The sequence below is a fragment of the Providencia sp. PROV119 genome, assembly GCF_028482435.1.
Taxonomy (GTDB): Bacteria; Pseudomonadota; Gammaproteobacteria; order Enterobacterales; family Enterobacteriaceae; genus Providencia; species Providencia stuartii.
On record NZ_JAMPQL010000024.1, the window covers coordinates 57,672 to 109,528 of the forward strand.

The 51,857-nt window shown below is 39.5% G+C and carries 60 protein-coding genes, 1 other RNA gene and 1 pseudogene (1 of these 62 only partly in view); 23 read left to right on the forward strand and 39 right to left on the reverse strand.

Features of this window, described 5'->3' with window-relative positions; genetic code table 11:
• Positions 1-602, reverse strand: partial view of a methylisocitrate lyase gene (gene prpB / locus PSF11_RS17290; RefSeq protein WP_040133335.1) — the 5' portion only. 283 nt of this gene lie to the left of the window's left edge; only the first 602 of its 885 coding nucleotides appear in the window; its start codon is at positions 600-602; its stop codon lies off the left edge, out of view.
• Positions 603-857: 255 nt separating this feature from the next.
• Here prpB and prpR point away from each other — a divergent pair, with 255 nt between their 5' ends.
• Positions 858-2,447, forward strand: a complete 1,590-nt coding sequence (prpR, locus tag PSF11_RS17295; RefSeq protein ID WP_004921616.1) for a propionate catabolism operon regulatory protein PrpR — start codon at positions 858-860, stop codon at positions 2,445-2,447.
• Positions 2,448-3,106: 659 nt separating this feature from the next.
• Positions 3,107-4,249 carry an MFS transporter gene (locus PSF11_RS17300; protein WP_004921609.1) on the forward strand — a complete coding sequence of 381 codons (1,143 nt, stop codon included), beginning with the start codon at positions 3,107-3,109 and terminating at the stop codon, positions 4,247-4,249.
• 67 nt (positions 4,250-4,316) lie between these two features.
• Here PSF11_RS17300 and PSF11_RS17305 read toward each other — a convergent pair whose 3' ends face one another.
• On the reverse strand, positions 4,317-5,258 hold the full coding sequence (locus PSF11_RS17305; protein ID WP_014656368.1) for an ATP-grasp fold amidoligase family protein: 942 nt from the start codon (positions 5,256-5,258) through the stop codon (positions 4,317-4,319).
• Positions 5,259-5,667: 409 nt separating this feature from the next.
• On the opposite strand from PSF11_RS17305, the gene PSF11_RS17310 reads away from it, so the two are divergent.
• Positions 5,668-6,561: a hypothetical protein gene (locus PSF11_RS17310; RefSeq protein WP_014656367.1), complete on the forward strand. Its 894-nt coding sequence runs from the start codon at positions 5,668-5,670 to the stop codon at positions 6,559-6,561.
• Between the two features lie 143 nt (positions 6,562-6,704).
• Here PSF11_RS17310 and PSF11_RS17315 read toward each other — a convergent pair whose 3' ends face one another.
• Positions 6,705-7,181 carry a GNAT family N-acetyltransferase gene (locus PSF11_RS17315; protein WP_004921602.1) on the reverse strand — a complete coding sequence of 159 codons (477 nt, stop codon included), beginning with the start codon at positions 7,179-7,181 and terminating at the stop codon, positions 6,705-6,707.
• A 431-nt stretch (positions 7,182-7,612) separates the two neighbouring features.
• Between PSF11_RS17315 and PSF11_RS17320 the strand changes: the two genes are divergently transcribed.
• Positions 7,613-7,864 carry a hypothetical protein gene (locus PSF11_RS17320; RefSeq protein WP_225829654.1) on the forward strand — a complete coding sequence of 84 codons (252 nt, stop codon included), beginning with the start codon at positions 7,613-7,615 and terminating at the stop codon, positions 7,862-7,864.
• Between the two features lie 119 nt (positions 7,865-7,983).
• Here PSF11_RS17320 and PSF11_RS17325 read toward each other — a convergent pair whose 3' ends face one another.
• The 6 genes from PSF11_RS17325 to PSF11_RS17345 all read right to left on the reverse strand — a co-directional run bounded on the left by PSF11_RS17325 (position 7,984) and on the right by PSF11_RS17345 (position 14,733).
• On the reverse strand, positions 7,984-8,691 hold the full coding sequence (locus PSF11_RS17325; protein ID WP_072502427.1) for an Imm52 family immunity protein: 708 nt from the start codon (positions 8,689-8,691) through the stop codon (positions 7,984-7,986).
• A 2-nt stretch (positions 8,692-8,693) separates the two neighbouring features.
• Complete coding sequence (locus tag PSF11_RS21395) at positions 8,694-9,056, reverse strand: Tox-REase-5 domain-containing protein (protein ID WP_081368629.1); 363 nt, start codon at positions 9,054-9,056, stop codon at positions 8,694-8,696.
• Positions 9,057-9,094: 38 nt separating this feature from the next.
• Positions 9,095-10,003: an IS481 family transposase gene (locus PSF11_RS17330; RefSeq protein ID WP_061064139.1), complete on the reverse strand. Its 909-nt coding sequence runs from the start codon at positions 10,001-10,003 to the stop codon at positions 9,095-9,097.
• A gap of 201 nt (positions 10,004-10,204) precedes the next feature.
• The gene (locus PSF11_RS17335; protein WP_072502425.1) at positions 10,205-11,989 is read right to left on the reverse strand and encodes an AIPR family protein; all 1,785 of its coding nucleotides are present in this window, start codon (positions 11,987-11,989) and stop codon (positions 10,205-10,207) included.
• A gap of 363 nt (positions 11,990-12,352) precedes the next feature.
• On the reverse strand, positions 12,353-13,204 hold the full coding sequence (locus tag PSF11_RS17340) for a TIR domain-containing protein (protein WP_072502424.1): 852 nt from the start codon (positions 13,202-13,204) through the stop codon (positions 12,353-12,355).
• A 92-nt stretch (positions 13,205-13,296) separates the two neighbouring features.
• Positions 13,297-14,733, reverse strand: coding sequence for an SEFIR domain-containing protein (locus tag PSF11_RS17345; RefSeq protein WP_072502423.1), 1,437 nt, complete (start codon positions 14,731-14,733; stop codon positions 13,297-13,299).
• 154 nt (positions 14,734-14,887) lie between these two features.
• On the opposite strand from PSF11_RS17345, the gene PSF11_RS17350 reads away from it, so the two are divergent.
• Entirely contained in the window at positions 14,888-15,148 is a 261-nt protein-coding gene (locus tag PSF11_RS17350) for a hypothetical protein (RefSeq protein WP_072502422.1), read from the forward strand.
• A gap of 677 nt (positions 15,149-15,825) precedes the next feature.
• On the opposite strand, the gene PSF11_RS17355 is transcribed toward PSF11_RS17350, so the two are convergent.
• The 3 genes from PSF11_RS17355 to smpB all read right to left on the reverse strand — a co-directional run bounded on the left by PSF11_RS17355 (position 15,826) and on the right by smpB (position 18,143).
• Positions 15,826-17,067: an integrase gene (locus tag PSF11_RS17355; protein WP_072502421.1), complete on the reverse strand. Its 1,242-nt coding sequence runs from the start codon at positions 17,065-17,067 to the stop codon at positions 15,826-15,828.
• Between the two features lie 181 nt (positions 17,068-17,248).
• Positions 17,249-17,612, reverse strand: a transfer-messenger RNA (tmRNA) gene (gene ssrA, locus PSF11_RS17360).
• A 48-nt stretch (positions 17,613-17,660) separates the two neighbouring features.
• Positions 17,661-18,143: an SsrA-binding protein SmpB gene (smpB, locus tag PSF11_RS17365; protein WP_004921558.1), complete on the reverse strand. Its 483-nt coding sequence runs from the start codon at positions 18,141-18,143 to the stop codon at positions 17,661-17,663.
• Between the two features lie 154 nt (positions 18,144-18,297).
• Here smpB and PSF11_RS17370 point away from each other — a divergent pair, with 154 nt between their 5' ends.
• Positions 18,298-18,732: a type II toxin-antitoxin system RatA family toxin gene (locus PSF11_RS17370; protein ID WP_014656346.1), complete on the forward strand. Its 435-nt coding sequence runs from the start codon at positions 18,298-18,300 to the stop codon at positions 18,730-18,732.
• Positions 18,725-19,018, forward strand: coding sequence for an RnfH family protein (locus tag PSF11_RS17375; RefSeq protein ID WP_004921549.1), 294 nt, complete (start codon positions 18,725-18,727; stop codon positions 19,016-19,018). Before PSF11_RS17370 ends, PSF11_RS17375 begins: the two co-directional genes overlap by 8 nt.
• A gap of 638 nt (positions 19,019-19,656) precedes the next feature.
• Here PSF11_RS17375 and bamE read toward each other — a convergent pair.
• The 3 genes from bamE to nadK form a co-directional block, all read right to left on the reverse strand.
• A complete protein-coding gene (bamE, locus tag PSF11_RS17380) occupies positions 19,657-20,136 on the reverse strand; it encodes an outer membrane protein assembly factor BamE (RefSeq protein WP_004921543.1) in 480 nt (159 codons plus the stop codon).
• A 112-nt stretch (positions 20,137-20,248) separates the two neighbouring features.
• A complete protein-coding gene (gene recN, locus PSF11_RS17385; RefSeq protein WP_004921539.1) occupies positions 20,249-21,910 on the reverse strand; it encodes a DNA repair protein RecN in 1,662 nt (553 codons plus the stop codon).
• A gap of 85 nt (positions 21,911-21,995) precedes the next feature.
• On the reverse strand, positions 21,996-22,895 hold the full coding sequence (gene nadK, locus PSF11_RS17390) for an NAD(+) kinase (protein ID WP_040133505.1): 900 nt from the start codon (positions 22,893-22,895) through the stop codon (positions 21,996-21,998).
• Positions 22,896-22,996: 101 nt separating this feature from the next.
• Here nadK and grpE point away from each other — a divergent pair, with 101 nt between their 5' ends.
• The gene (grpE, locus tag PSF11_RS17395; protein WP_004921530.1) at positions 22,997-23,587 is read left to right on the forward strand and encodes a nucleotide exchange factor GrpE; all 591 of its coding nucleotides are present in this window, start codon (positions 22,997-22,999) and stop codon (positions 23,585-23,587) included.
• A gap of 66 nt (positions 23,588-23,653) precedes the next feature.
• Here grpE and ung read toward each other — a convergent pair whose 3' ends face one another.
• Positions 23,654-24,334 carry a uracil-DNA glycosylase gene (gene ung, locus PSF11_RS17400; RefSeq protein WP_004921528.1) on the reverse strand — a complete coding sequence of 227 codons (681 nt, stop codon included), beginning with the start codon at positions 24,332-24,334 and terminating at the stop codon, positions 23,654-23,656.
• Positions 24,335-24,654: 320 nt separating this feature from the next.
• Here ung and grcA point away from each other — a divergent pair, with 320 nt between their 5' ends.
• Together grcA and PSF11_RS17410 are read left to right on the forward strand one after the other, a co-directional pair.
• Positions 24,655-25,038: an autonomous glycyl radical cofactor GrcA gene (gene grcA / locus PSF11_RS17405; RefSeq protein WP_004921525.1), complete on the forward strand. Its 384-nt coding sequence runs from the start codon at positions 24,655-24,657 to the stop codon at positions 25,036-25,038.
• 161 nt (positions 25,039-25,199) lie between these two features.
• Positions 25,200-26,657, forward strand: coding sequence for an ankyrin repeat domain-containing protein (locus tag PSF11_RS17410; protein WP_072502420.1), 1,458 nt, complete (start codon positions 25,200-25,202; stop codon positions 26,655-26,657).
• 27 nt (positions 26,658-26,684) lie between these two features.
• Here the strand turns inward: PSF11_RS17410 and srmB are convergent, their stop codons facing one another.
• From srmB to PSF11_RS17430, 4 genes are all read right to left on the reverse strand, one after another.
• Entirely contained in the window at positions 26,685-28,028 is a 1,344-nt protein-coding gene (gene srmB / locus PSF11_RS17415) for an ATP-dependent RNA helicase SrmB (RefSeq protein ID WP_072502419.1), read from the reverse strand.
• Positions 28,029-28,186: 158 nt separating this feature from the next.
• On the reverse strand, positions 28,187-29,392 hold the full coding sequence (gene gltS / locus PSF11_RS17420) for a sodium/glutamate symporter (protein ID WP_014656340.1): 1,206 nt from the start codon (positions 29,390-29,392) through the stop codon (positions 28,187-28,189).
• A 271-nt stretch (positions 29,393-29,663) separates the two neighbouring features.
• Positions 29,664-30,581 (reverse strand): formimidoylglutamase, encoded by a 918-nt coding sequence (gene hutG / locus PSF11_RS17425; protein WP_040133320.1) that lies wholly within the window; start codon positions 30,579-30,581, stop codon positions 29,664-29,666.
• Between the two features lie 2 nt (positions 30,582-30,583).
• Complete coding sequence (locus tag PSF11_RS17430) at positions 30,584-31,315, reverse strand: IclR family transcriptional regulator (protein WP_061063853.1); 732 nt, start codon at positions 31,313-31,315, stop codon at positions 30,584-30,586.
• A gap of 164 nt (positions 31,316-31,479) precedes the next feature.
• Here PSF11_RS17430 and trmN point away from each other — a divergent pair, with 164 nt between their 5' ends.
• Positions 31,480-32,208 carry a tRNA(1)(Val) (adenine(37)-N(6))-methyltransferase TrmN gene (trmN, locus tag PSF11_RS17435; RefSeq protein WP_004921501.1) on the forward strand — a complete coding sequence of 243 codons (729 nt, stop codon included), beginning with the start codon at positions 31,480-31,482 and terminating at the stop codon, positions 32,206-32,208.
• Positions 32,209-32,239: 31 nt separating this feature from the next.
• Here trmN and nadB read toward each other — a convergent pair whose 3' ends face one another.
• Positions 32,240-33,841, reverse strand: a complete 1,602-nt coding sequence (gene nadB, locus PSF11_RS17440) for an L-aspartate oxidase (protein ID WP_072503000.1) — start codon at positions 33,839-33,841, stop codon at positions 32,240-32,242.
• Between the two features lie 470 nt (positions 33,842-34,311).
• On the opposite strand from nadB, the gene rpoE reads away from it, so the two are divergent.
• The 5 genes from rpoE to PSF11_RS17465 all read left to right on the forward strand — a co-directional run bounded on the left by rpoE (position 34,312) and on the right by PSF11_RS17465 (position 38,952).
• A complete protein-coding gene (gene rpoE / locus PSF11_RS17445; protein ID WP_004921494.1) occupies positions 34,312-34,890 on the forward strand; it encodes an RNA polymerase sigma factor RpoE in 579 nt (192 codons plus the stop codon).
• 111 nt (positions 34,891-35,001) lie between these two features.
• Entirely contained in the window at positions 35,002-35,628 is a 627-nt protein-coding gene (rseA, locus tag PSF11_RS17450) for an anti-sigma-E factor RseA (RefSeq protein ID WP_014656335.1), read from the forward strand.
• Entirely contained in the window at positions 35,628-36,578 is a 951-nt protein-coding gene (rseB, locus tag PSF11_RS17455) for a sigma-E factor regulatory protein RseB (protein ID WP_004921489.1), read from the forward strand. Before rseA ends, rseB begins: the two co-directional genes overlap by 1 nt.
• Before the next feature lie 3 nt (positions 36,579-36,581).
• Entirely contained in the window at positions 36,582-37,046 is a 465-nt protein-coding gene (gene rseC / locus PSF11_RS17460) for a SoxR-reducing system protein RseC (RefSeq protein WP_072502999.1), read from the forward strand.
• Between the two features lie 706 nt (positions 37,047-37,752).
• Positions 37,753-38,952 (forward strand): tyrosine-type recombinase/integrase, encoded by a 1,200-nt coding sequence (locus tag PSF11_RS17465; protein ID WP_272682841.1) that lies wholly within the window; start codon positions 37,753-37,755, stop codon positions 38,950-38,952.
• Between the two features lie 13 nt (positions 38,953-38,965).
• Here the strand turns inward: PSF11_RS17465 and xis are convergent, their stop codons facing one another.
• From xis to PSF11_RS17550, 18 genes are all read right to left on the reverse strand, one after another.
• Entirely contained in the window at positions 38,966-39,154 is a 189-nt protein-coding gene (gene xis / locus PSF11_RS21400; protein WP_442958774.1) for an excisionase Xis, read from the reverse strand.
• Between the two features lie 17 nt (positions 39,155-39,171).
• Positions 39,172-39,489, reverse strand: a complete 318-nt coding sequence (locus PSF11_RS17470) for a hypothetical protein (protein WP_014656525.1) — start codon at positions 39,487-39,489, stop codon at positions 39,172-39,174.
• Between the two features lie 310 nt (positions 39,490-39,799).
• Positions 39,800-40,576, reverse strand: a complete 777-nt coding sequence (locus tag PSF11_RS17475) for a hypothetical protein (protein ID WP_272513918.1) — start codon at positions 40,574-40,576, stop codon at positions 39,800-39,802.
• On the reverse strand, positions 40,569-40,817 hold the full coding sequence (locus PSF11_RS17480) for a hypothetical protein (protein WP_150376603.1): 249 nt from the start codon (positions 40,815-40,817) through the stop codon (positions 40,569-40,571). Before PSF11_RS17480 ends, PSF11_RS17475 begins: the two co-directional genes overlap by 8 nt.
• Complete coding sequence (locus tag PSF11_RS17485; protein WP_150376605.1) at positions 40,814-41,041, reverse strand: hypothetical protein; 228 nt, start codon at positions 41,039-41,041, stop codon at positions 40,814-40,816. The genes PSF11_RS17480 and PSF11_RS17485 overlap by 4 nt, the downstream gene beginning before the upstream one ends.
• Entirely contained in the window at positions 41,038-41,649 is a 612-nt protein-coding gene (locus tag PSF11_RS17490) for a hypothetical protein (protein WP_053110950.1), read from the reverse strand. The genes PSF11_RS17485 and PSF11_RS17490 overlap by 4 nt, the downstream gene beginning before the upstream one ends.
• On the reverse strand, positions 41,649-42,401 hold the full coding sequence (locus tag PSF11_RS17495; protein WP_060560722.1) for an ORF6N domain-containing protein: 753 nt from the start codon (positions 42,399-42,401) through the stop codon (positions 41,649-41,651). Before PSF11_RS17495 ends, PSF11_RS17490 begins: the two co-directional genes overlap by 1 nt.
• A 9-nt stretch (positions 42,402-42,410) precedes the next feature.
• A complete protein-coding gene (locus tag PSF11_RS17500; RefSeq protein ID WP_053110952.1) occupies positions 42,411-42,896 on the reverse strand; it encodes a hypothetical protein in 486 nt (161 codons plus the stop codon).
• Complete coding sequence (locus PSF11_RS17505) at positions 42,893-43,102, reverse strand: hypothetical protein (RefSeq protein WP_060560736.1); 210 nt, start codon at positions 43,100-43,102, stop codon at positions 42,893-42,895. The genes PSF11_RS17500 and PSF11_RS17505 overlap by 4 nt, the downstream gene beginning before the upstream one ends.
• Positions 43,089-43,439 (reverse strand): hypothetical protein, encoded by a 351-nt coding sequence (locus tag PSF11_RS17510; RefSeq protein ID WP_060560723.1) that lies wholly within the window; start codon positions 43,437-43,439, stop codon positions 43,089-43,091. The genes PSF11_RS17505 and PSF11_RS17510 overlap by 14 nt, the downstream gene beginning before the upstream one ends.
• 74 nt (positions 43,440-43,513) lie before the next feature.
• The gene (locus PSF11_RS17515) at positions 43,514-43,936 is read right to left on the reverse strand and encodes a hypothetical protein (RefSeq protein WP_060560724.1); all 423 of its coding nucleotides are present in this window, start codon (positions 43,934-43,936) and stop codon (positions 43,514-43,516) included.
• A gap of 194 nt (positions 43,937-44,130) precedes the next feature.
• Positions 44,131-44,427, reverse strand: a complete 297-nt coding sequence (locus PSF11_RS17520) for a hypothetical protein (RefSeq protein WP_060560725.1) — start codon at positions 44,425-44,427, stop codon at positions 44,131-44,133.
• Positions 44,428-44,429: 2 nt separating this feature from the next.
• On the reverse strand, positions 44,430-44,615 hold the full coding sequence (locus PSF11_RS17525) for a hypothetical protein (RefSeq protein ID WP_060560726.1): 186 nt from the start codon (positions 44,613-44,615) through the stop codon (positions 44,430-44,432).
• Positions 44,615-44,752: a hypothetical protein gene (locus PSF11_RS17530; protein ID WP_272682842.1), complete on the reverse strand. Its 138-nt coding sequence runs from the start codon at positions 44,750-44,752 to the stop codon at positions 44,615-44,617. Before PSF11_RS17530 ends, PSF11_RS17525 begins: the two co-directional genes overlap by 1 nt.
• Positions 44,753-44,784: 32 nt before the next feature.
• On the reverse strand, positions 44,785-44,979 hold the full coding sequence (locus PSF11_RS17535) for a hypothetical protein (RefSeq protein WP_196712763.1): 195 nt from the start codon (positions 44,977-44,979) through the stop codon (positions 44,785-44,787).
• Positions 44,958-45,197 (reverse strand): host cell division inhibitor Icd-like protein, encoded by a 240-nt coding sequence (locus PSF11_RS17540; RefSeq protein WP_196993052.1) that lies wholly within the window; start codon positions 45,195-45,197, stop codon positions 44,958-44,960. Before PSF11_RS17540 ends, PSF11_RS17535 begins: the two co-directional genes overlap by 22 nt.
• Before the next feature lie 3 nt (positions 45,198-45,200).
• Entirely contained in the window at positions 45,201-45,668 is a 468-nt protein-coding gene (locus tag PSF11_RS17545) for a helix-turn-helix domain-containing protein (RefSeq protein WP_272682843.1), read from the reverse strand.
• A gap of 156 nt (positions 45,669-45,824) precedes the next feature.
• Positions 45,825-46,523, reverse strand: a complete 699-nt coding sequence (locus PSF11_RS17550) for an XRE family transcriptional regulator (protein WP_272682844.1) — start codon at positions 46,521-46,523, stop codon at positions 45,825-45,827.
• Positions 46,524-46,648: 125 nt separating this feature from the next.
• Here PSF11_RS17550 and PSF11_RS17555 point away from each other — a divergent pair, with 125 nt between their 5' ends.
• The 7 genes and pseudogenes from PSF11_RS17555 to PSF11_RS17585 all read left to right on the forward strand — a co-directional run bounded on the left by PSF11_RS17555 (position 46,649) and on the right by PSF11_RS17585 (position 51,746).
• Entirely contained in the window at positions 46,649-46,909 is a 261-nt protein-coding gene (locus PSF11_RS17555; protein ID WP_272682845.1) for a transcriptional regulator, read from the forward strand.
• A 20-nt stretch (positions 46,910-46,929) separates the two neighbouring features.
• Positions 46,930-47,118 (forward strand): hypothetical protein, encoded by a 189-nt coding sequence (locus tag PSF11_RS17560; RefSeq protein ID WP_272682846.1) that lies wholly within the window; start codon positions 46,930-46,932, stop codon positions 47,116-47,118.
• A pseudogene (locus PSF11_RS17565) lies at positions 47,111-47,593 on the forward strand (replication protein); the annotation flags it as partial. The gene PSF11_RS17560 and the pseudogene PSF11_RS17565, both read left to right, overlap by 8 nt.
• Positions 47,594-48,294: 701 nt before the next feature.
• Entirely contained in the window at positions 48,295-49,665 is a 1,371-nt protein-coding gene (locus tag PSF11_RS17570) for a replicative DNA helicase (RefSeq protein WP_272682850.1), read from the forward strand.
• Between the two features lie 23 nt (positions 49,666-49,688).
• Entirely contained in the window at positions 49,689-49,958 is a 270-nt protein-coding gene (locus tag PSF11_RS17575) for a hypothetical protein (RefSeq protein ID WP_272682847.1), read from the forward strand.
• Between the two features lie 43 nt (positions 49,959-50,001).
• The gene (locus PSF11_RS17580; RefSeq protein ID WP_272682848.1) at positions 50,002-50,781 is read left to right on the forward strand and encodes an antitermination protein Q; all 780 of its coding nucleotides are present in this window, start codon (positions 50,002-50,004) and stop codon (positions 50,779-50,781) included.
• Positions 50,782-51,500: 719 nt separating this feature from the next.
• Entirely contained in the window at positions 51,501-51,746 is a 246-nt protein-coding gene (locus tag PSF11_RS17585) for a hypothetical protein (RefSeq protein WP_272682849.1), read from the forward strand.
• Positions 51,747-51,857 lie beyond the last annotated feature (111 nt).

The window sequence follows — 51,857 nt, forward strand, 5'->3', positions numbered from 1 at the left end:
TTGACGAATTGTTGATACATGCTTAATTCGGTTATTGCCTCAGGGAAGAGCATATCAGCCCCCGCTTCGATATAGGCATGCGCTCTTTCTAGAGCGGCCTCTAACCCTTCAACAGCGAGAGCATCAGTCCGAGCCATGATCACAAAATTATCATCAACACGCGCATCGACCGCAGCTTTAATGCGATCAACCATCTCTTGTGTAGAGACTATTTCTTTGTTTGGTCGGTGACCACAACGCTTTGCTCCGACCTGATCTTCTAAATGTAGACCGGCTGCACCTGCTTTATAGATAGATTTCACTGTCCTAGCGACATTAAATGCGGAGGGGCCAAAACCAATATCGGCATCTACCATTAAAGGGAGATCACACACATCGGTGATGCGCCGAATATCAATTAAAACATCGTCTAAAGTGGAAATTCCTAAATCGGGTAAGCCTAAAGAGCCAGCCGCTACGCCACCACCAGAAAGATAAATGGCTTTGTAACCTGCACGCTGGGCAAGTAAGGCATGATTGGCATTGATCGTGCCAACTAGCTGTAGAGGTGTTTCACTATCCAATGCATTACGAAACGCTTGTCCGGCTGAAATAGATGACATAGAAAGCCTCATGTTATCAAAGTGCTAATAAAGTGTAGCTGAGTTTGTTTTAATTATGCGTAGCAAGTGCCGTGCCATAATCGCCGAATAATGGGATAATTATTTTATTTATTGAAAATCAATTAGATGTGAATAGTGTTGTTTTTGTGAGCTAACTTGGAGTTTTGTATAAAGCCATTGTGTTGTTTCAATGAAACAGTGCTAATGTCTATTGAAACATTATATGAAACGTAATTGGGTTTCAGGATCAAACTTATGCAAAAACCAATTATTTGGACAGTTTCTGTCTCTCGATTATTTACACTATTTCGTGATATCAGCCCAGAATTTAGCGCTCAAGCGGAGATAACACCACTCAATATGGGGTTTGAGCAGGCGGCAGAAGAGGTGCGTGAACGGCTCAAAACCGGGCATTGTGATGCAATAATTAGTGCTGGTTCAAATGGCGCTTACTTAAAAAGTCACGTATCGGTTCCGGTGATCATCGTTAAAGTCAGTGGGTTCGATGTGATGCAAGCGCTCGCGAAAGCACGTGAGATCAGTCATAAAGTTGGCATTATTAATTATCAAAAAATTATCCCTTCATTAGATGAGTTTCAAAGAAACTTTGGTTTGCGCATTGAACAACGTAGCTATATCACCGCAGAGGATGCAAGGGCGCAATTAAAGTCATTAAAAGCCATGGGGATCAATGTGGTTGTTGGTGCAGGGCTGATTATGGATCTTGCCCAAGAGTTGGGAATGACGGGGATCTTTATTTATTCAACCGAAACAATACGCCAAGCTTTTTACGATGCTATTGAATTAAGTCGCATTTCTTACGATCAAAAAACCACACCAATCGGTTATCAGCCAGAAAACACAACCAAAGTACGACATACAATCAATGACTTAATTGGTGCTTCCCCTTTAATGGAACGAGTACGCCAAGAGATTATGCTTTACGCGCGCTCTGAGGCAACAGTGTTAATTCAAGGGGAAAGTGGCACAGGAAAGGAAATGGTGGCGCAAGCTATCCATCATGAATATCGATTATTTAATCAGCATAAAAGAAAGGCACCTATGCCATTTGTTGCTGTCAACTGTGGTGCTATCCCTGAAAATTTATTAGAAGCAGAGCTATTTGGCTATGAAGAAGGAGCATTTACTGGCTCTCGGCGCGGAGGGCGAGCAGGTTTATTTGAAATGGCAAATGGCGGCACCTTATTTTTAGATGAAATAGGGGAAATGCCATTAGCGTTGCAAACTCGGTTGTTAAGGGTATTGGAAGAAATGACGGTGGTACGTATTGGCGGATATCGCCCATTACAGGTGAACGTCCGTGTCATTTGTGCGACCCACTGTGACCTTGATAATTGGGTAAAAGAAGGGCGTTTTAGAGCCGATTTATTTTATCGACTGGGTGTTTTACGCATGAAAGTACCTTCATTACATGAACGCGGAGAGGATATCTATATGCTAGCAGAGCGGCTACTAAAACTGGCATTTGCTGGCTTACAACAATCACTGCCCGCATTTAGAGTTCAGCAACTATTTAGTTGCCGTGATTTTTTTAAGCACTATTTATGGCCGGGTAACGTGCGTGAATTACGCAACTTAATGGAACGAGTGGCGTTATATTGCAGCGCATATCCAGATAAAGCGATTACGCAAACGATGTTGGTAAGTTTATCGCCTGAACGTGAAACGGTGACGGCGGATTTTACACAAGCTAAGCAAGTCGGTGCCTCACTTTCTGAGGTGATGGATTATTTTAAAGGGGATAGACAAGCCGTTGCACGTTATTTAGGAATAAGCCGCACAACATTATGGCGGAGATTAAAACAGGAAAACGAACAAAATTAATTCAAACGACGTTAATTGCCGATAAATACGATTTTCAATTATAAAAATGAATAAAAAAGATAATTAATCCTAGTAAGTATCTTTAATGATCAAATGGCGCAGCACAATATTGTAATAAAATATTTTTTAATAGATAACCAATAAAATTTATCAATACGATTGTGGTTAAAATTCAATCAATCAGTGCTATTGCTTTTATTGAAGGGCTTGCTTTTAATTCGTTGTTTTAAAAGGTATTTTTATTTTTATTTTTATTGCCTTTGCGGCCAACAACACTTTCCCAAGAAAAATTGTGATTTTTCTCACATAAATATTTTTACTAGTGAGCATTAGTTTTTCTCATTTTAATTTACCCCATTAAAGTTCTATATTGCCGCCAAATTAGTCTTACCATTTTTATTTAAACACCTGCACTAGTCGCCGGACTGGGTATCTTTTGGGTACTCAATATTGCCGCGTGGCCCCCCGATGAATGCAGCGCAGAGACTCAAAATAATTCAATCTGTAGTTAGTTGGCCAAGTCTGAATGGTTAAGTGCATTAAGTAACAATGTGACTAGTGCGAATAAACCCAGTCAACAATGCTGTTATTTGAATGATGGCGAGTCATTATTTATTTTGTCAGTGGGAGAGTAGGTCGTGAAACAGGCCTCTACATTAATGCGCAAACAAGACAGTACATTTGTACCTGTCGCGGGCTTGACCATTTTTGCAATTGCTTCGGGGTATCTAATGAGCCTTATCCCATTATCAATGGGGGGCTTTAATATCGATACAAGTTATGCGGGCTGGTTAGCTAGTGCCTACTATATTGGTTTATTAATTGGGTCAATGATGATCGAACCTATTATTGCTAAAATAGGTCATCGTCTCTCATTTATTGCTTTTTTATTAATGTTGGCGGCAACCGTGGTTATTTTGCCGTGGACACCGAACATTTCTGCTTGGTTACCAAACCGTTTGATTGCGGGGATTGCCGTCGCTGGGATTTTCGTGGTTGTTGAATCGTGGCTCCTGATTGGTGACAGCCCTAAAGAGCGAGCGAAACGCCTCAGTTTTTATATGACATCTCTTTATGGTGGAACCACATTGGGGCAGTTGGCTATTGGTGTTATTGGCACTCAAGGCGCTTATCCATTTATGGTTGTGCTTGGGCTATTACTGCTTGCCGTTTTACCACCACTGTTATTTCGTCAGGGGCAACCAGCATGTGATTCGCATCAAAAACTATCATTGAAAAAAATTGCTCGTCTCAGTAAGCCTGCAATGATTGGTTGTATGACATCCGGAATTTTGATGGGAACAATTTATGGGTTAATGCCTTTATCATTAAAAAATGGCCCATTTAACACTCAACAAGTGGGTGTGTTGATGGCATCAATTATTCTAGGCGGTATGCTGATCCAGCCAGTCGTCAGTAAACTGTCAATTATGATGAGTAAAACGTTGCTGTTAGCGATGGTGTCGTTACTGGGGGTATTTGCAATGGGGATTATTTATATCTCTAACGATTACCTTGTGATGATAGTCGCATTGGCGCTGCTGGGGATGTCTTCGTTTGCACTATACCCAATTGCGATTACGTTGGCCTGTGACAATTTAGATTCTTCTTATATTGTTGCGGCAACTCAAGTTATGTTGTTTAGCTATAGCGTGGGATCTGCTGTGGGTCCATTAGTCGCTGGAACCTTCTTAGAGCAACACAATGGTTTGGTTAACTTCTTCTTTATTGTATTAACGGTTACAACAATTTATATGCTTATTGCCAGTGTGCGTCGTAAAGCGGGTGTATTGGCAAATTAACTATAAAGTTTAAGCCAAAAGCCGTGTTGTTCATTGAGTTAACACGGCTTTTATCGATTAAATAGGGCTATTTCTTTTTATTAAAAGAGATAGCCGCTAATGTTTCACCAACCTCAATATTACCTGTCGCCCCAACAATGCGTTGTTGCCACATTTCCCCTAGTCGAAAATCCCATGATAAAGGTTGAATGACTGTGCGGCCCGCATTTGGTGCAAATGTCAATTCGCTAAAATATAATGTGTCTTCTGACATCAAAAAGTCAGCACGGCAATAGTCAAAAGGGCTGACAAGCCGCTGAGCCAACCTTAGCATCTCTTGGAATAACGGAGGCTCTGCAACGGGCTCTAACATATTCGGATAGCCAAATGTCACAGGTTGCAGCTGCCATTGCGTATCATAGATATTAATAAACTCATTACCCAACTCATCGCTATAGTCGATCTCTGCGTACATTGGTTTACCTGCAAAACAGTGGATACGACAGGTCTCAGGAATGAGCTTTCTATTTTTGTTTGCAAACAGATCAATATATGATTCACAAATTATTTTGGCTTTAATATTTTTATAATGCCGTTCACGCGTGATGTAATACAAATTTTTCATTAAGTGAAATGAAAGCTTGTCTTTCGCTTTTTGTAGATTAAATTGTGCTTTATTGACACAAATAACACTACTACCACTATCATGATTACATTTCAATACGAAACGTTCTGGTAATTTATCAATATTGATTTCATTAACGTCATTATAGGTGGCTAAAATTGGTACTAAATATTGGTCCCCAATTTTTCGAGAAACATATTCCCTGACTGCCAGTTTATCGGCTAATTGTGTATATAACGGATTTCGGTCATATATCATCCGATAATTGACTTTCTCATTAAAGCTTTTGGGAGTATCAAAATTAGGGGTATAACCGATTTTTTTCCTAAACTTATTAGTGAGATAGAGCTTATCGCTGATAACTACCGAACGTAGTTTTTTGAGTAAATATTCGACTTTTTTCATATGAGTCGCCAACCATTCTTTATGTTATTTTTAATATTTTTTTACAATTTGAAATTGTTTGAAGATTATATTTCTTTAAACATAAATAGATATTAAATATGAGGGCTATTGTTAATAAATCTGCTTTTATAATTAATTTTTTCTTAAGGTTGCTTTTAATATAAACAAAAAATCAATAACCTTAACTCGTCTAAGGTATTACACCTAAGATTTATCCTTTTTTATATCAAAATTCATCGTTTTATTTTTATACTCAATAAGTTGATCCTAGAGATAAGTTATCGTATCACCCGTAACCCCGCTAAACCTTAAGAAATAATTTAATTCGAAACTATTAGTTAGCTAATCAATGATTAACCATCTATATTTAAAACGTAAAATTAATCAAATGTATGATGAGGTAACAGTGATGAAAACTAACGAATTTTCTCAGCCTTATTTATTGCTACTCGATATAATCAACCCTGCAATAACACAGTTTAATAAAACAACGAGGGAGACTCACAACCTCGTTGAAGGGTTGGGTGGTACGCCTGATGGTATAGATGTTGATCCTGTAAGACGTTTGATTTACTGGAGTAATATGGGAGATGACTTTGATGCTGATGATGGCTCTATCAATGTGATGAATTTTGATGGAACAGCCAGAAAGATGCTGATAGGCAATGGTCAAATCAGAACGCCAAAACAGCTTCAACTTGAGCAACAATCACAACGATTATATTGGTGCGACCGAGAAGGAGGGAAAATTAGTTCATGCAAAACCGATGGATCCGATTTACAAACTCACGTTGAACGACCACGCAATAATCAAGGTAAAGTCGATATATTAGACCAATGTGTGGGAATTGCCCTCGATGTTGCAAATAATTGGCTCTATTGGACACAAAAAGGTACTGCAAAAGGTGGGCTAGGTCGTTTATTTCGAGTGCCATTACAGCCAAAAGCCAATTATCATCCATCCGATAGGAAAGATATTGAATTATTACTCGACAAGCTTCCCGAGCCTATTGACCTATTAATTGATGAAGAAAAGCAAATTCTGTATTGGACAGATAGGGGCGGGGAGCCAAATGGTAATAGCCTAAATTGTGCGGAAATGACGGAGCATGGGTTGGCTAATTATCGAGTGATTTGCCGAGGTTTTAACGAAACTATCGGCTTAACGTACGATAAAAGTGCTCAATTGATGTATATTGCCGATTTACTTGGCGGGGTTTATCAGGTCACTTTAGCAACTGGCAAAGTCGATAAACTACATCAAGGTAAAGGTTATACAGGTATAGCACAGTATGCGGGTTAGGTATGACCACTTTTATGCGTTTTTATATGGTATATAAAAATAAATTAAAGTATTTCTATATTGACTGATCCTCTTGTCCACCATTATTCACAATCAAGTTTATTTAATGGTGGGCGGAAAGAGAGATAAGGCCTGTCGAGCGACTATTTTGTTTTATGGTTATCAGTCGTCACCCATTTGGATAGAATAATTAAGCCTTCATGCACTGTAAAACCATTACGGCGATAATAACTTTCCGATGGAAAACCTTTCTCAGTATTTAGAATAATAGCGTTAAGATTGCATGTAACGCATTGCTGTTCGATATATTGCATAAATGCACTACCTAGCCCTTTACCCTGAAAATCAGGATGAATAAATAGCTCATCAATATAGTATTCAACCCCTTGATTCCATGGTTTTTTAAAACCAAGGCAAGCACCAACAATGCGCTTTTCTACCTGTATAACATAACCCATAAAATAATTATTACCTAAATGATGGGTAATAAATTCAATTATGGGGTGATGTGATGGCCATTGTTCAAACCAAGGAGCAGAGCTGTAGGTTTCACAGTAAAGTTTTGCGCACTCTTCAACCATTTCGCTGGTTAAAGTAATAAAATTAGCAGGAGGGAGCATGTATATCATCACCTTATTATTTTTTATTGTAATAGTTTATCAACAGAGTCGCACTATTAATACGTTTTAAATGCTCTGTGAGTGATAATAAGAATGGTGTATTTTATACTGATTAATAGATCTGGCTATGTTAGTAATAATGGCAGAATGCGGGTGTATTCGAGTCGTTACATGAAATTAATTTTAATATGTGTATGGATATATAGCTAAAAAATAATTATTACTTTTGCCCATCATAGCCTATTGAAAATGAGTATTCATTATTTTTAAAGTGAGTCTACAAACACGTTTCGAAGATAAGAATAATCAGTGAAGTTGTTGAAGGTCTATTTGTTATATGTGAGTTATAATAATAATTTCTTTTAAATAGGTTTTTATAGCCTTATAGTTATGATTGAATTAGAGTTTGAATTAAACCAAAGGGGATGGATATGAAAAGATGGTTAGTGATATCAATGCTATTATCATTGAGTAGTACTGTATTAGGCGCTACAGATAGATATGATGATTATTTATCTAGAATAAATAGTATTTGTAAAAAACATCCTGAGCCAGCAAATTGTGAAGATGAGGTCAATATTCTTTTACAAAATGTGCTTATGAATGGGGAGTGGACACTTTCTTTTGTAATGCTTCTTCAAGAGTATCGCCTGTTAAATACCATGAGTCCTCTTTTTCATTAGTAATTGATTCACATGTTAAAATCATATGACTAAAAATATCAACTAATAAGGGAATTGACATTTCTTCATGTAGCTCGATATCTAAACTAATTGATAAATTCATCTTTCCCTTTTTACGCTTAGCTGTAAATTTCGGAGTAAAGTGGAAGTAGTCCTAATGCAGTGAGCTGTATTTCGATTTCATTGGCTTTTTTGATATCGTCTTTATTTGAACCATCAAATATATGTTCAGTGCTGATAATTAGTGTGCCACTATTTTTCTCATTTTCAATATCAACAAGTTCAGCCGCCATAGGTAATTGTTCTTGCGTGATTTTTTTATTGAGATAAAGCATCCAACCAACGGGCAGTCTGTCCGGAAAAACATTTTTTTCATTTAAGTGATATTTATTTGTATGAATTAATATCTTCCCTACTTTAATATAATTTTCCATTAAGTTTAATATTAATTTTTTAATTTCATATTGTAATTTTTGCTTATTTTCCAACTTCATGCTTAAGCTAACATCATAATTATCAAAGCTTCTTGCTAGATAATTACTTATTTGTATCCTATTTTTATCTCCATTCCAGATTGCTGAGCCATAAATAGGTGATGATTTTGTTAGTTTATCAACAAATTTATGTTCGATATCCTTGTTTATATTATCATTTTCAATGAATTTCTTCTCAAGGGCTTCTTTCTTTGAGCTTCCAGTAAGGTACCAGCTAGACTGACCTGCAATTTCATTTGTAAACTTTGAAAAAAACAAATAATCATTTACCACATCAGGAATTGAATAATTTTTCTTATTTAAGTAGATTTCTATATCTAATGAGATCTTCATAATTAGTCCTTAAGGTGTGTGAAACACTTTGAGATTTGAATATTTCGCAAATTTCTGTTTAAAATAACTAGCACTTTTGGGTTGCAGAAAATGCCAGTGGCAATAAGGACATTTTCTAATGATTCTATCACAAATTGATGTCGAGTCCCTTGGTTAAAGGTATCTTCTACGCCATCATACCAAGGATCTCCATCTCCTTTAAAAAATTGGTCGTATTTACCTTTAGCCTCTAGGAACAAACATTCAGTTTCTTTCCAGCCATCAAAAGCGACATCTAAACATTTATATTCATTTATATATATCCGTGTACCTTCTAACCCTAAAGTCGTTGAGCAAATACGTTGTTGGTAATTAATTGAGGTTATGGACCTGTGTCACTCAGAACCTCGGCTGACGCTTAGCCTTAAAAACCAAGCTTATTTTTTAACACTTCATACGGTGTTTTACCAGCATGAGCTGAGTGGGGACGATGACAATTATAAAATACTTCCCATTCAGCTAACTTTTCATGTAAATCGACATCATCTTTATAATCGATTAATTGATAAAATTCCTGTTTATCTGTTAAATGAGAACGCTCTACTTTCCCATTCAATCTTGGGGTAGCTGGCCTGATATAAACATGTTCCATCCCTAAATCATGAATATGCCAATTAAATTTTGATTGGAATTCGTGTCCATTATCCGTTCTAATCGTTTTAATTCTAAAGGGAAATTTATCAACGACATAATTAATGAAATCAATGGCATTAGCCTGATTATGCCTCTCATAAATTTTAAGCGCTCTGATCCGTGTCGCATCATCAATCGCCGTATATTGAAAACGTTTAATTCGTTGCCCGTCAGGTGTATTAAAAAATAGAAACTTCACATCAACCTGAACATGATGCCCTGGTACTTGTTTCTGATAACGTTTAAATAGTGGTTTAGAGCGGCTTCGCTGATTTTGAGGGAGTTGATTTAATTTATTTCTAAGCAAGACATAATAGCAACCAGAACGTGATATTTTGATATTATGAAACCGCAGCAGATACCAAGCGATACGTTGGGGACCAAAATGGTAAGTCGTACGCAGATAAATAACTAGCTCTTCGATGTGTTTTGCAACTCTTCTGGTTGGATTTTCAGGGCAGGGTTTATTGTTGATTAATCCTTTCTCGCCATCTCGTTCATAAGCTCTTTTCCAAGTATAAAAAGTTTCTCTACTGATCCCAAAATGACGACAAGTTTTAGCAATATTTTTGCTCTCACGGGCATGATTTAAGATTTTTGTTTTATGTGCAATATCTCGTTTAGCTTTAATGTTCATCATATCTGACCTCCGGCTACAATTAGAAAAAACTAATTGTCAACCGAAGTCCAGATTTTCATAAATGTGGTTCATTTTATCTACATCAAAAGCAAGCTGAACAATTACTGAAATACTAACGTAAATAATGCCACAAAAATAATAATCGATGGTAGGAGTACGTTAGTAATAATACTTCCTACCATACGATTAAATTGTCTTAATTCACTGAATTTTATTATTTATATCTTGTATGAATTCAGCATATGGATTTTTTGCTAATTGATTTTTCATTACTAAAAATAAAGATCCAAAATTAGCAACAAATGCTTCACATGCAGAGGCAATTGCAGATTGATTAGATAGTCGATTTTTTAATGCTGGTTTAATTACTTGCAATTGGTAAGAAAGCATATGAATCAGTTTTTTCCATGATTCAATACACTGCTGACGAGACATGTTTCTTCTGAAGCATATTCCATAAGGTGATTTGACACTCTCTTCTAAAATGATATCGATAATCTTTTGAACAGCATGAATAATTAAAAATGAGCTTCCCCTTTCATTTAAAAGAAGTAAAGTATCTTTTTCATTTTGGGCTATATTTCCATTCTTATCTTTATACTTTAGTTCTTCTAAGTAGAAGTTACAGGCTTCAAGTAGAGTGTAGACAAATAAAATATGTTCAGCTGAAATAGACTGGTTAAATGAAGTCTTGTAAAGGTCATCATCTTCCCATATCTTCATTTTATTGTGATAGCTATCATATGGGCTACCATGCCAAGCCATTAAAGCTTGCGCAGCGGAATGAGCATCTACCTTAAGTTTTCTATCTGTAGTGATTGAGCCTCGAAGACCTCCGTCATATTCACCAGACGGGAGTCTGCTGAATTCACTTCGCAAGCGCTCTTGAATTGAGTCATTAGCTCTAAAGTCTGATTGAAGCACTTTATTTTGGCTATTGTTATATCTAGTAATAGCTTCAATAGTTTGTTTATTCTCACATTTTATAAAACGTATGCCTATTTCTATATCTGATATATCAACATCGTCCGGAAGTGTACCTAGCGACCCCGTGGACTGAGCCCCATTAACAATGGATATTCCTTTAATTGATTTGATTTTCCCATCAGAAATGTCAAAGTCATGAACAAGAGCTGTTATTCCATTATTGTAAACTAAAAAATTCTTTGGGTTTTCCTTGGCTGATAGTTGAATCCCCGCATTAATAATTTTGTCGTTATCTTTATTATTAGCCCCCATGAATTGACGCACGTTTGCACTAAATAATTGAGTTGACGCATGTTTTTTATAAAGTTCGGCGATCCATTCCCCGCTAATTGTTGTGATAAATGCTTGCCATGAATTTTCAGATTTATAAAAACCTTCGCGAGGAGAAGGAAATATTATTTCATCATTTATAGTTATTGGTTGTGTAGATGATTCATAGATGGAGTCTAAAGTTTCTAAACCTACTTCTTTCAAGCTTAGATTTATTTTATGCCCATCTAATTCATATTTTTTTAATTGCTCTTTAGATGATTCAAAACATGGTGTCATTTGTTGTTGTATTTGTTTTGATTCAGGGCAATTGTGGAGAAACCAAACATGTAATGTGCTAATTTGACCAGACTGAAACGCATCCCTTGCATCAAGAACATGAGGCCGAATACCTTCAGGTATATCATTTTCATCTGCTGTTAATAGCACCCCAAGTGCATATGAAAGATCAGTTCCTTTATTGCCTTTGGCAGTAGGCTTAAATGTTTGAGCTTCATAAGCCTGAATCAAAACAACAGAGCTAAGCTCTCTACTAACAAATAAAACATCTATCTTTGCATCGTCACTACCACCAGTTATTGCAGGGGTAAGTATATTTATGGGGTCGTCTAGTGAAAAAAATAATTCTAAAGCAAAAACAGCACCTTTATTTTCATTAAAAATCTCAAGGTCGGCTCTTTTAGTTAATGCATTTACAAAAGAACTGTCAGTAAAAGAATTGTATGGCATAGGGGATTCTCCATTTGTTACTGAAATTGTCCAATATTATTCTTTGTAAGGTAATAACAAAAAAGCCCACCGAAGTGGGCTTTTTTGTTCTTCTAGTGCACGTGCATTTCGAAGTCCATTCTGGGTAATGTTACTGTCCGCTCAACTTTGCTAACTTACTGTTTTTAAAGTTGTTGTCACATCGCTGACAGTTAAAATTTGGTGGAGCTGGCTTGAAGCTCCTGCCTAATGTAACTGTCTGATTCTTCTATCTATGTCGATGAAGTTAATGACACATTAGTGTGGCACATTTGGTTTATGGCTGCAAGAATAAGATACTGAGGTTTGCAGTGAGTTCACCTCCTATATGGGAACTGAATTTGGTTACAAAATAGCATCTGTATTTACATTGTAATTATTTGCTCTTAGCTCCCTTAATAGGGTTATTTTCCATGCTCCAGCATCATCTAACTCAGTGTACACAACACCACTTATATCGTTAGGTTTTTCTATATCACCTTTTACGAACGCAGAAACTTTTGAGCGTCCAAGAAGACCAATAAAATATCCATGTTCAAAAACTACATTTTGTCTGGCTCTAGGCTGCAAATTAGTATCCGATGGGCTATTTTTAGCCCCTACATCACAAGGTGTATATAGAACAACTGCAAAACCTACTTCACTAAAAGATTCTATTTTTTCAATTATTGTTTTGCTCGAACTGATTTGCTCATGGAGTATTATTGCTTCTAGCCCCGCTTTTTCTAAAAACCTAGCCATTTCTTGCTTCGCTGCATTATCTTGCCCATGAACAACAAATACTTTTTGGTTATCAGTAATTTTTGCTTTGGATGTAGTGGTTTCTATTACTTTATTTTTTAAAGTTTTTTGCTTGCTCTTTACTAATTCTTTTGTTACGTTCTCGAGATTCCGGTCACTACGAACAACATTTGCTTTAGAATAAACAATTAATACATTACGTGAACGCCGAGAATTGAGATCATCTACAATCTGTTGTATGGGTATATTAGACTTTTTGATTGTTAGAGCATCAATATTACTTAGGGGAATATATCTACCATCGATATATAGCTCTCCATCTGTGCAATATGGAGTGAGTATATCCTCATCAAGCTCTTGCAAATTTTGGCAGTCAAACCAATACACGAATTCAGGAGAGCCTTTAGCATTTCGCACTTTTGTTTGTAAAATTACATGATAATATTCATTAGACATATTTTTGTTCTTCTTTTTACTATAAATCTATAGTTAACAGTGAATTACAGTATCTTGCGTGAAGCTATCTTTGTTTGGCAATGATAGCTTGGTTATGGTTGAGTCGATAGTTTTTTATATCCGATTAATGCATCTGGTTCCAAATATTCATATTGCCATGTAGGAACTTTTAACTGATTATTCTCATATGCATTCATTACTGTTTCTAAGTCTGAAAACTGGTTTATTGATAATATACACTTTATTTTTTCAAAATAAATTTTTGAAGATGCCCTAGCATATATTTCAAATGTCCGCGGGTAGTTGGTGGTATAGACTAATGTGACAGGATACCATCTGTAGTACCTATTCATAGATACAATATCTAATCTAAGAAATAGAGTGAAATCAGCTTGCATCAGTTGCTTAAATTCAAAACCTGAATGTTTACATCGCTGTTTTAGTATATCGGCATGTAAAGATAATCGGTTAAGATTTAGTCTTTTATTTCGATGTTCTAATGAGCTTATGTGCGTATATATAGTTTCGTAGCTTGTCATTGGATCTTTACCTGAACTTGTTTTTTCAGGTATATAAAATTTCATTGTAAGGAATTCATTTAATATGGAAAATCTTTCATTTCTAATTAAAGCTGCAACAGCATATAAAAAGAGTTCATGAATAATAAATTTAAAGTTATCAAAATCACATTTTGACCAGCTATAACTATCTGATGGGGGATACGTATATGGGATTAACGTTTCGAAAAAACGGTGAAGTTTAATTATATTTTCTTCTGTTGCTGCATACTGTGCGATGTTTGAAAACAATGAGATAGCCTCATCCCTGAATGGTAAAAACTTATCTATATTTTCAATAAGTTGATCATCAAACTCGCCATTCCTTTCTATAATTCTAAAATTTTTAAGGTTATTGGAAAAGGTTGTTAGGTACTCATCAATAGCACCAGTCATGAATGATTTATTTTCACGGATAGCTGTGATAGCTCTTTTATAGCTGGCAGTTGTTCCAAGCGTGATACTATTTGAATCATCAAGAAATGATGGTCGTTTTCCTATTTCAGGTCTAACAAATAGAGGTTTGTCATAAATCCAGCGTAAAAGTTTCTCAAAACCGTCGCTATAATTGTCTTGCTCACTGAAATCAATATACATCCGAGACTTGTAATAAACAGGCAGATATGCTTTTCCATTACTATCTCTTTCTGTAACAATAGCGACAAATTTGCTTTGTTCTTGTTGCTGGTATACTTCTCTTGATATGATCTGTGTTTCTGTACCAACCCCGCCAGCTCTACCATTTGCTTTTTCAGCATACATTTTGTCACTGATAATTATTACTTTTTGTATTTCAGGATCAGTAACCATTTTTTCCATGAATGCAATGGCATCATGGCCTTCTTTTAGATCCCATTTGTCTAAGATGGCCTCAACTCCAGACTCTCTTAATTCAGTTGCTAAATTTAGCACAAATTGCTCGTGGTCAGGATTAGACCAGCTATACGATATAAATAATTTAGGGTTATCCATGAGTTTATCAATTCCAAAAAACAGATTAATTAGTCATATTGAATTATAACCGCTTGGAGATGAAAGGGAACCCCAAAAATACTACATGTAGTTATTTACATGAAGCTTGCAATACAATATATTGAAAGTTGACTTAAACTTAAAGGAGTAAGAAATGACAGTCAATAAGAAGAAAAGCTCGAAACAGTTAGCATCTCAAGCAGCTAAAACTATTCAAAGCAAAAATGCATCCCAAATCCAAAAAACCTTAGCGGCTTCTGTTCTTTCGCAATCAAGTAGCTCGAAACAAACAGGGGCAGAGATGGAAACTATTGCATCTAATGTGTTAAAAAGCTCAAAGTATAGTGACGAAACTAAAACTTTTGCTGCATCTGTGTTATCACAGGCAAATAAAGAACGTACTAGTAAAAAATAAACTATTTGGTGTATGCAAGCCCATTAGATTTGGGCTTGCTATTATGTGTGGAGTTATTTGGAATCAGCTTTTTGCTTCCAGTAAAGTTGTCTACTATCGTTAACATCATACGTGCCATCAGCATTTTCTTTCGTTATGACTAGCAACATTGATTCGCCGAGGTAGTATTGTGATGGCTTATCCCCTAAGTTTGTTGCTTCTTCTAACAACTTGATAGCTTTTTCGGTATTCTGTTCAACAAGGTATCCTCTCTCTAAAGGCAGCCAAAAATGATACGGTTGTTGTATCTTTTTAGTCTTGATGCCTTGATGTTTGGTAAATATGGGGTGACTAAAGACTTTAGTTGCTTCTTCATTTGTGATAACAAGTCTATCATCCTTATGATTAATTCTGGGTGTTGGAAGCGGTTCTTGTGGAATCGGATTCTGGGTTAAGTAACAAATGTGAAACTTTTTGTAAGTGGGAATTAGCTGTTTGAACCGATATAGCTTGAGTTTGACCTGATTTTTTTATTAATTTATGTAATGGACTCTGTTGCATATCTTTCGTTTTTAACCCGATTGGTAGGGATTTAAGGGGGTCTCTAAAATGTCTGCCTCCCTCCGGAGGCCTATCGTAAACAGTTAGAAAACTCTAAGTTGGTGTGTCTCAATTAATGGGGAGTGGACAATAGTAAGTTATCCAACTAGCGATATTCCTCTTATCCCGCCTTCAATAATACTCCCCCTATCTGCTTCCTCAATAAAATCAGCCCACCATTGCATCATGGGGCGTCTTTGCTCTAGGTAGTCACTGCGATTATAGGCGCGTCTAACTTCGTTTTTATCAACATGGGCTAAGGCGGCTTCGATAACGTCAGGTGGAAATCCTTGCTCATTGAGTGCCGTACTAGCAATTGAGCGTAGACCGTGTGAAACAAGTACACCACCGAATCCAGCGCGTTTTAATGCTGCATTGACGGTTTGGCTATTCATCGGTTGGGTAGGCTTGATTCGACTAGGAAAGATAAACTCACGATTACCACTTAATGGTTTCATTAGCTCTAAAATAGCTAAAGCAGCTTCAGATAACGGAACAGTGTGCTCACGGTTCATTTTCATTCTAGCAGCGGGGATCTTCCATTCCTTGGTTTCAAAGTTGATTTCGTCCCAGCGAGCTTCAGCGGCTTCGGCAGGGCGCGAGATGGTGAGTAGCTGCCACATAAACAAGCATCGAGTAGATAGGCTAATACTAGCTGTACGCATTGTCTGCATGAGCTTTGGTAGCTGATCAGGGGGAATACTTGGCATATTCTTTTTCTTGGGTTTTTCAAAAGCTTTGCCAATATTGATACTTGGAACGGCATCAATTAACCCAGTATTTTGAGCGTAGATCATGACTTCGTTAATACGCTGACAAAGGCGGCGAACGGTTTCTAATGCACCTCTGGCTTGAACTGGTTGTATTGCTTGGACCAATATATGCGCTTTGATGTCGGTAACGCTGATATCGCCTATGGCGGGAAAAACATCTCGTTCAAGTGAACGCCAGATATCATTACCGTAGTCTTCTGTGACGGTGGATTTCTTCACTTCCCACCAACGTTCAGCGACTAGTTGGAAGGTATTAGTTTTAGCCTCTTGAGAGTTCCTTATTTGATCTTTCTGATATTCTTGAGGGCCAATATCTTTCGCCAGTAATGAGCGAGATTCTGCTCTAAGTTTTCTAGCATCGGAAAGTGTGACAGCAGGGTAGGCCCCAAAACTTTGTTTGGTCCTTTGTTTTGTATAAGGGCGGTAGTAACGGAATTGCCATAACTTGCTTCCGCTAGATTTGATTAGCAGTGTGAGTCCATCACCATCATACAGCTGATAGTCCTTGTCCTGCGGTTTAGCTGCTTTGATTTCGGTATCGGTTAATGGCTTAGTTTTTCTTGCCATGAAAAATCTCCATGCGTTTAGGCCCAACAAAGATGTTAGTTCTTTTCGTTGGGCCTATCAATGGGCCTAAAGGAATTAGCTTGGGTGGGATAAAATAGGACAGCGTAGGACATAAAAAAGCCCGCAACTCATTGAGTTAGCGGGCTTTTCAGTCTTCTTTGGACGTCCTTAGAAGATAATTTGGTGGAGCTGGCGGGAGTTGAACCCGCGTCCGAAATTTCTACATCCTCGGTACTACATGCTTAGTCTAGTCTTTAAATTCATTTGCCAGCTGCGGACAGACACGCCACCAACAAACTATCCTGATTAAATTTAACGCTTCAACCCCAGGCAAGGCATCCACGCGATCTCTTTTGGGTTTGACCTCTCTTGATCCCCGTCCTAAGAGCGGAGGCTAGGGAGAGAGGGCTCTATGCAGGTTATTAAGCTGCTAGTGCGTAGTTTTCGTCGTTTGCGACTATTTTTTTGCGGCTTTTATCGAGGCCAACCGCCCCTCGGCATGCACCTTGGGTTTCGCAAATCCCGTCGAATCCAGAATCAGCCCCAAGTTGTTAAGTGCAGTATAACAGAAAAATACTCTAAAAAGCTAGAACTTAGCGATTAGAATGTTTCATTATACGTGCTTTATCTAGTTTCCATTCGCGTTCTTTAATATCAGAACGTTTGTCGTGTGCTTTTTTACCTTTTGCAACGCCAATTTTGACTTTGCACCAAGCATTTTTCCAATATAAAGAAAGAGCAACGACAGTATAACCTTCACGGTTTACGCGACCATAAAGGGTGTCTAATTCTCGTTGGTTCAGTAACAACTTTCTGCTGCGTGTTGGGTCACAAACTACGTGAGAGGATGCAACATTTAAAGGTGTGATATTCGCACCAAATAAATAGGCTTCACCATCCCTAAGCAGGACATAGCTATCACCAATGTTCGCTTTACCAGCACGGAGCGATTTTACTTCCCAACCTTGTAGGGACAAGCCAGCCTCGAATTCATCTTCGATAGAATACTCGTGGCGAGCACGTTTGTTTAGGGCAATAGTTGCCGAACCAGGTTTATAAGCTTTTTTCTTTGTCATAGTTTGTTCATTATACTGTAAGCTGAAGTGAAATAAATCTTTCCGTGTTTAAAAATGTGCCGATTGTGCAATTATTGTGCTTAATCCGTTTTGTTTTTTGTTTAACCAATCAATAGTGGTATTATATGGGCAGTTTTTGGGGATAGGAATTGATATGCCACAGATTAGTCGCTCTGCGTTAGTCCCATTTAGCGCGGAACAAATGTATAAACTTGTTAATGATGTCATTGCATATCCAAGCTTCTTGCCTGGATGTGTAGGTAGTCGGGTGATTAGTCATAGTGATGATGAAATGACCGCTTCTGTTGAGGTTTCAAAAGCAGGTATCAGTAAGACCTTTGTAACCAAAAATGTGTTAGAGGATAACAAGGGTATCCATATGCAATTGGTTGAAGGGCCTTTTAGTAAACTAACGGGAGGATGGCGCTTTATACCTCTAAGCCCAGATGCTTGTAAGATAGAATTCCATCTTGATTTTGAGTTTACTAATAAGCTGATTGAACTTGCATTTGGCAAAATCTTTAAAGAACTTGCGAATAACATGGTACAAGCTTTTACGTTGAGAGCGAAGGATATCTATAGTGTCTGAGCTAAATGTTGAAGTCACTTATGCTTTGCCGGAGAAGCAATATCTATTACCAGTTAAGGTTATGGAAGGTGCTACAGTTGAAGATGCAATAATGGCATCTGGTATCCTTGCATTACGGGCGGATATTGACCTTAAAAAAAATAAGGTGGGTATTTATAGTCGCCCTGCAAAACTGAGTGATAAGTTGAATGAGGGTGACCGAGTGGAAATTTATCGGCCTCTTATTGCTGATCCTAAAGAGTTACGCCGTAAACGGGCTGAAAAATCTAAAGATAGTAAAAAATAACTCTCTTTTTTGTGATTAAACCGAGTACTTGCTCGGTTTTTTATTGCCTGTTTTTGGATGGTTTAATCGTGCAGGTAGTATTACGGCTTAATCAGTATCTTTTCAACCAAATGAAAGAATTTTGCTATTATCATGTCTGGGTGCATATATTATGCCAGTACAAAAGCGCAGTATATTGACAGCATTCTATGAAAAGCGCTGTTGGTAATGAGAAGAACACTGGCGAAATAACGCCAATGAAATAGAGCTTAGCACTAGAGACAATGGCGTTAGTGTAATAGAGGATAGGGGGGAGACTCTTACTATTGCATTAAGTTGAGAATTTTTATTACCTGTTGATGAGTGCCTTGATGGATTAAACGGTATTAATGTAATACGCGATACTCATGATGCCAGTCAAATAGAGTGCAGCAGTAAAAATAGCTTTTATTGAACAAATTGAGAGTTTTTGGTTTTGATAGTGCGTACTTTGAATGGCTAAGTGGCTAATTGTATTCATCGCAGCGCAATTTAGTGCTAGGTTTGAGAATTCTTTAGATAGCCTAAAGCAGCAATAACTACCTGTTTTATATTGATGACAGGTAGCTATTGTAAGGCTAATTAACAAATAAGTGGATAACGAATATCAGTTAACAAGCTTATTTGCTTAGCATCTTTTTAGTCGCGGGAGCTGCGGTTTGTGGCTGCTCTGAAACAGGTTCACTAGCTTCAGTGTTGCTAGAAGCAGGCTCAGCAGATACTGGCTGTGCATTTTCAATTTCTTTTGCTTCCATAGATTCCTGCTCTGAAAGATCCTTCTCATTTTTGATATCAGTCAGGATACCATTACGGTCAAAGCTAAGAGTCAAAGTTTGTTGCTTAACGGGATCATGACCAAGCTCTTGGCGGAAAACATAATACCAAGTTTGAGTACCAAACGGGTCGGTTAACATTGGTGTGCCCAAAGTATACGCGACCTGTTGCTGAGTCATTCCTTTTTGTATCTTAGCAACATCTTTCGCTGTCAGGTAATTACCTTGGTTAATGTCAGGGTGATAGACCAGACGCTCCATCATTGAACAACCTGATGACATTAATGCGAGTGATAGTGCAGCAGCAGTTAACAGTTTATAACGCATGGATATCTCATTCCTTTTGGAGTCAGAACATCAATGATAATCGACATTGATACATTTTAAAACCTTCCGTATTGACTCTAAGACCATAGGAGTGCAAAAAAGTTGTCAAAATTTATGCGGCAAGTAACTCTTTTGCATTTGCCAATGTGTTTTTGGTCACTTCACTGCCTGCTAATAAACGTGCAAGTTCTTGTAAACGTGATTTTTTATCAAGTAATTGCATATGTGTTTCGGTTTCTATGCCGTTCGTTTCTTTACTGACATAAAAATGATGGTGCCCACAGCCTGCAACTTGGGGTAGATGTGTTACACACATGACTTGGGTTGATTCACCTAATTCACGGAGTAATCGCCCAACAATAGCAGCCGTTGGGCCGCTAATACCGACATCGACCTCATCAAAAATCAGTGCTGGTGTATCCATTTTTTTCGCTGTGATCACCTGAATAGCCAATGCGATACGTGATAATTCACCTCCAGAAGCAACTTTAGCAAGTGCTTGATGTGGTTGCCCTGGGTTTGTTGTGACATTGAACTCCACCTTGCTTGCCCCATCTGGCTGTAGATGCTCAGGGGTAAACTTAACATCAATAGTAAACCGACCATGAGGCATAGAAAGTTGATGCATACTATTAGTAATCAGTTGACTCAGTTCTTGAGCATACTCTAAACGAACTTGGTGCAGATCTTGAGCACAAGCCATCGCATGTTGATGATCTTGGTGAACTTGCTCACTTAGCATTTCACAATCTTCATTTTGGTTGGCTATTTTTTCTTGTTCGTCTAATAACTGCTGATAAAGCTCAGGTAATGCCTCTGGCATAATATGATGTTTACGAGCAAGGCTAATTTGTTTTGATATACGCTGTTCAAGTTCATACAAGCGATTAGGATCCAATTCATACTGATCACAATAATGCCTTAACTCATCGCTTGCCTCGCTGACTTGAATAGATGCTTCTTCTAGCATATTGAGTAGACTAGAAAATTTTGTATCAAGGGATGCTAGCTCGGCTAATTCATGCTTGGCGCTGTTGAGTAAACTCAAAATATTAGCATCATCACTCTCGGACATAATTTGCATGGCATTTTGCCCAAGCGTTAAAAACTGCCCGTAATTAGCGAGTTGCTTATATTCCTGCTCAATACTTTCAAATTCACCTTGAACAGGTGAAAACTCAGCTAATTCTTTTAAATGATAATCAAGCAACTGTTGACGCGACTCACGCTCTTGCATCTGTTTTTGAAACATGGCGAGCTGTTGGCATGAATCATGCCACTTTTGCCATGCGTGTTTCATTTGTAAGAAACGCTCTTGTTGATTGGCATAGGCATCCAGCAGTGATTTCTGATGGTTATTATCGAGTAAAAGCTGATGTGCGTGTTGCCCATGGATTTGGATAAGCAGAGCGCCCAGTTCACGAAGCTGTGAAAGTGGCACCGCTGTACCATTAATAAAACCACGTGAACGACCATCTAACGTAATGGTACGCCGTAAAAGACATTCACTTTGATTATCAAGTTCATGTTCAATGAGCCACTTGGCAGCCATATCTGCATCCACTAAGGAGAAGCGTGCACATAAGTCAGCGCGTTGTGCGCCGGGACGTACCATATTGGCATCGCCGCGGCTACCTAAGCAGAGACCAAGTGCATCAATAGCGATAGATTTACCTGCACCAGTTTCACCTGTAATTGTGGTCATACCGCTACGAAAATCGATTTCCAGATCACGAACGATAGCAAAATTATTAATGGTAAGTTGGGTAAGCATCTGCGCTCTCCTGTGAAAATACACACCTGTGTTTGTATACAGTGTATCCTGTTTTTTTATACAGTAAAGAGGCAGATGAAAAAAATTAGAAAGTTTTTTTGGCCCAGCCTAATTTTGAGCTTAACGTATTGAAATAGTTATAATCTTTTGGGTGAATAAGATTTAAACTTTTATTACTACGCTGTATGACGACTTCTTCACCATCTTGTATAGGAAGCATGATTTGGCTATCACAGCTCACTTCATAGTCAATATTACTGCGTAAAAATTTCAGGCGAATACGACTATCACTGCTGATCACTAATGGGCGTGAAGAGAGCGTATGTGGGAACATAGGGACGAGTACAATTGCATCAAGATTTGGTGTGAGAATTGGCCCTCCAGCAGAGAGTGAATAGGCTGTCGAGCCTGTCGGAGTGGCGATAATTAACCCATCAGAGCGTTGTGAAAAGGCAAAACGATCATCAATGTACACTTCGAATTCAATCATATGAGCGACTTTACCGGGGTGTAATACCACCTCATTAATTGCGCTACTTTTTCGTGCTTTCTGATTCGGTTTTATTACTTGTGCTTCCAGCAAAAAACGTTGTTCTTCATGATATTCGCCATCCAACACGCGAGATAATTGCTGTAAAGCATTATCAGGGTCAAGATCAGTGAGAAATCCAAGGTTCCCGCGGTTAACACCAATCACTTTATTATTGTAGCGAGATAGAATTCTAGCAGCCCCTAGCATGTTGCCGTCACCGCCAACAACAATAACTAAATCAGCCTGTTGACCAATCTCTGTAAGGTTACCTGTGTTCGCATTTTGTAGTTTTAAATCTTTGGCCACTTGTTTATCAATAATGGCATGATAATTTTTAGATAATAGCCAATTATAGATTAATTCATGGGTCGCTAAAGCTTCGGGATGACGTGGATGCCCCACAATACCGATAGTTCGAAAATTTGTTTTTTGCGTGTTATTACCCTTACGCATAATTTTTTGGCCTCTCATTGCGTGACGTCCCTTGAATCCCTGTTTTATATCCCCATAATACTCTAATAAATGGGATTAATGCTAAATACGCGGAGAAATTCATGAGTAGTAAAGAACAAAACATGCATGATGAGCAAGCCCCTGAGCTAAATGAAGAGCAAAAGTCGGAGTTAGAGCAAGAGCAAGAAGCGCAGCAGGCGGATCCACAGGCAGAAGTACAAGCGTTAGCAGCGCGTATTGCTGAGCTTGAAGAACAACTCGCAGCGTCACAAAAAGTGGAGCGCGAAGCGATGCTACGTGCACATGCTGAAATTGAAAATATCCGTCGTCGTACGGAACAAGATATTGAAAAAGCTCATAAATTTGCGCTTGAAAAGTTTTCAAATGAGTTGTTACCCGTGATTGATAACTTAGAACGTGCTATTGATGCCGCTGATCATGAAAGCGAAACATCAAAAGCAATGTTAGAAGGCTTAGATTTAACTCTTAAAACCTTTTTAAGTGCTGTCGGGAAATTTGGTATTGAAGTCGTTGGTGAGTCCAATGTGGCCTTTAACCCTGAAGTCCATCAAGCAATGACAATGGTTGAATCGCCTGACCATCAACCAAACCAAGTGATTGATGTGATGCAAAAAGGTTATCTTTTAAACGGTCGCTTATTAAGACCTGCAATGGTTATCGTTTCTAAGTAATTAACGCATAACTAAATTGAAACCGGGTGAGCAATAGCGACCCGGTTTTTTTGTCACTCAAAAAAGTTAAGCTTCGATAACAGGCGTCCAATCGATGGCTTCAAGCCCTTGCTGCTGCAATAGTTGATTCGTTTGTGAGAAGTGCCCACAACCTAAAAAACCCCGGTGAGCTGACAACGGCGATGGGTGAGGGGCTTTTAGTACATGATGGCGCTTAGTATCAATGATACGGCCTTTCTTTTGGGCATGTGAACCCCACAACAAGAAAACAACGCCTTCTCTATGCTCATTAATGGCAGCAATCACTTTATCTGTAAAAGTTTCCCACCCTAAATGGGCATGAGAGTGCGCATTGCCTTGCTCTACGGTTAATACTGTATTTAACAAGAGCACCCCTTGTTGCGCCCAACTCAGCAGATAGCCATGATTGGGGCGTTTAAACCCAGGGATGTCGTTTTCTAACTCTTTGTACATATTGACCAATGAGGGAGGGGGCTTAATTCCCGGAAGAACCGAAAAAGATAAGCCATGGGCTTGACCCGGACCATGATAAGGATCTTGACCCAAAATGACGACTTTAACATCGGCAAGCTCGGTATATCTAAAGGCGTTAAACACATCTTGCTGTGGGGGATAAATAATTTTTCCTTTTTGACGTTCGTTCGCCACATAGGCAAGCGTGTCTTTAAAATAAGCCTGTGTTTTTTCTGAGCCAATGACGTCGTGCCAAGTAGGTGTGTTTGACATGAAAATTCCTATAACAAACAAATTATGTCTATAAGCTTACAGTTTAAGACCCAAGAGATAAAGGCGAGCTTTTGTCTATTTGATTAAAAAATTTTTTAAAAATAACTAAAAAAATTGATTTTTATAAATAATAAAAATTGATTTAAAACATAGTGTTGGGTGAATGACGGTTAATTACCCCTTGAAATTGTTGATAAATATCAAAGAAGCTGAGGGTTCTAGCTGGTATATAGTGTGTAGAAACATTGGTTAGACCAAATATTTTATTGGCAGTCAAATGAGTGGATTGATCCCAATCCTACCCGAACGTGGAGGTCGACATGATTACTGGTATTCAAATTACTAAAACTGACAATGCAGCGCTATTGAACTCTTTTTGGTTACTTGATGAAGAGAAAAATGAAGCGCGTTGTGTTTGTGCAAAAGCAGATTATAACGAAGGACAAATTGTTGCTAAGGATGAGTTAGGTGCTTTTGAGTACCGTGAAGTACCTTTAGAAGTTAAGCCAACAGTCCGTGTTGAAGGTGGTCAACACCTGAATGTCAACGTTTTAAGCCGTGAAACCTTAGAAGATGCGGTGAAAAACCCTGAAAAATATCCACAGTTAACAATTCGTGTTTCTGGTTATGCAGTGCGTTTTAACTCTCTGACACCAGAACAACAACGTGACGTGATCACTCGTACTTTTACTGAAAGCCTGTAATTGTTGTATTGTTCAAGGTAGAAGTATTAGTTTAAAATTAATTCAAAAAGCCATTGAATTCAATGGCTTTTTTATTCTTCTCTAATAAAGTACATTCTTTTTCCCTGCTGAAATTTCGCCTTTAATGATCTCCCTTATCACATCTTCAATGGGGAGAGTCTATGTCTTCTATCAATCAGAGTATCCAAACTAACTCATTAAATGAAATATCGTTAATTAAAGAAAGCATTAATATCTATCAGAGAAAAAGTGGTGTATTGGCACTGTGCTCTGAACAAAATCAATGGACGCAGACGCTATCGCCAAAACAACTTTTAGGCCCACATGCTCAATCGCATGATTATCTTATTGGGTTAATTGCTTATGGGGTCTATCTTAAAGATTGGAAAAATCTGCATGGTGTTGAGCGCCTTAATGCTCTGCAACTCAAAGAAATTGGCATTGATCCAAGCTTACTACGCGATAAATCAACAGGTTTTGAAGCTAATATTTGTCGCTTTAATGATTTGTATATTATTAGTTTTGCTGGTTCTGATGAACTCGTTGATTTCTATGCTGATTTACGACAAGGGCTGGGCTACTTTGAACCGCAATATTTTCAAGCGGTAAATTTAACCAACATTCTACATCGGGTCTCTAAAGGGAATATGATTTGTATAGGTCACTCTTTAGGCGGCGGATTAGCCACATTTGCAGCTCTTGCAAGCCAGACACCTTGCATCGCCTTTAGCTCTGCTGGTGTTTCTGCGAATACTATCAAGCAGATTGGTATGGATTACGAGACCGCAAAACAAGTGGCAAAGGATGGTCTCGTTCGCTTTTATGTGGTTCGTTATGATTGGTTAGATTTGTTGCAGTCAGTGATGCCATTTCCTCCCGCCTTAGGTAACAAAATTGTGTTGGATTACTATAAAGGGGAAAAAACGTGGCGGGATTGGCTCCCTCATCGTCTGTTAACACGTAACTTTATCGCCCATACGATGCCAAAAATTCTCAAAATGATGTGTCATTTTACACCGTGGGTAAATAAACAGGCGATGGTTAATGATGATTTTAATACACAGTTAGAAGAATTTAGCTGCAATTTTGCATTGAGTCATGACAGCACTCTGGCAGATTGGCAAAACAGCTGTGAAAACAGTATTAAGCAAGGCAATGTGACTGAATTTTCTACCTTGCTTTCAATGAGAAATCAACCAGCGAATTTTAATGAGCTACTAGGGTATGCCGTTCGTTCGACTGATCCTCGCTTTATGAAAATTCTTCTGAGTTCTGCTTATACAGATGAAATCAGAAAAACGTCATTGCCACAAAATCGCACTTATTTGCATTTAGCGGCGCAGTCAGGAAGGTTAGAGCAACTGGAAGTTTTATTAGCTGAAGGGGTAGAAATCAACGCAGTAGATGATTTAGGTAACACATCGTTACATGATGCATTAGGGAGCCATGCGTTATCAGTTGCTGAGTTTTTGCTGAGCCAAGGTGCTGATTGGCGTATTAAAAACTATCAGGGGTATGATTGCCGTGATGTTTTAGTAAACCATATGATTAAAGTGGATATGTTATCTGCGCAAGGAAAAAGAATGCGTGAAAAATTGCAGATGATAATGATGCAATAAAAAACGGGCCGTAGCCCGTTAGTTGCATTATTCAGCGTTATCGCGAGTTGGTGTCGTAGAAGAGGAATTTGGTTTACGGCGTTTGCCAATGTTCTTTTTGTCACGATGACGAACTTTGGTTTTCTTTTTGGACTCTTCTTCTTTTTTCTTTTTCTCTTTACGTTTTGCGAGCACTTTCTTAGATGGTTTTGGTTTATTCATCATAGATTCTGAAGGTGCTTTGGTGCTTGGGCGTAGACTATCGATGACTCGCATTTTAATGGAGTCTTCAATATAACGGCTGACTTTACCGAACAGCGGATAGTCATGAGCTTCTATCAGTGAAATAGCGGTGCCTTTGCGGCCTGCACGACCGGTACGACCAATACGGTGGAGATACACATCAGCGGTGCGCGACATGTCAAAGTTAAAGACATGACTGACATTATCGATATCAAGTCCTCGCGATGCAACATCGGTCGCTACGAGTACTTTGACTTGCCCTGTCACTAAACGACGAACGGCTTCATTACGTTTCGCTTGAGCCATTTCTCCTTCAAGGTAACAAGACTCAATACCTGCATCTCGTAACCATTGTACGACTTCACGGACACGCTCACGCTTACGAACAAAAACAATGGATTTAGTCACATCCTCTTGTTTTAGCAGATGGCACAACAAGGCTGTTTTGTGTTCTAAATTATCGGCACGATAGTAAAACTGTTGTATTTTTTTACGTTCGCGACGTGACGATTCGGCATCAATTTCAACAGGATCTTCTAGCAGTCGTTCAGAAAAATCACGAATAGCTTCGCCTTCAAGGGTAGCAGAGAACAGCATAGTTTGTTTACGCCAGCGTGTTTCACCTGCAATTGTTTCAATGTCATTGGCAAAGCCCATGTCGAGCATGCGATCAGCTTCATCAAGGATCAGGATTTCAACGGCGCGACAGTCAAAATTTTCTTCTTTGATGTATTGAAGCAAGCGGCCTGTTGTCGCGACAACAATATCTTGGTTTTCGCTAAAAACTTCAGCATGGTTCATATACGCGACACCGCCTGTAATCGTAGCGATATCGAGATGGTTATGTGCACATAACTCTTTTGCTTGGTCTGCAACCTGCATGGCTAGCTCACGCGTTGGTGTTAATATCAGCACTCGCGGAGGACCGGACTTTTTCCTTGGAAAGTCAAGTAAGTGTTGGATGGCTGGCAGCAAAAATGCGGCGGTTTTACCCGTACCAGTAGGGGCTGAACCTAAAACGTCACGCCCATCCATTGCGGCAGGGATAGCGGCAGCCTGAATTGCAGTTGGGCGTTCATAGCCTTTGTCTGCCAGCGCGTTGATCAGGCTTTCATCGAGTTCAAGTTCAGTAAATGTGGTTGCAGTCATGATATACCTCTATTTGGGGCGCTGATTATAAACAGGTTAGCCAAATTGTTCATCAGAAAATATCGATCTTTTAGCAAAGTGTACCTGTTTTAAGTTTCAACGGGCAGTGATATTGCCAGAAAGCGTGCTTTTCCGAGGTGAAAAGCACGCGATGGGGGTTAGCTGAGGATATTAATTAACCAAGTATGATAAGGGATACCAACTAAATCAATTAAAACAGCACCACTTAGCGGAACGATCATGAACGCTTTCATTGAGACATGTTTATAGCGTTCGCACACAGAGGACATATTTGCCATTGCATTAGGTGTCGCTCCTAATCCATGCCCCATTAATCCAGCACACATAACAGCGGCATCGTAATCTTTGCCTAAAAGTTTAAAGATCACGAATACAACCAATAGAACGAGGACAACCACTTGGGCGAATAGAATAATAAAGAGTGGTAAGGCAACGTCTTTGAGCTCCCAAATTTTTAGCGACATCATTGCCATGGTTAAGAATAGGCCGAGAGAGACCTCAGAAATTAAATCAACAGATTTTTGGTTGATTTTAAATAGGTTAACTTGGTCATTAATATTACGAATAATAATCGCAATGATCATGGCACCGACATAGCTAGGCAAAGAGAAGCCTGTTGCTTTGGTAAATTGTGCAGATGCGAATTGACCAATTACCATGATCCCGAGTACCAAAGCGAGCATTTTCAAAAAGGCATGGGCGTCAATGGACTCAATCTTACCTGCAATGGTCTCTGTTACTTTTGGGCTTTGCACTGACTCATCCGCTTGGATGGTCACCTTATATTTTTTAATCAGGAAAGAGGCAATGGGGCCGCCTAGTAGGCTACCGGTGATTAAACCAAAAGTTGCCGCTGCAATCGCCGCAACCGTCGCTGACTGCACACCTAAGCCTTCTGCCATTTGACCAAATGCAGCAGCACCGCCATGGCCTCCTGTTAATGAAACACCACCTGCCATAACGCCAATGACTGGGTCAATGCCTAATAAATGCGCCAGTCCGGCACCAAACGTATCTTGGAAGATCACTGTAAACCAGCAAATAAACAGATAGATAAACAGGAGTTTACCGCCGTTTTTGAGAATGCGAAAGCTGCCATCAATACCAATCGTGGTAAAGAAGGCAACCATTAAGAAGGTTTGCAAACTCGTGTCAAACTGGATTTCAGCTAAATTAAAGGATTTTAGCCCCCAAATAATCAGGCTTACTAAGAAGCCACCAATTACTGGGGATGGGATACAAAAACGTTGTAGCCATTCGATACGTTTTTTTAAATGGATGCCCATAAGCAGGCACAATACAGTAAGCAGAAGTGTAGATAATGTGTCTAGTTGTAATGTCATATAATTTTCCCGGTGTGCCCGCTTTCACAATTTGTCGTCTTTAGCGGCTAGCCGCATCCTTATTGATACTTTAAAGGTTGCTTGTACGCTGCCTAGCGACAGTTTTGAAATTCCAAAGCCTATTTCTACTTAGCTGATTAACTAAAGAAGAACATGCTAGAGATCTATCATTGCCGCTTTATTTTTTGTCAGTACTTTTTCAAATACTGTTATTGTTATATCGCTACAAATTGAGTCTACGGGCGATTTATCAGTCGCGTTATTGTGTTTATTAGAATAAAAATTGGTAAATCAAATAAGCTGCTAATTTTGAAGTATGATTATCGATATCGAATTCTGGGTTGCACTCTGCAATATCAAAGAGTGCAATTTTGTTGCTGGCTTTAATCACCGAAAACAGTTCATCAAAGATCTCAGTAGTGATCCCTTTCGCTGCGGGAGCGCTGACTCCAGGCGCAATTGCGGCAGAAAAGACATCCAGATCAACGGTTACATATAAATAATCGACGTTATTAATAAACTGTTGAAGCCGCTCTATGGCCTTAGGTAATTGACTGTGATTTAGTTCTTTATCACGAATATATTGGCAACCTAATTTATCCGCCGTATCAAATAACACTTTCGTATTACCATGATCAGCAATACCTAAACAGAGATAATTAAATGGGCGATGATGCTGCTGGCATAAGTGTGCCGATTGTAAAAAAGGTGTGCCGGAAGTGGCTTCAGGTGCCGTTCGTAAATCAAAATGCGCATCAAAATTAATGATACCTATTGTTTTTGTAGGCTGGGTTTGAGCGATGAAGTCAAACAGTCCTTGAAAGCTGGCAAAAGCCACTTCATGACCGCCACCTAAAACAATGGGGGTCTGATTTGATGATAAAATATTGATAAGTTCATCCGAAAGACGACGTTGCGCTGCTTCTAAATCGCCATCGTCACAGCGAACAGTGCCGGCATCACGGATGGACAAGGGGTGATGTATCGGAAGGCCAGCTAACTGCTGACGGATTGCATCAGGTCCTGCTTTGGCACCGAGCCGTCCTTTATTGCGCCTAACGCCTTCGTCAGATGCAAAACCAATTAAAGCAAACTGTGCAGGGGTATTTTTATTCATGACTTGATGGATACGTAGGTGCTCCTCAGTATCACCATCAGTACGGCCTTGCCAGATAAAAGGTGCTGCCATAATTACTCCATATTAATTAGTTTAGTCATGTTATGAGCTGCTTTGCAGGTCTCAGAGATAAACTCGTCAACTCGATGGGTTGAACGAAATTCAGGTGCCATCACAGAGACGACGGCAATCACATCGTTTCCTTTAAAAATAGGGGCTGAAACGCCTAAGACTCCTTCATCTATTTCACCGTATGAAACGCCATATCCTTGCTGGCGGATTTGCATCAGTGCATTTTTTAATTGCGTTATACTTTCAGGGGTGGGTAACTGTTCTTTATGAGTTTCAAATACTAATGATTGGTAGTCTTCATCTCGAAAGGCGAGCAAGGTTTTCGCGCTAGCGCCTTTAATTAGAGTATTACCACGGCCAATGACAAAAGAGCAGCGTAAGGCTTGTGAACTCTCAATCATGTCAACACAGATAGTTTCACATAGGTTTGATGTAATAATAGCGACCGTTTCTTGGGTCTTTTTACTCAGAGCTTGGAGTTCTAGCTGGGATGAATTCATGAGTAAACTGTGGTGATAGTATTTTTCTTGAGTTTTGATACTCTGCGCACCAACAGTGTAAGTGCCATATTGTTTTGCATGGGTCACAAATTCCCAATTTATGAGAATGGCTAATAATCGATAAACAGTAGAAACTGGAATATTTAATGCGTTAGAAATCACTTGCGGAGTTACCGGAGCCGCGCTTGCAGTGATGTAAGATAAAATATTCAATGTCCTGTTAATACTGTTCATGATATCCCCTTTTTTTCGAACTTAGCAGTAAAAATTTTGATGCTCAAATAATATTCTCATAATGTGAGAATTATTTTGTAGAAAAAGTGTAAAATTTGCATTCTTAAATTGTCACATAATGAAAGATTGATTGATTAATATACGATTTAGAGTGGTTGAATAACGTGAAAAAAAGCTATCGCAAAGGTGGTTTTACCTTTAAGCAGTTTTTTGTCGGTCATGACCGTTGCGCTATGAAAGTCGGAACCGATGGAGTATTACTTGGCGCATGGGCACCTGTTCAGCAGGCTAAAAAGGCGTTAGATATAGGGAGCGGCAGTGGACTCATTGCGCTAATGCTCGCACAACGCAATCAGCAAATGACCGTTGATGCTGTTGAACTAGATAAAGCAGCGGCTCAACAGGCACAGGAGAATTTCGCTGAGTCAAAGTGGGGAGAGAGGCTACAGATTTTTGAGCAAGATATAACGCAGTTTAGTGTATCAAGGCAAAAAGCGTATGATTTGATTGTCAGTAATCCACCTTATTTTGAGCCATCAGTATCATGCAGTAGTGAACAACGAGAGCAAGCTCGCTATACCGCGACGTTAACCCATCAGGCATTATTAGATAGTGCGATGGATTGTTTAACCACAGATGGCCTATTTTGCCTTGTATTACCCTATGATGTCGGTGAAAAAGTTGAGCTTATGGCGCATCGTAATGGCTGGTTTACTGCTTATCGCGTTAATATTCGAGATAAAGCAACGACGCCATTTCACCGTATGTTGTTGGGATTAAAGCGGGAATTAGTTGAGCCAGAAATTTCAACGTTAGTGTTAAAAGAAGCAGACAATAACATCTATACTGAAGACTTTCAGCGGCTTATTCGGGATTTTTATTTGAAATATTAATAGCCAACCCGAGGGTTGGCTAGGTATGAGATTACGGTTTGAGTACGGTGGGGCCTGAATGCTCCAGTAGATCAGGGTAGTCTAACGTATAGTGTAGCCCGCGGCTCTCTTTACGCTCTAAAGCGCAGCGAACCATCAGTTCAGCCACTTGGACGAGGTTTCTCAGTTCAAGTAAGTTATTAGAAATACGGAAATTGGCATAATAGTCGTGAATTTCTTGCTGTAACAAATGGATGCGTCGCAAGGCGCGTTCTAAACGCTTAGTGGTTCGTACGATCCCCATATAATCCCACATAAATAGGCGTAGCTCATGCCAGTTATGTTGAATCACAACTTGCTCATCTGAGTTGTGTACACGGCTATCATCCCATTCAGGGAGAACGGGAATATCCTCGATCTGCGTGATCGCATGGCAAATATGCTGTGAGGCGGACCATCCGTAAACGAGGCACTCTAACAGCGAGTTAGATGCCATGCGGTTGGCTCCGTGTAACCCTGTATAACTGACTTCACCAATGGCATAAAGGTTGGGGATATCGGTCATACCGTTTTGATCGACGCTGACACCGCCGCATGTGTAATGGGCTGCGGGTACAATGGGGATCGGCTCTTTCGTCAGATCTAAACCAAGTGTCATCAGTTTTTCATAGATGGTAGGAAAGTGGCTTTGAATAAAATCAGCGGGTTTATGGCTAATATCAAGGTACATGCAATCAGCACCTAAGCGTTTCATTTCATGATCGATCGCTCTTGCAACAATGTCTCTCGGCGCTAATTCACAGCGTGGATCATAGTCGGGCATGAAACGGCTTCCATCAGGGCGTTTCAAATAGGCTCCTTCACCACGTAACGCTTCCGTTAATAGAAAATTGCGAGCTTGCGGATGAAAGAGGCAGGTTGGATGAAATTGATTGAATTCTAAGTTAGCGACACTACATCCAATACGCCATGCCATCGCAATGCCATCCCCAGAAGAGATGTCGGGATTTGTTGTGTATTGATAGACTTTTGCGGCGCCGCCTGTAGCCAAAACAACGATTTTTGCTCGGATCGTTTCAACGTGCTCTTTTTGCCGATTCCAAACATAGGCACCGACAATACGGCTTTCGCCTGCTAATCCGATCTTATCGGAGCGAATGAGATCAACCGCATTATAGCGCTCTTTAACATGGATATTCGGATGCGCAAAAGCGAGGTTGACGAGAGTCGTTTCAACCTCTTTGCCAGTTGCATCTGCATGGTGAAGGATCCTGCGATGGCTGTGTCCACCTTCGCGAGTGAGGTGATATTGGGTTTCACCTGTTTCAGTCACTTCCGTGTCAAATAGTACGCCTTGATCAATTAACCACTGAACGCACTCTTTGGCATTCGAGGCGATAAATTCGACGGCCTCTCTTTCACAAATACCTGCGCCTGCAATTAAAGTATCTTCTACATGGGATTCAATGCTGTCGGTATTATCGAAAACGGCTGCGATTCCACCTTGTGCGTAATAAGAAGCCCCTTCATTGAGTGTGCTTTTACTTAGGAGAGTAACTTTATGAAAAGGAGCAAGTCGTAAAGCGGCGGAAAGCCCAGCGACACCGCTGCCAATAATCAGAATATCAGTGTAATGCTGTGTGGGATCGTTCATAAGTGTTTGCATGTTGTATATACTCGTCGTTTCTACCCATAAGGGGCAGCATAAAACCCGTTATACAGACGGTTGCGCCCTAAGAAGTGGCAGGCCTAGCCGTTTACGGCAGAGAGCAGTCACAGTATAGTATCTATTGGAAGTTTCATGTTAGCCTATCAGGCTTGGCAATGCTATTTGTGAAATAGCGTTCAGCCTTGTATATCTACTAGGGGGTTGAGTCAGGTTTGGTACTTAGGGTAAATAAAGCGGTGTGATACGTAGAATAATGTATAAATTAGCGATAAATTAATTAGGATCACTTAGATCCTCTATCGGTAGTCACACGGTTTTTTGTCAATTTTTTACTATTTTTATGTATTAAATTGAACTTCACTTGTTTTTACTACTCAAAGTAACGCTTGCTTTAGGAAGGGAGACATGATCAAGTTAACAAATTTACAGCCTGAGCGCGGGAGATTTTCCCAGTAATGAGCGAGCAACTAACGGACCAGATGTTGGTCGAAAAAGTCCAAAAGGGCGATCAAAAAGCGTTCAACTTACTGGTTGTAAAATACCAGCACAAAGTTGCAAGCTTGGTTTCCCGTTATGTACCACAAGCGGATGTACCTGACGTTGCTCAGGAGTCTTTTATCAAAGCTTATCGTGCGATAGGGTCGTTTCGCGGTGATAGTGCTTTTTATACTTGGCTATATCGTATTGCGGTAAACACGGCTAAAAATTATTTAGTCGCTCAAGATAGGCGCCCACCCGCGTCAGATCTTGAAGCAAGCGATGCAGAAAACTACGAAACTGCAAGCGCTTTGAAAGAAATATCGAACCCAGAGAACTTAATGTTGTCTGATGAATTGAAGAAAGTAGTTTTTCGAACCATTGAGTCGTTACCTGAAGATTTAAAAATGGCAATAACACTCAGAGAACTTGATGGTTTAAGCTATGAAGAGATCGCCGAGATCATGGATTGTCCTGTAGGCACCGTGCGTTCGCGTATCTTTAGAGCAAGAGAAGCTATTGATAATAAAGTACAGCCACTGATCCAGCAGCACTAATATGTTTGTGTTTATTGAATTGTTTTTTGGAACACAAGATAACGTGCAAAAAATAGCGAAATCAGGGCATTAAACTGTAATTGTGATGCAATTAACTGAAGGTATTCGGGCATGCAAAGAGAGAAACTTTCCGCAATGATGGATGGCGAAGTTCTAGATGTAGAACTGTTAAATGCCATTTCATGTGATTCAACGTTACAAAAACGTTGGGAGAGCTATCATCTTATTCGTGATACTCTGCGTAATGACACACCTGATGTCATCAATTTTGACATAGCGGGTAAAGTCGCCGCAGCATTAGAGAATGAAGTTGTGCGTATTAATCCTCAGGTAGTTGTTGAGTCACAGCCTGAACCTGCAACATGGGGCGCGATGCCGTTCTGGCAAAAAATTCGTCCATGGGCAAGTCAAATCACCCAAATTGGTGTTGCAGCATGTGTATCCCTTGCTGTTATCGTTGGGGTGCAGCAGTATAATCAAAGTAATTCAACGGAATCGGTGATTGATGAACCTGTGTTTAACACCGTTCCCGTTGGAGCAGGCGCACCTGTGAGTTTAAATTTCTCTGATGGTCAACTTTTTGGTAACGAGCAACAAATGCAACAAGTTGAGCAACAAAATCAGCGTGTAAATGCAATGCTACAGCAATATGAAATTGAAAGACGTTCAATGCTTAATCAGCAATATCATGATAATGATGATATTACTACAGCACCCGCTGGAGCTAAAGCGCGCTAATGAATAAGTGGTTATCCGTCATCTGCCTGGCGGGCAGCCTGATTTTATCTAATCAAGCTTCGGCATCTCAACAAGATGCCGAAGCTCTCTTTAAAGAGATGGGGAGCGCTGCCCAAAATCTTTCCTACGAAATGTCTTTTATGTCCTTTAGTCCCAGAAGCATCGTGCCTGTCCGTTATCGACATGGGATCATTAATAATGTTCCTGTCTCTCAAATGATCCAAATGGATTCTACGCGGCGTGAAATAGTGCAAAAAGGGGAAAGGATCAGTTATTTTGAACCCGGTTTTGATGCCTTCAGCTTAAATGGGAAGCATATTGTCGATAATTTGCCTTCGGTATTATTTGCTGATTATGACAAAATCAAACCGTACTATAATTTTATCGATGCGGGGCGAACCCATATCGGTGATAAGCCTTCACTCGTCATTCGCATTATTTCTAAAGATAACTCTCGTTTTAATTATGTTCTTCTGATTGATGAAGAAAATAAGTTGCCATTACGGGTCGATCTCTTAGATAACAATAACCAAACGTTAGAACAGTTTCGCGTCATTTCAACAGTGCTAGACAGCAAAACGGTGAATGACTCTCTGGTGAATTTAAGTAAGATTAATTTACCACCGCTGCTAGTCTCCCCTCAGGATAATCGTCCGTCATTTAAATGGCGTGTTGGACTTTTACCTCCTGGGTTTGAAGAAGTCTCTCGTTCAAAACGTAAACTTGCCGAAAATGATGAGGTAGAGAGCGCATTATTTAGTGATGGCTTATTCACTTTTTCGGTTAATGTCACTAAAGCTGAGCAAGGCTTGCCTTTAGAACAACCAGTCCAAAATGGCCGCCGCACAATTTATACAATGACTCAGAAACAAAATGTGATTACCATAATAGGTGAACTGCCGTTATCAACGGCACAGCAAGTCGCTGCAAGCATTCGTTTTCAGGAGTAGATGATGATAAAAGAGTGGGCAACAGTTATTCGTTGGCACCAAGGAAGGGCGTTATTGCGTTATGGGGCTTCTTCTGGGTGTGGTAGCTGTAGCGCGCGCGCGGCATGTGGTTCATACGCATTGAGTAAAATAGGGCCAAATACCGAACATCAGCTCGAAGTTGACATTGAGCAACCTTTAGTTGTTGGGCAAAAAGTGGAGGTTGGAATTCCTGAAGGGAGTTTGCTGCGCTCTGCTATGCTCGTTTATTTAACCCCGTTGATTGGCCTATTTCTGGTTGCAGCGTTAGTACAATTAGCGGGGTTTGAACAATTCTGGGTTGCTCTTTCTGGTGTCGCTGGTGGCTTTTTAGGCTTCTTTTTAGCGCGTAAAATCGCCTCTTATTGGCGGGATGAGACTGCATTTCAACCAGTTATCTTACAAATAGGCTTACCCCCCAACGAACTGTCAGTTCAAGTTGATTGCTGAGTGAAACCGCCTTGCTTGATAGGCGGTTTGGCGAGTTCAGCGCTCCTATCTAGCAAAAACCCGCATAGTTTACAGTTGTTTTACATTGAACCTTTGTGTTACAGAGATCTTCTATGTAAAATGCAGCTAATTAGTAATCTTGTGATAATCATAGCATTTTAGTTCTGCGATACCTATTTATGCAGAGCTGATTTTGTAGGCAATTTAAAAGAAGATATTACCTTGAAAATCAATAACATAAGAAACTTTTCTATCATTGCTCACATCGACAATTCGACCCCCGTCAAGCCATGACAACCTAAGACAAATTAACGTTGTAATAAATTGAATTATAACGAAAAAACAAAATCAATATTGACAAGCTAAGACAACCAAAGTCACCTCAAGCCACTATTTTTGTGTCCATCATTGTGTCCATATATCCATTTGAGCTATTATAAATTACTATAAAAGCATAGCCCTATTTATCTTATTGAAAAATAAAATTTCGTATGAAAAATGCACATACCTATGGGTGAGGTATGATAAAGCAATAATGGAGTGAAAATTATTACTATAACAAGTTCATATTTTAAGCGTAATCTCGAAAGAAAATAGAAAAAATACTGAAATCACGCATTCCTAACATACTGAAAAATAAAGTGATGGACACGAATATGGACACAGTAATGGGGGCGCGGATGAATAATAATGGAGCAGGATCATCATGGCGATAACGAATGCATACTTAAAATCTAATCTTGGGAAAAAGAGAGATAAGGTTGAGGAGAAAGCTGATCGTGATGGTTTGTGGGTTAGGGTATCCCTGCAGGGGGCAATTACTTTTTTTTATCGTTATCGATTTAATGGCAAGCAAGATAAAATGACAATTGGTAAATATCCACAAATGTCTTTAAAAGAAGCTCGCGATGAATTATTGAAATGGTCCTCAGTTTTAAGTAAAGGTCAAAATCCAAAATACCAGAAAGTTATTATTGCGAGTGAAAAAAATAATATAGGCTCCTTCGAGGAAGTATTTCGAGATTGGTTTGATGTAATGTGCAAGCAAAGAGTTAGCGCCCATCAAATTATGAGAACGTTTGAATTACATGTATTTCCTCAAGTAGGTAGATATCCAATAAATGATTTAACTGTTCACATGTGGCTGGATTTATTAGATCAGCTATCCAAAAAATACTCAGAGATAACAAAACGTGTAATTAGTAATGCTAGGCAATGTTATTCATGGGCAGTAAAAAGGAGAGTGGCATTATCAAATCCATTAACTGATTTGACGGGTAAGGATTTTGGTATTCAAAAAGGCGTTGGTGATAGAACCTTATCTTCAGAAGAAATCGCGCTTTTTTGGTGGGCGTGCGAAGAATCGAGAGTTTCTTTTGTTAACGAAATGCTACTAAAACTCTGTCTATTCTTTGGGTGCAGGGTTTCAGAGCTAAGATTGGCTAAAATTTCTGATTTTGATTTAGTGGAAAAGTTATGGACTGTTCCTCCTGAAAATCACAAGACTGGCGGAAAAACAAAAAAACCATTAGTGCGCCCATTAATTGATGATGTTATTCCTATAATTAAAAAGCTGGTGGATCTCGCTGCTGGTGATTATTTATTTTCCAATAGCAAAGCACCTCAACTACCATCAGCACATTTAAAACTTCCTGTTAACTTGATAATATTTATCAAGAAGCACAAAAAAAGAGACTTACCTCATTTTTCTATACATGACCTTCGTCGGACTGCACGGACTAATTTTTCGGAACTGACACAACCGCATGTGGCTGAAATTATGTTAGGTCATAAATTACCAGGAGTGTGGGGGGTATATGATAAATATAACTACATTGATGAAATGCGAGAAGCCTATCAATTATGGTGGGATAAATTAATGGCCATAACGAAAACCGCCCAATGAAGGGCGGTTTTATTTAGCGACTAGATCGGTTCAGTTCAGCATCTTGTACTTGCCACTCCAATACTTTATGTTTGAACCAGCGATTTTTTGAACCATTGAGACTATAGTCTGGTGCTGGGAATGGCAAAGTTGTTCTATTTCTTAAGCGGCTTAACGTTCTAGATGAAATACGAAGATGATTGCATACATCTTTTGTTGTCATATATGCATTATCACGAATCACTCCGCACCTCCTTTTCTATACCCGTTCATTAATATTTCTGCAGCAACTTCTGCTGGAGTTCCTACCCACATAGCCTCATCAATAATGTCAGCTAATTCCCACTTACTCAGCTCTTCTATTGTTGTTGGTTGTGAGTCACTTGGAAAATTGTAATATTCACATTCTGCACCGCGCCTAACAGCCATCTCAATAATCTCCTCTATCGTGAAGTCTGTTTTCTGGTAGCCAGCATCCCAAACCATATCGACAACTGAAAGCGGATCACCCCATGCGTCTTTAATAATTTGTACAAGGTTAAAATCAAGCGTTGTCATAATATTCTCCCTTTGACCTTGCCACAGTGAGCGCATTGCATCATGAGTTTTTTACCTCTCATGTATACGTCACCGAATTCATCTGATCGGGTATAATCATATGCAGCGATAAGAATCCATTGGTGCATGCCAAATAAACACCTCCAGTTTCGGGTATCTTTAATTTCGCTCATCTCAAAGCTCCTCGATCAGAATACTCCCGATAAAACCAGCCCATATACCTAGAGCGAATATTGCAGCTTTGGGCATTCCTGACTCCACAGCAATAACCGCAGTGAGCATGAATGCAATCGCGTAGATAATAAACCGCTTAAACGCTCTCATTGACCACCTCCATTAGCTTTTCAAGCTTCGTCACCAATTCATACATTTCACTTTTGTATTGACGCATTTTTGTTAATTCGCTCATGCGGCTGTTTATCTGAATCAGTTCATCATCAATTTTTACCAGCTCAGTGCGTAATTGCTTGCTGTTTGGCACGTTCATGGTTCCGTTTGAAACGGAGGCATGCTGTTCTGGTGTAAGGTGATTTTTCTCACCTTTAGGTTCCGGTGCTAAAGGGCGGATTTCTGCCATTTTATTTTTGATGTGAGTTTGTTCTAAAAGTAGGGAATTCCCGTCATTAGCCACATTTTGTAAAAGGGGCGATTTCTCCTCTTTAGCTTCAACCCATTGGTAAACTCTTAATCCGTTTTTTACCTGACTAACGACATTTCCATTTTTGATATCAGTTTTTAAACGGCCACCAATGTTATTAGCCGAATCTCCCGTTGCTTTGGCTAATTCAGCAGCCGTCATAGCCTGTGTGCTTTGTTGCAAAACCTCTCTTAAGATTTCAATCTTAGGACGCTCATCGCTAGCCTGACATGAAAATTTTGAAGCAATAGGGCTCTTAATTGTTTTTGGTTCTGGCTGATTAGTAAGCTGATACAATCCATTGACCAGCTTTACCGTACCTTTTCGCATTTGATTGGTAATCATTGCATTAACAATTTGGGCGCTTTGATCCATGTGCAGGGCTAATGTGTCGATATCACATGGACCGACTTCTTCAAGAGCATCGATAATTAATGGGTTATTACTCATCACTCACCTTTCTTACTCGTTTCTGTTTTCTCTTTTTTGTATTTGGGATCAACCTAGGTTCACAAACTTGTGGTGCTGGTGGCAAAGGAGGGCATATGCCCATCCTGATATAAAAACGCTGCCTGATGCCGTGAATAATTCGAGCAGTCCAATCACAACCATCATCCACATAGTGAGTGACTCGAACTATCACATCATCGTAATCAACCATTTCATGTTCAGTGGTATCTTGTTCAATCACTTGCTTTCCTCCGAACAAATGATTTTGTATGCCCTTAAAACGTGGCTTGCTTTGCCGTAAATCGTCGTCACTCGAAAAAAGAAGCCTGTTGATGATTCTTGAACTGGCGTCCATAGTTTTACTGTGTCGATAATGCGATTCAGTTTTCGGCGCTCGGTAATGAAAGACAGAATCACTACTTTGGCTGTGTTGCCTGTTTTGCTGGTGACATATTCAATTTTCATTGCTCAGCCCCCATTATTTGGTCACATAAGGATTGAGATAATTTGTGGGTATCCTTTTCCATGGCCATAGTGATTAAGATAGGCTCGCCATACATTTCTGATGTTAAGGCGTCCATGGCAAACAGCGCGGAGCGATCGTCTTCGCTAGGCAAAACACCAACACTACCCATGCCAAACATCAGATAAGGCAGGGCTAAATAGCGGGTTGCTAAAATAGGCGTTTTCCCCTCTTTAAATGTTTTGGTTAGTAATGGAGTTAAATCAGGGTAGTGTTCTTGCATGAGAACTAATTCTGATTTCTCAAATGGTCTAAACTCTTCATCCCGATCCTGACGGTAATAAGTAACAGTGTGACTTCCATCATCATGGCTATTGATATCAAGAAACTCAGCTTCATCAGGTACTGAACATACAAACTGAACAGCAACATCCTGGTCGAAATCTGCGTTGTGTTTCATTCTGATTAATGCATGCCCGTTAGTTGCTTCTATGTACTGGTTATTAATGTGAACAACCTTTGTTACCATGCGTGGGTCATCATTTACGGATATCAAAGTTAAAGCCGCGCGGATTAAGTCAGCATCAATATGTGGTAGTTTTGCTTTCATTATTTTTCCTCCCAACCAATTACCTGAAACAATCCCATTTTCGGGTGATACCAACGGGTACCTCGCTTCTCTGCCTCACACATCATCGAATGAAATACAACCATAAAGTCATCTTCTAGAACGACCTTCATCTTGAAAGGAACGCCATCAGGCGAGAGGGCGCTGATAATCTTTTCTGGTACATCAAACTGGTTAACAAGAGTTCGACACTTACCTTTTGTTATTCCTGCTTTGTTTGATATAACAGGGTAGGAGACATAGCCTATAGGGATGAAACCTTGCTTAATTTGCTCGACAGTCTCATGCATCTGTTCAACTTTCTCATCAATGCGATTAATTTGACGTTGTTGCTGGGCATTATGACTGGCGATTCGGGCGATCATTTCTAATTCACTAATAGCGGTTTGTTGTGGGCGAAAGTAACTACCGACCAACTCACGCTGTACTTGCCATGCAATAGGATCATTGAATGGCTTGGTTAACATTAAATAACCCGTTTCAGTCAATACGAGCCCTTTTGGTGTGCGAGGGGCGAAAACCGATGAAAGTGACTCCGTACGTATTACGTCCGCAGTCAGTTCATGAAAATCCACGCCTTCAATAAAGTGTTCACGGTTACGATTAAAAGCGGCACGAGCTGTTCCCTCTGGTCGGGCATGTACCAAATCAATCATTGAAAAAGTAACAACACGCTGACCTTGATACTCAACTACGGGCATTTGAGTTTTATTAATAGTAATTAAGTTGTTCATATATTTTCCCTAGTGAACTGAGCTATTTGATAAAGGTGAATTCAAAAGCTGAAAGCCTTTAATAAAAACGTCATCTATGAAATTAAACAGCCATGTAATACCTGTTTCAGTTTCTTTAGTTTCGTTATTTGTATAAAAACGCCACACGGCAATATATTTTTCCTCTGGATTTTCAGCTAATAGTGGTTGCTCAATTTGATGGATCAATAAGGTTTCAATCACTTCAATATCTAGGTAGACGTCAAAGTTTTTATAAGAAAACTGATAGTCTCCATTGGCGCTGAGTCCAAATCGCTCCTTGCAGTAAATAAGGTACTTTGCGGCCTGAATGTAGCGTTTGCGCTTAACTGCGCATTCAGCGAACTCTGTTAGCTCCTGGTGCGTTAGTGCTTGATCATGTGCACGAGACTCATCGAGCATCCAAGCAGGGCAGTCTGGTACTTTTTCTTTTAAAATTTCTATTAGTTGAGTTACGGCCATATTTTCACTTTTCATAAATAACTCTCCGTCACTTTAATTCTTGCTTTAGATAAACAACGGTCAGCTGCTGCCTTGCTTTCCTTTTCCTGATAACTCAAACCATCAGAACTGCCGGGGATTGAAATAGAAAAGGCTTGGTTGTATTTATCTGCAGCACGGCGATATAATTTCTTTGCTTCTAGCTCTTTCCCTTCATTCATTAATTGGTCAAATCTCGTCATATACATACGGCTCCCCATTTAAATAAGCAGGCATATATTTTGTAATTACATCGATTAATAATTTTCCTAGTTCGGTTATGTTTCCGTATTTCGTATAAAGTAATGCGTAAGTATCGTATATATCCTTGTCTGAATACTTACAGCGATGCTTGCAATCCAACTCCTCATATACATCACGAAAGAAATTATTAAGGTTTTCGTTAGTTAATGTGATTATGACTTCTTCATTGTTAACGACTGCTTTAAATTGGGGCTTTTTACCTTCATGTTTAAAGTAATCTAATAGACAGTTGATGTAAGTCATTCTCCTTTTGCCTATTAATAGTTTATATTCCATTTAATTATTCCTAAGTTTAGATAAAGGGATTCCCTCAGCGTTGACGCTGATTTAAATTTAACTTGATTTTTTAATTATTTATTGGTTATTGCTTCTTGCAGTCTACTGTATTTTATTGCTACATCTTCCCTTGCTTCTTCGAATCTTGTGTTTGCTTTTTGCCATTCCTTTTCTAACTGTAAAATATATTTTTCTTTTTTAAGCTTTTGTTTTAAATCTCGATATATTTCTGCCTGTCTATCGATATACTCTGGCAGCATGGCGCCGCGCTTAAAGGCCGGAGTACCATCAGGCAACTGTGTTTTAATGTCTGGTTCGTTAGTTGGCTTGCCTAGCTTACTGAATTCATCACTAGCAAGGATGTGTGCATATTTATTGATAGCGGCATCCTCGGTGAAATAGCTTTTATTGCAAGGTTGAACAAAATAAACCTCACGAGTAATAACCTGAATATCGTGACCTGTTGTTATTTCTATAGGCTTTGCTTTGTTTGTCATTTTAAATTTCCTTAATAAGAGTCTCTAAATCATTGAGTGTTTTACTTAATGTATTTGCCATTAAATCTAATTGTGCATATAGCGTTGGGGTATCTGGTTCATTTTCGTATATGTCACTTTTAAGTTGATGTAGAGAAAGCTCGACATTATTAATATCCCCAATAGCATCATGTAACTTATTTTCTGATAACTTACTATTTTGATTGGGGGGCAGAACGCCGTTTAATTTCCTCACTAGAATAATAAACATTATCATCTAATGCTTTAGCAATAATGATTGACTCTTGAATCAATAAACCTATTTTACATAGAACGTCTTTTGATAAAGGGTCGTTGTCACTACATGAAGAGTCAAACAATAAGGTACCAATTGCTCCGACACCTTCAATTAATGCTTCTGATGTCATTTCGTTATTAATAGAAATTCCTCTAAGTTGCTCGATTGAGTAGTTTTTAAAATCTTTTATTTTTATCGTATCGCTAGTTTTCATTTTCACTTCCCAAGATTAATTTTAATTAATGACTCATGGGCGCGAATCACTGATAATAAGGCTACAGACAAAGTATTTAGGGTGTTTTCATTATCAATAAATCCTGAATCTAAAATTAAATTAATAATGGCCTTTGCGTAGGTTAATTCAGTGTTAGCTGCATCTCTTAATTGAATATTGTCATTCACTATTCTTTCTCCAAAATATCATCAATCTCAGCTTCACATTGAGCGATTAATTGACTGGCAATATGTTTTTCGCTGTTGTCTCTATTTAAATATTGAGCTGCAATTAAAAACACTTTCACTCGGTTAAATACATCCATACATTCACTAACTTGTACTTGGGGGGGCTACTTTATCCATGTCCATTATCCCGTTGTGCATTTTCTTCAATTAACCAACCTGCCACAGGGTTTGATAGTTCGTAAGCCAACTCAATTAAACTATCCACTACTGGATCCCCTACAAATTGGCTATTGAGTTGAAACAGTATCGCATTCAATTGAGCGCTTTTTTTTGCGGCAACACTTAATTCAATTTCGTGTGACATGTCACGACTCCTGCTGGTATTTGTGATCCCAGTGATAAAACATAATCACGAACAAGTTGTAACTTCGCTGATTTCAAATCCGTTGCATAAACTTCTTTGCGTTCGGCTTTAGCCTGCGGGTCACTACGCTTTACAGCAAAGAAGCAGAACTTAAACAGACCTGTACGGATATCAGGTTTAAGTACGTTGGTATTTGACGCATAATGTATAGTCGCCATTTTTTACACCTTATCATTTTGAGTTGAATTTTTAGCTGGTAGCATTTCGCCTTCACCGAAAACCAACCAATTACGCTCAATACCCAATGCTTTAGCCATCACGCTAGTGCGGCACACACCTGATACCTTCCCGTTTACCATCTGGCTAATTGTGCTTTGGGATACGCCTATCCGTGCAGCCAACTCCGCCTGTGTCATCCCCGAGCGTGCAAGCGCCAAGCGCAGACGTGTGGAGAATGAGCTTTGGTGTGATATCTCGGACTTATCAATTTTGGTTACTTCATTTGTTTTGTTTGCAAATCCTAAAGAAGCCTTAGCCGAATATTGTTTTGCAAGATCAATTATGGCAATCCCCATCTCGCTTATCTCATCATTTGTAGTACTGGATAATAGAAGTCCTGCGTCCAACATGATTTCTATGTTATTCAAGGCGTCATAAGGGTTTAATGGGAAACCTAAAAAATTGTTCATGTTATCCTCTATCTTTATCGCTTTACCGATTTTTAGGATAGCATTTTTATTTTTTCTGTCAATCGGTTTTCCGATTTTATTTTATGGAAATAAAAGAAAGGATATGGAGGTAATAAAAAACCCGCCTTATCAGCGGGTTTGTAGAGTTTTGAAGTGCTATGCGAAGCGTCTTAATTTCATTGGCCAGCTAACAATGACCTTGCCGTCAATAAAAAGCTGCTCTTCTTCCGACTCATCAATTTTCCATTCTTTGTAGGCTGGATTATCAGATAAAACGATAAGATGGTTTTTTATTTTTTGAAGCCGCTTGATGTGAGATGAACCTCCGAATGTGAATGCATAAACACCATCACCTTCAAACCTTTTCACTGTAATATCAATAAAAACTAAATCTTCAGGATCTATCGTTCCCTGCATACTATCACCCTGTGCATTAATTGCCTTCATTGACGATGCAGGCCTGCCACCAAAAATACTTAATGCAAACTCAGGCTCTAAAGATATAGATCTTATGATGTCTGGAAAGTCAGAGTTATAACTACCAGGTCCACAGCTGTACTCAATGTCCATAATGTCAACAGTATATGAATCATTGGTAGCTAATTCGTTTTCATTAGAATCTGTAAGGTGTTCTACAGAATATTGCTCACTTGGTAGCATTGAGCCTTCACCAGAAGCTAACCATTCAGCACGCACACCCAAAACCTTAGCTATTTCTACAGTTTTTCTTGAGCCAGATGCTTTGTTGAGTAACTGATTAATACTCGACTGAGCCATGCCCACGGCCTTGGCTAAAGCACCTTGTGTATACCCTGCATTTTGCATTGCGATATTAAGCCTATCAGAAAAGCTCATTTTATATCCTCCGAAGTCTAATATTGATTCTATCGTTTTTCCGATAAAAAGCAATAAGGAAATAGGAACATCTATGGACAAACGGTTTTCCGATTTGTATCATGTGATTAATAGGAGAACCGATAATGAAAAATAAAGCAATCGAGAAAGCGATATCAATCGTTGGTAGCCAGCAATTGTTGGCTAAAAAATGTGGTCGCTCTCAGCCTACAGTCTGCGATTGGCTGTATGGAAAAAATAAGGTACCAGTTGAGTGCGTTCTGAGAATTGTCCTCGCAACAGAAAGTAAGGTAAAAGCTCATGAGATCCGTCCTGACCTACCTGATTTATTCCCTCACCCAAAGGGTAAATCACATGCACCAGATACACAACATACCGATGCCTAAGCCGCAAACGTGGAGGATTTATGAGTAACGTTATCGCGATTGAGGGCTACAAGAGTCGAGCCAGAAAGCTTCTGCCGCACATGCCAAAAGAAGAGGGTTTCACTTTTATTCCTAATAGGTTCCTTGAAGACCTTTTGAAGGAAGATTTTGAAGTAGAAGAGTTCAATGAAATCTTAAGCATATTCAAGAGGAGGGCAGTCAATGGCTAACCTAGCAGAGGATAATGTCGTTCAGTTTAGTCCTCGGATGGTGAGTTCGGAGGAGAGAGTGGCTAAAACAGAAGATGGTTACACCCGCCTTGCCAATGAACTCTATGAAGAGTTGATCGGTGCCAATTTAACAAGAAACCAAGCCAAGGTTGCTCATGCTATTTGTAGAAAAACGTATGGTTTTAACAAAAAAACAGATCGCATTTCAGATAGTCAATTAGCGGAGCTAACTAGACTGCCAAGACAGAAAGTGAATAAGGCTAAAAATGAGCTTATCACTATGAAAGTTATAGTGAAAGTTGGTATGGCTATTGGACCTAATAAAAACCTAACTGAGTGGGAAATTCCAGAGTGTCACCAAAACGGTGTCATTGTCACTAAAACGGTGACAAAAAGTGTCACCAAAAGCGTGACAGGGGTGTCACCAAAACAGGGACACACAAAAGACACTCTTACAAAAGACAAGAAAGACAATACTACCCATACCCTTCAGGGGGGCGAGGCGGATAATTTAATTTTTCGTGATGAGCTCATTAAACTCCTGCAGGGTAAATTCAATTGCTCGACAGCTAAAGAGCTTCACAACGCTGTGGAAGCAGAGATTTTAAAATCAGGGTACCTGTGCCAGCGGGAATACACGGTTGCCGATCGCGGTGATGGACGCAAGGGCAAGGTTGATCTGTATGTTACGAATGCTAACGGGGCGATCTGTGGGATTGAGTTAGACCAGAAATCCCCTAGAGAAAAATCTATTTTCAAACTTCAGCAGCTCCCTGCTGGCATTGTGATGCTCAGGGAAACCTCCATCAACGAGGTTTACGAGGTTGGCGGCATTTCGGTTGTTAACGCGAACGAGGGGGAGATTGATAAAAAACCTGCCGGGTACTACCAAGAATACCTTGATGCGTACAACGAGGAGGTGGGCGACCGCTTGCCACACGCAAGAGATGTTAATTCGGAGCGTAAACGCAAGTTCAAAAAATTAATTGAAAAACTCGCGACTCCCAATGTTGACGGCTGGCGAGCCTATGTTCGCGCCTTTGTGAGAATGGCTAAGCCGTTTTACTTTGGTGATAATGATTCGGGCTGGGTAGCCGATATTGATCACCTGCTGAAAGAAAAAACACTGACAGCAGTCAAGGAAGGAAAGCCAAGTTTAACAGGGGTTTATCAATGATTAATCAGCAAATCGAAGCAAGCGTGATCGGCGGTTTACTAATCGACGGACTTACACTTAACGCCTCGGATGTTCTTGCCACTCTAAAGCCTGAAGCATTCTCATCTCATTTTTACAGGGAAGCCTACAAGGCGATCCAAAAACAAGCCAAAACCCGTGGCATGATTGACTTAATGATGGTTGCAGAGGCTATGGGTGACAAGCATTTCGCAGATATCATGCAAGCGGCTAAAGATTGCCCTAGTGCGGCTAACCTAAAAGGTTATGCTTCCATGGTGACCGACAACTATAATCGACGCGAAATGATTAAACTGATGGATCAATATCGTCACGTTATCGAGTCTGGCACGATTGATGCCGCCTCCCAAGCAATGGAGCAATTTGTTAAAAAAGCCAGCGAATTAATCACTGACAACGACCAAATTAAGCCCATTCACACCGCAGCAATGGTTGAGGATTTTGCCGAGGTATTAGATCAGCGATTGAGAAATGGCGATGAGTCCGACACGTTAAAAACGGGCATTCACGAGCTTGATGAAATTACTGGTGGTATCAATGCAGTAGACCTCGTTATCGTCGCTGCTCGCCCTGCGATGGGTAAGACGGAATTAGCATTGCGGATCACTGAAGGTGTGGCCTCGCAAATCGATAAGCAAACTGGACACAAGAAGGGCGTTCTGATTTTCTCAATGGAAATGAGTTCTCGTCAGATCATAGAGCGACAAATTGCAGGGGCTTCAGGGTTATCAGTTTCATCACTGAGAAACCCTGCAAAAATGGATGATGAAGGGTGGGCTAGGGTATCCCGTGGTATTGGTGTGGTTCAAGATCTCGATGTTTGGGTTGTTGATGCAAGTAAGCTAAGCGTAGACCAAATCAGAGCCATAGCAAAACGCCACAAACAGCAATACCCATCACTGGCATTAATCCTCGTTGACTACCTTGGATTGATTGAAAAACCAAAGGCAGAGCGTAATGATTTGGCGATTGGTTATATTTCATCAAGTCTAAAAGAAATGGCGAAAGAGCTGTTAACTCCAGTTATCTCACTTAGCCAGCTTTCACGAGATGTTGAGAAGCGACCAAACAAACGGCCCGTTAATGGTGATTTGCGCGACTCAGGAAGCATTGAGCAGGATGCCGACTCCATCATCATGCTCTACCGTGATGCGGTTTATAACGAGAACTCACCAGCGGCCCCATATGCTGAAATTATCGTGACTAAAAACCGATTCGGCAAAACAGGGACCGTATACCAGCGATTCAAGAATGGTCATTTTATGGACACAGATCAGGCACAGGCCGCTCACGCTTGTACGCAAAGCACTCGACCACAACAAAGGCGCTACCAAGGTGGAGCTGATGTTTAATTAGGTACCAAATGGAGAATTATATGAGAGAAATAACTGTAAAAGTTCACTATCAAAAACAGTTTGAAAAGCCGTTCGTTTGTTATATCTGCGGAAATATAGTGCTTGATGAGTTTATTGAACTTGAAGAGGCAATCCAAACAATACCTGAAATTGAAAAGGATGGTGACTATGAATTTATCTTCTCATTCAAGTATGAGGAGGGAGCAATTGATAATGGATGGTCTTATGAATTAGTTGGTTTTTATCCAATGGATGAAGACGGAAGTATATCCAAAACACAGTTAATGTAATTGAAACAATATTTATAAATTTTAACTAAACAAAGGTGGCTTAATGAAACTCGAAAATGCACTGAAAAACTTTCACCCTAAGTCACCGAGATTTGGCAATGTAGCAGGTTGCACCTCCCCTGACCGAATAACGGGAACGGATATCATGGCTGCTATGGGGATGACTGAATCACAAGCTAAGTTCGGCATGACAGCCTTTCTGGCTAAAAATGACATCAGCGAAGAGGATAAATTTTCGACTGTGGAAGCCTTGACCCAATATGCACTTAAAGTAGCGCCTAAATTAGTTCGCAAAGCAGCTGGAAAGAAATTAGGTCACTGTTTAATAGTTCTGGCCAAGATGGCATTTGAAGATTATGCCCGTTCAGCGGGTTCAGTTTGTCAGTGTTCAGTATGTAACGGGAAAGGGTTGATCTACAAAATGAAAGATGTTGTCAAACATCCCGGTATCACGACTCTTGAAGGCGAAACGATTATTGATCCAAATATCAGAGAGGAGCTAGTTGGTGAGCTATGTCAGGACTGTAACGGAAAAGGTCAGCTAACTAACCGTTGTCGCTGCAAAGGGCGGGGAAAGGTATTAGATGAAGCACAAACCGAGTTACAAGGGGCACCAGTTTATAAAGATTGCCCTCGGTGTGCTGGGCGGGGCTTTAAGCGTGTACCGTCATCAGTAGCATTTAATGCGATAAAGCACTTAGTGCCTGATTTGACTCAATCATCGTGGTCACGCAATTGGAAGCCATTTTATGAAAAACTGGCTAGCAAGTGTTTTATTGAAGAAAGCGCAGCAGAAAAAGCATTCAGTAGGGTAATAAAATAATGTGTTCCATTTGATTTTTGCATAAACTTGGCTTATTATCTTCTAATAATGGGCATTCTATACCTAGTCGCATTAAATCAATTCAAGGCCTCACTTCGGTGGGGCTTTGTTGTATAAATATCTCAGTAAATCGCAATTTATCGTGACGGGAAACTATCATTAGCAGAAATGCCGACATTGCGGATGAGTAATAAAACAGTGCCCTCATAACCTCTACGCAGAACGGAGAAATCTGGTTTGCGATACGTTTGGGGCTTTCGATGTACCCGATGGGGCTTGAAGACCACACCACCCACTATCAGGCAATAGTTACTACCTGTACTGTGGCTTGGTGTGGCAATCTAATTTAGAGGTTTATATGCTTGATGAATTCGAGTGAGCATAAAAAAGCCACCAACTTTTTGGGATGGTGGCAAAGGATTGTTGAGAGCAACGCCAGATGAGCAAGAACAGCCAAAATACTTAGTCGCAGTTATTTTAACCAACCAATTTAAAAAAAGAAACAGGTTTTATCTGATGTTCTATTTATAACTGGTTGATATTGTTCCGTTATGGGAATTCCCATATCGCCAATTAAAGCTGTAAGGATTGCTTGCAAGTTTCACATTCAAGAGGTCGCCTAGTGCGGCCTTTTTCGTATACAGCCGCCACAGACTCGACTGCTAACCTTTACCCTCGCTAATGAACTGTGCGCGGCTTTCTATTTAAGAGAGGTAGTTATGAGCAATCAAAATGAAGGTGAATTTTTAGGCGTTATTGTTACTAATGGTAATTTAAGCCTAGAAGAACGGGTGGCAGCATTAGAAAAACAGCTCACTGACATGCAAGCGGCAATGATCTGTGAATTAGAGGCGTCAAAATCAACAATTTTTAGCATCAAAGCAACAATTGATGCTAATGAAAAAGCCTTCGCTGATACAGTTAGTCAACTTGAATCAAGGTTTGCTTCATCTCTTAAAAAATGAATCTAAATACTCTAACTCAGCCATCCCTTCGGTAAGTTACATAGGGATGAACATTTAACTTATCTCAAATGCTGATTAAATTCATTAATCTAAATCCGGCTACCTGCTGGT

Coding starts and splice junctions, on each gene's coding strand:
- prpR (WP_004921616.1), top strand. CDS start 858: ATGCAAAAACCAATTATTTGGACAGTTTCTGTCTCTCGATTATTTACA.
- PSF11_RS17300 (WP_004921609.1), top strand. CDS start 3,107: ATGCGCAAACAAGACAGTACATTTGTACCTGTCGCGGGCTTGACCATT.
- PSF11_RS17305 (WP_014656368.1), bottom strand. CDS start 5,258: ATGAAAAAAGTCGAATATTTACTCAAAAAACTACGTTCGGTAGTTATC.
- PSF11_RS17310 (WP_014656367.1), top strand. CDS start 5,668: ATGAAAACTAACGAATTTTCTCAGCCTTATTTATTGCTACTCGATATA.
- PSF11_RS17315 (WP_004921602.1), bottom strand. CDS start 7,181: ATGCTCCCTCCTGCTAATTTTATTACTTTAACCAGCGAAATGGTTGAA.
- PSF11_RS17320 (WP_225829654.1), top strand. CDS start 7,613: ATGAAAAGATGGTTAGTGATATCAATGCTATTATCATTGAGTAGTACT.
- PSF11_RS17325 (WP_072502427.1), bottom strand. CDS start 8,691: ATGAAGATCTCATTAGATATAGAAATCTACTTAAATAAGAAAAATTAT.
- PSF11_RS17330 (WP_061064139.1), bottom strand. CDS start 10,003: ATGATGAACATTAAAGCTAAACGAGATATTGCACATAAAACAAAAATC.
- PSF11_RS17335 (WP_072502425.1), bottom strand. CDS start 11,989: ATGCCATACAATTCTTTTACTGACAGTTCTTTTGTAAATGCATTAACT.
- PSF11_RS17340 (WP_072502424.1), bottom strand. CDS start 13,204: ATGTCTAATGAATATTATCATGTAATTTTACAAACAAAAGTGCGAAAT.
- PSF11_RS17345 (WP_072502423.1), bottom strand. CDS start 14,733: ATGGATAACCCTAAATTATTTATATCGTATAGCTGGTCTAATCCTGAC.
- PSF11_RS17350 (WP_072502422.1), top strand. CDS start 14,888: ATGACAGTCAATAAGAAGAAAAGCTCGAAACAGTTAGCATCTCAAGCA.
- PSF11_RS17355 (WP_072502421.1), bottom strand. CDS start 17,067: ATGGCAAGAAAAACTAAGCCATTAACCGATACCGAAATCAAAGCAGCT.
- smpB (WP_004921558.1), bottom strand. CDS start 18,143: ATGACAAAGAAAAAAGCTTATAAACCTGGTTCGGCAACTATTGCCCTA.
- PSF11_RS17370 (WP_014656346.1), top strand. CDS start 18,298: ATGCCACAGATTAGTCGCTCTGCGTTAGTCCCATTTAGCGCGGAACAA.
- bamE (WP_004921543.1), bottom strand. CDS start 20,136: ATGCGTTATAAACTGTTAACTGCTGCTGCACTATCACTCGCATTAATG.
- recN (WP_004921539.1), bottom strand. CDS start 21,910: ATGCTTACCCAACTTACCATTAATAATTTTGCTATCGTTCGTGATCTG.
- nadK (WP_040133505.1), bottom strand. CDS start 22,895: ATGCGTAAGGGTAATAACACGCAAAAAACAAATTTTCGAACTATCGGT.
- grpE (WP_004921530.1), top strand. CDS start 22,997: ATGAGTAGTAAAGAACAAAACATGCATGATGAGCAAGCCCCTGAGCTA.
- ung (WP_004921528.1), bottom strand. CDS start 24,334: ATGTCAAACACACCTACTTGGCACGACGTCATTGGCTCAGAAAAAACA.
- grcA (WP_004921525.1), top strand. CDS start 24,655: ATGATTACTGGTATTCAAATTACTAAAACTGACAATGCAGCGCTATTG.
- PSF11_RS17410 (WP_072502420.1), top strand. CDS start 25,200: ATGTCTTCTATCAATCAGAGTATCCAAACTAACTCATTAAATGAAATA.
- srmB (WP_072502419.1), bottom strand. CDS start 28,028: ATGACTGCAACCACATTTACTGAACTTGAACTCGATGAAAGCCTGATC.
- gltS (WP_014656340.1), bottom strand. CDS start 29,392: ATGACATTACAACTAGACACATTATCTACACTTCTGCTTACTGTATTG.
- hutG (WP_040133320.1), bottom strand. CDS start 30,581: ATGGCAGCACCTTTTATCTGGCAAGGCCGTACTGATGGTGATACTGAG.
- PSF11_RS17430 (WP_061063853.1), bottom strand. CDS start 31,315: ATGAACAGTATTAACAGGACATTGAATATTTTATCTTACATCACTGCA.
- nadB (WP_072503000.1), bottom strand. CDS start 33,841: ATGAACGATCCCACACAGCATTACACTGATATTCTGATTATTGGCAGC.
- rpoE (WP_004921494.1), top strand. CDS start 34,312: ATGAGCGAGCAACTAACGGACCAGATGTTGGTCGAAAAAGTCCAAAAG.
- rseA (WP_014656335.1), top strand. CDS start 35,002: ATGCAAAGAGAGAAACTTTCCGCAATGATGGATGGCGAAGTTCTAGAT.
- rseB (WP_004921489.1), top strand. CDS start 35,628: ATGAATAAGTGGTTATCCGTCATCTGCCTGGCGGGCAGCCTGATTTTA.
- rseC (WP_072502999.1), top strand. CDS start 36,582: ATGATAAAAGAGTGGGCAACAGTTATTCGTTGGCACCAAGGAAGGGCG.
- PSF11_RS17465 (WP_272682841.1), top strand. CDS start 37,753: ATGGCGATAACGAATGCATACTTAAAATCTAATCTTGGGAAAAAGAGA.
- xis (WP_442958774.1), bottom strand. CDS start 39,154: ATGACAACAAAAGATGTATGCAATCATCTTCGTATTTCATCTAGAACG.
- PSF11_RS17470 (WP_014656525.1), bottom strand. CDS start 39,489: ATGACAACGCTTGATTTTAACCTTGTACAAATTATTAAAGACGCATGG.
- PSF11_RS17475 (WP_272513918.1), bottom strand. CDS start 40,576: ATGAGTAATAACCCATTAATTATCGATGCTCTTGAAGAAGTCGGTCCA.
- PSF11_RS17485 (WP_150376605.1), bottom strand. CDS start 41,041: ATGAAAATTGAATATGTCACCAGCAAAACAGGCAACACAGCCAAAGTA.
- PSF11_RS17490 (WP_053110950.1), bottom strand. CDS start 41,649: ATGAAAGCAAAACTACCACATATTGATGCTGACTTAATCCGCGCGGCT.
- PSF11_RS17495 (WP_060560722.1), bottom strand. CDS start 42,401: ATGAACAACTTAATTACTATTAATAAAACTCAAATGCCCGTAGTTGAG.
- PSF11_RS17500 (WP_053110952.1), bottom strand. CDS start 42,896: ATGAAAAGTGAAAATATGGCCGTAACTCAACTAATAGAAATTTTAAAA.
- PSF11_RS17505 (WP_060560736.1), bottom strand. CDS start 43,102: ATGACGAGATTTGACCAATTAATGAATGAAGGGAAAGAGCTAGAAGCA.
- PSF11_RS17510 (WP_060560723.1), bottom strand. CDS start 43,439: ATGGAATATAAACTATTAATAGGCAAAAGGAGAATGACTTACATCAAC.
- PSF11_RS17515 (WP_060560724.1), bottom strand. CDS start 43,936: ATGACAAACAAAGCAAAGCCTATAGAAATAACAACAGGTCACGATATT.
- PSF11_RS17520 (WP_060560725.1), bottom strand. CDS start 44,427: ATGAAAACTAGCGATACGATAAAAATAAAAGATTTTAAAAACTACTCA.
- PSF11_RS17530 (WP_272682842.1), bottom strand. CDS start 44,752: ATGGATGTATTTAACCGAGTGAAAGTGTTTTTAATTGCAGCTCAATAT.
- PSF11_RS17535 (WP_196712763.1), bottom strand. CDS start 44,979: ATGTCACACGAAATTGAATTAAGTGTTGCCGCAAAAAAAAGCGCTCAA.
- PSF11_RS17540 (WP_196993052.1), bottom strand. CDS start 45,197: ATGGCGACTATACATTATGCGTCAAATACCAACGTACTTAAACCTGAT.
- PSF11_RS17545 (WP_272682843.1), bottom strand. CDS start 45,668: ATGAACAATTTTTTAGGTTTCCCATTAAACCCTTATGACGCCTTGAAT.
- PSF11_RS17550 (WP_272682844.1), bottom strand. CDS start 46,523: ATGAGCTTTTCTGATAGGCTTAATATCGCAATGCAAAATGCAGGGTAT.
- PSF11_RS17555 (WP_272682845.1), top strand. CDS start 46,649: ATGAAAAATAAAGCAATCGAGAAAGCGATATCAATCGTTGGTAGCCAG.
- PSF11_RS17560 (WP_272682846.1), top strand. CDS start 46,930: ATGAGTAACGTTATCGCGATTGAGGGCTACAAGAGTCGAGCCAGAAAG.
- PSF11_RS17575 (WP_272682847.1), top strand. CDS start 49,689: ATGAGAGAAATAACTGTAAAAGTTCACTATCAAAAACAGTTTGAAAAG.
- PSF11_RS17580 (WP_272682848.1), top strand. CDS start 50,002: ATGAAACTCGAAAATGCACTGAAAAACTTTCACCCTAAGTCACCGAGA.
- PSF11_RS17585 (WP_272682849.1), top strand. CDS start 51,501: ATGAGCAATCAAAATGAAGGTGAATTTTTAGGCGTTATTGTTACTAAT.